Origin of the sequence: uncultured Bradyrhizobium sp. (assembly GCF_936943645.1) — a bacterium.
Lineage (GTDB): Bacteria > Pseudomonadota > Alphaproteobacteria > Rhizobiales > Xanthobacteraceae > Bradyrhizobium.
This window is the reverse complement of sequence record NZ_CAKZJO010000052.1, coordinates 1-54795: the sequence shown is the minus strand read 5'-3', so window position 1 is coordinate 54795 and position 54795 is coordinate 1. Positions and strand designations below refer to the sequence as shown.

The window sequence follows — 54795 nt, the reverse complement described above, 5'->3', positions numbered from 1 at the left end:
GGAAATCTCGGGCCGTCTCTACGAGAACAGCGACGGCGTCTATCTTACCGACGGCGGCCACATCGAGAATCTCGGCGTCTACGAGCTGCTGCGCCGGCGCTGTAAGGTGATCATCGCGGTCGACGCCGAAGCCGACGCGCCGATGAATTTTGCCTCGCTGATGAAGCTCCAGCGTTATGCCCGCATCGATCTCGGCGTCCGTATCGATTTGCCCTGGACGCCGATTCGCGACCGCACGCGCGCCATCATGGCGGGGAATGCCGACAGCAAGTCCGCGCAGACCGCCGCCGCCCCGGACGAGGCGGCGAGGGATCACGTCCACGTCGCGATCGGCGTCATCGACTATGGCGGCGACGACAGGGGTTATCTCGTCTACATCAAGTCCTCGCTCTCCAGCGACGAGAACGACTACATCCGCGACTATGCGCGGCGGAACGCCACGTTTCCCCACGAGACCACCGGCGACCAGTTCTTCTCGGAGGAGCAGTTCGAGGTCTATCGCGCGCTGGGGTTTCACATGACCCATGGCTTCCTGGCCGGTGACCACTCCGTTGCGGTCGGGCCCGGCACGGCGCCGCGCATGGGCCGGTTCACCGAGGCCGGGGAGAGCGCTGTCGACAAGGTGCGCGAGGCGCTCGGCTTGCCGGCGCTGCCGCGACAGACCGCGAGCCCTCAGGCCTGAGCAGTGCGATAGCCCGATTCGCGACCATTGGAATTCCAAATGGCCTGATTTGCAGGAAAACCGCGCCCGCCTGCCGTTGCCCTGCCCGAAACTTTGCGGTATCCCAGCCTAAGAATTGAACTTTCGACTGGGGACATTCCATGGCTGATCATAGCGAAGTGGCGTACAGCACCGCCGACGGCAACGACTACGTTGCCCACGAGCAGACCTACGAGGGCTTCATCAAGCTGGTGAAGTACGGCACGGCCTCGGTCGCGCTCATCGTGATCCTGATGGCGATCTTCCTGACCTGACCTGTTCAGCAGCTGCACACGCCAGCGGCAGCAGCTGCCCAGAATATTTGCATCCAAGCCGGTGCTAAAACCGGTAACGAACGCCGCGGGAGTAACGCTCAAGTTTGCGCGCGCGCTGTCCCGCGCCGCCGGAGGACCTATGAAGATCGCCGTTGCCAAGGAAATCGATCCGTCGGAGCCGCGTGTCGCCGCTTCGCCTGATACGGTGAAGAAGTTCAAGGCGCTGGGCGCCGAGATCGCCGTCGAGCCGGGCGCCGGCCTCAAATCGGGCCTGCCGGATTCCGAATTTACCGCTGCGGGTGCCGCCGTCAGTGCAGACGCGCTGAAGGATGCCGACATCATCATCAAGGTGAAGCGTCCCGAGGCGTCGGAGCTGTCGCAGTACAAGCGCGGCGCGCTCGTCATCGCCATCATGGATCCCTACGGCAACGAGGCCGCGCTGAAGACGATGGCCGATGCGGGCGTCTCCGCCTTCGCAATGGAGCTGATGCCGCGCATCACCCGCGCGCAGGTGATGGACGTGCTGTCCTCGCAGGCGAACCTCGCCGGCTATCGCGCCGTGATCGAGGGCGCCGAGGCGTTCGGTCGCGCCTTCCCGATGATGATGACGGCGGCCGGCACCGTGCCCGCGGCAAAAGTGTTCGTGATGGGCGTCGGCGTCGCCGGCCTCCAGGCGATCGCGACCGCGCGCCGTCTCGGCGCCGTCGTGACCGCGACCGACGTGCGTCCCGCCACCAAGGAGCAGGTCGAATCGCTCGGTGCTAAATTCCTCGCCGTGGAGGACGAGGAATTCAAGAACGCGCAGACCGCCGGCGGCTACGCCAAGGAAATGTCCAAGGAGTACCAGGCCAAGCAGGCCGCGCTGACCGCCGAGCACATCAAGAAGCAGGACATCGTCATCACCACGGCCCTGATTCCGGGCCGGCCCGCGCCGAAGCTCGTCTCCGGCGAGATGGTCAAGTCGATGAAGCCGGGTTCGGTGCTGGTCGATCTTGCCGTCGAGCGCGGCGGCAACGTCGAGGGCGCCAAGGCCGGCGAGGTCGTCGACCTCGATGGCATCAAGATCGTCGGCTACACCAATGTCGCCGGCCGCGTTGCGGCCTCGGCGTCCAGCCTCTACGCGCGCAACCTGTTCTCCTTCATCGAGACCATGGTCGACAAGAAGGAGAAGAAGCTCGCCGTCAACTGGGACGACGAGCTGGTCAAGGCCACTGCGCTCACGAAAGACGGCGCCGTCATCCACCCGAACTTCCAGCCGAAGGTTTAAGGAGACCCGCCATGGAGCATGCTGCACAGGTCGTCGACCCCTTCATCTTCCGGCTGTCGATCTTCGTCCTCGCCGTCTTCGTCGGCTATTTCGTGGTGTGGTCGGTGACCCCCGCGCTGCACACGCCGCTGATGAGCGTGACCAACGCGATCTCCTCGGTGATCGTGGTCGGCGCGCTGCTCGCGGTCGGCGTCGGCATGGTTTCGAGCGGCTCGGGCTGGGCGCGCGGCTTCGGCTTCGTCGCGCTCATCTTCGCCTGCGTGAACATCTTTGGCGGCTTCCTTGTCACCCAGCGCATGCTGGCGATGTACAAGAAGAAGTCGAAGTAAGCGGCCACCTCGGGCTGAAGGGATAATGGGGACCTGAGATGAGCGCTAACCTCTCTGCATTTTTGTATCTCGTGGCGGGAGTGCTGTTCATCCTGTCGCTGCGCGGGCTGTCGAGCCCGGCTTCGTCGCGCCAGGGCAATCTGTTCGGCATGATCGGCATGGCGATCGCGGTCGCCACGACGCTGGCAAGCCATCCGCCGGCTGACGGGGTGGCGTGGGTGCTGGTCATCCTCGCGGTCGCGATCGGCGGCGGCATCGGTGCGGTGATCGCCCGCCGCGTGCCGATGACCTCGATGCCGGAACTGGTCGCCGCCTTCCACTCGCTGGTCGGCATGGCCGCGGTGCTGGTCGCCGCCGGCGCGTTCTACGCGCCCGAGGCCTTCGACATCGGCACCCCCGGCAACATCCATCCGCAGAGCCTGGTCGAGATGTCGCTCGGCGTCGCCATCGGCGCGCTGACCTTCACCGGCTCGGTGATCGCGTTCCTGAAACTGTCCGCGCGGATGAGCGGTGCGCCGATCATCCTGCCCGCACGCCACATCATCAACATCGCGCTCGCCGCGGCGCTGGTGTTCTTCATCGTCCGTCTCGTCCTCACCGGCGGCGCGTTCGATTTCTGGATGATCACCATCCTGGCGCTCGCGCTCGGCGTGCTCATGATCATCCCGATCGGCGGCGCCGACATGCCGGTCGTGATCTCGATGCTGAACTCCTACTCCGGCTGGGCCGCGGCCGGCATCGGCTTCACGCTCGGCAATTCCGCGCTGATCATCACCGGCGCGCTGGTCGGCTCGTCGGGTGCGATCCTGTCCTACATCATGTGCCACGCGATGAACCGGTCCTTCATCTCGGTCATCCTCGGCGGCTTCGGCGGCGAGACCGCTGCGGCCGGCGGCGGTACGGGCGAGCAGAAGCCCGCCAAGCTCGGCTCGGCGGACGACGCCGCCTTCATCATGAAGAACGCCTCCAAGGTCATCATCGTGCCCGGCTACGGCATGGCGGTGGCGCAGGCCCAGCACGCGCTGCGCGAGATGGCGGACATGCTGAAGAAGGAAGGCGTCGAGGTGAAGTACGCCATTCACCCGGTCGCAGGCCGCATGCCCGGCCACATGAACGTGCTGCTCGCCGAAGCCAACGTGCCTTATGACGAGGTGTTCGAGCTCGAGGATATCAACTCCGAATTCGCGCAGGCCGACATCGCCTTCGTGATCGGAGCCAACGACGTCACCAACCCCGCGGCCGAGGAGGACAAGACCTCGCCGATCTACGGCATGCCCGTGCTCCAGGTCTGGAAGGCCGGCACCGTGATGTTCATCAAGCGCTCGCTGGCCTCGGGTTACGCCGGCATCGACAATCCGCTGTTCTACCGCGACAACACCATGATGCTGCTCGGCGACGCCAAGAAGGTCACCGAGAACATCGTCAAGGCGATGTAGCGCAACGAGAAATCGACCGTGGCCATCAACAGGGAATGGCACCGGTCTCATCGCATGCCACCCAAGGCGACACGCGAGCAGCGCGTCGCATGGCACGCCGCCCACAAGGCGGCGTGCGGCTGTCGCGACGTACCCGCGAACCTCCGGCCGGACGTCATGAAATTGCTGCGGAGCCATCGCAAGCCCTGAGCTTGCACCTGAGGCCGACCGCGCAATGATCACCATCGCCAAATGGACCGTCATCCTGCTCGTGACCGTCTATTGTGCCGGTCTGGTCGTGCTCTATGTGCGCCAGCGCGAGATGCTGTTTCCGATTCCGCCCGTCGGCCGCACCGCGCCGGATGCCGCAGGACTTCCCGAGGCGGAAGAGCAAGTTCTGAGCAGCTCCGATGGCGAGAAGGTGATCGTCTGGCACGTGCCGGCGAGGCCGGGGCGCCCCGTGATCCTCTACTTTCCCGGCAATGGCGATTTTCTCGCCGGACGTGTCAGCCGCCTCAAGGCGATCACGGCCGACGGCACCGGCCTCGTTGCACTGTCCTATCGCGGCTATGCCGGCTCCAGCGGCGCGCCGAGCGAACAGGGCCTGTTGCGCGACGCCGCGGCCGCCTACGCCTTCACCACCGCCCGCTATGCGGCGGAACGGATCGTCGCCTGGGGCTTTTCGCTCGGGACGGGTGTGGCGGTTGCCGTCGCCTCGGAGCATCGCGTCGGCAAGCTGATCCTGGAGGCGCCCTATCAATCGACGGCCGACGTTGCGGCTGCATCGTTCTGGTTCGTTCCGGTCCGATTTCTGATGCGCGATCCGTTTCATTCGGACCAGCGCATCGAGCGCGTCACTGTGCCGCTCCTCGTGATGCATGGTACCGATGACCTTGCCATTCCGATCGTGTTCGGAGAGCGTCTGTTCGCGCTCGCCCATGATCCCAAGCGGTTCGTTCGCATGGCGGGCGGCGGGCACGACGATCTCGATCAATATGGCGCGATCGAAACAGCGAGAGATTTCATTGGCGGTTGACAGTTTGTTCGCACGTTACGGTTCCGCGCTCGCGGTCTCCTGCCTGGTGCTGCTGCCGCAGACCGCGTTCGCCGCGACCGGGCTCGACGGCGCGGCGATGCGCTGGCCCTACGCGTTGCCCTTCACTGGTCTGTTACTGTCGATCGCCCTCGGACCTTTGCTGTTTGCGAAATTCTGGCATCATCACTACGGCAAGATCGCCGCAGGCTGGTCGCTGCTGGCCCTTGCCTCGCTCGTCGTCTTTGCCGGCGGCATGGCGACGCTGGCGGCGCTCGTCCATGCCATGCTCGCCGAATATCTCGGCTTCATCGTGCTGCTGTTCTCGCTCTATGTCGTGGCCGGCGGCATTCTCATTACCGGCGACATCAAGGCTACGCCCGCGACCAATGCCGGCATCCTCGCCCTCGGCACGTTCGGGGCGAGCCTCGTCGGCACCACGGGTGCCGCGATGATCCTGATCCGTCCCTTGATCCGCGCCAACCGGCCGCGGCGCCACAACGCCCATGTCGTCGTCTTCTTCATCATCCTGGTCGCCAATGTCGGCGGCGCGCTGACCCCGCTCGGCGATCCTCCCTTGTTCGTCGGTTTCCTGCATGGTGTCGATTTCTTCTGGACCACGCGGACCATCTGGCTGCAGACCGCCATGGTTGCCGGACTGCTGCTCGCCATCTTCGTCGCGGTCGACATCTGGCGCTTTCGCAGCGAGCCGCCGCCGCCCGAAGCCGGACCCTTGGAACCGGTACGGATCCGCGGCCTCGTCAACCTGGTGCTGATCGCGGCCATCGTCGCGAGCCTGCTGGCGTCGGCGATGTGGAAGCCCGGCATTGCGTTCGACATTCTCGGCACCAGGCTGGAACTGGAGGACATCGTCCGCAATGTGGTGCTGCTGGCAATTGCGGCGCTGTCGGTCTGGCTGACGCCGGACGAGCACAGGCAGGCCAACGGATTCACCTGGGAACCGATCCGCGAGGTCGCAAAGCTGTTTGCGGGCATCTTCGTCGCCATCATCCCGGTCATCGCCATGCTCAATGCCGGCCATCAGGGCGCCTTCGCCTGGCTGTTGTCGGCCGTGACGGGGCCGGACGGAGCGCCGCGCGAGGTCGTCTATTTCTGGTTCACCGGCCTGATGTCGGCATTCCTCGACAATGCGCCGACTTATCTCTTGTTCTTCCAGCTCGCCGGCGGCGACCCGCAGACGCTGATGCACGAGATGTCGGGCACGCTCGCCTCCATCTCCATGGGCGCAGTCTACATGGGGGCGCTCACCTATATCGGTAATGCGCCGAACTTCATGGTGAGCAGCATTGCCAGCGAGAACGGCATCGAGATGCCGAGCTTCTTCGGCTATCTCCTGCGCGCCGGTGTCGTGCTGATCCCGCTGTTCCTGCTGCTGACATTCCTGCCGGTCGCCCCGATCCTGCGCTGGCATTGAATCTGCCGGCCGATTTGCTACTGCTCATTCAAGCAAATGGAAGCGGTGAATGAGCGCGCATAATCCGATGCCCCGGTCGGCCTGGCTCTTTCCGGGGCTGGCGGTGCTGCTGTTCGCGGCCGTCAGCGCGACGGACTACGCGTTCACGCTGTCGCTGAGCGGGCTCGTCTTCGCGACGGTGCTGCTCGTCGTCCTGTTCGGCACGGTGTTCGCTGCGGTTCATCATGCCGAAGTGATCGCCGAACGGGTCGGCGAACCCTATGGCACGCTGGTGCTCACGCTCTCGGTGACGATCATCGAGGTGGCGCTGATCACCACGATCATGCTGGGCGACAAGCCGGCCCCGGAACTGGCGCGCGACACCGTGTTCGCCGTGGTCATGATCGTCTGCAACGGCCTCGTCGGGCTCTGTATCTTCATCGGCGGCCTGCGCTATCGCGAGCAGGGTTTTCAGCTTTCCGGCGCCAACGTCTATCTCAGCGTCCTGTTCGCGCTCGCGACCATCACGCTGGTCATGCCGAATTACACCACCACGACGCCGGGGCCGGTCTATTCGGCGGTTCAGCTCGGTTTCGTCGACGTGGTCACGCTCGCGCTCTACGGGGTGTTCCTCTACACCCAGACCGTGCTGCACAAGGATTACTTCGTGCACGAGCGGGGAGACGGCGGCGCCGGCGAGGCGCATTTGTCGGGCCGGATGCTCGTGCTCAGCGTCGTGCTGCTGCTGGTTGCGCTGCTGGCGGTCGTGCTGCTCGCCAAGAAATTCTCCCTGGTGGTCGATGCCGTCGCGGTCAAGATCGGTGCGCCGCCGGCCTTTACCGGCCTCCTGGTCGCACTCCTGATCCTGATGCCGGAAGGCGTCGCGGCGGTCTCGGCGGCCCGCAAGAACGACCTCCAGAAGAGCATCAACCTGGCGCTCGGCTCGTCGCTTGCCACCATCGGCTTGACCATCCCGGCCGTCGGCACCGCCACCTATGCGCTCGACAAGGAGCTCGAGCTCGGCCTCAATGCCCAGGGCAGCGTGCTTTTGCTCCTGACCTTCTTCCTGAGCATGCTGACCTTCGGCACGGGCAGAACAAACGTCCTGTTCGGGCTGGTCCATATGGTGGTATTTGCCGTCTACGTGTTCATGGTTTTCGTGCCCTGACCCCATTTGCGCTTCACGCGGCCCTTTCGGGCCGGGTCGCGCCCCAGGAGAAGTTTCCGATGCTTGCCGCCAGATCCGAGGTCCAGGTCGACAATGAGCAGGTCCGGGTGACCGAATGGCGGCTCGGTCCGGGTAGCGCCACCGGCCACCACACCCACGGCATGGACTACGTGATTGTTCCCGTCGTCGCCGGCGAAATGACCATCGTTGCGGCCAACGGCGAGCGGTCCAAGGCGCAGCTTTCGGCCGGCAAATCTTACTTCCGCAAGGCCGGCGTCCAACACGACGTACTTAACGAAACCTCAACCGAGATCGTGTTCCTTGAGATCGAGCTGAAGCCGTAAATCCGCGGTTACCTTTGCCATCGATCCGTCGCAGTTGATCCCTTACAATGCCCCAAAGTTCCCGCATCTGATCGCGCGGGGAGTGGCCGAGAAATGCTGAAATACCTCGCTAAAATCTCGATGGATATTTTCCCCTCGGTGCTCGCGACGATCATCGGGGCCTACATCGTTAACCACTATATCAACGCCAAGCCGGCGCCGGACACCCCCGCGGCCGTCGTTGCGCCTGCCGAGGCCGGCAAGGACGCCAAGCCGACGGACACCGCCAACCTTCCCGCGCCCGGCGTCAAGGCCAAGGGCATCTCGGAGAAGAGCGTCTCCGACAAGGGTGTGACGGACAAGGCCGCTGCCGACAAGCCCGAGGCCAAGGCTGCGGACGCAACGCCCGCCGAGAACGCCTCGCATGGCCGCTCTCCGGCGCGCGAGAAGGCCGCGGCGAAGTCGACCCCGGCGGCCACCGCTCCGGTGGTGGAGGCCAATTCCGCGCCGGCCGGGACGTCCCCGGCTGTGACCCCTGACGCCAACGATTTGGCACGTGCCGCCATCGAGCGTCTTCGCAAGTCGCCTGAAGGCAAAGCTGCTGAGAAGGCTGCGGAGGCCAAGGCTGCGGAGGCCAAGGCTGCGGAGGCCAAGGCTGCCGAGGCCAAGGCTGCCGAGGCCAAGGCTGCCGAGGCCAAAGCTGCCGAGATCAAGTCGGCCGAGCGGACCCCAGACCCCGCAGTGCGCGAAGCCACCCGCGTCCCCGAGGCTCCGCGCGTCATCTCGACGGAGCCCGCGGCGATCCGCCCGCTGCCGCCGCCGATCACGGTGTCCACGCCTTCGCCCGAGAGCTATGGCAATGGTGGTTCGTCGCCGTCCTACACGGCCTCGGTCGCCAACGACGACCCGAATCGAATCACCCCCCCGGCTGACATTCCCCTGCCGGTGATCGCGCCGCCGCTCGACCTGCGTGCCGACGCCGGCGCCTCCATGCCGCGGCCGAAGAAGACCAATGTTGCCGACGACGTGCTGTCGGGCATGAAGTCGATGTTCCACTCGGTTCTGCCGAAGGGCGCCACCCCCGATTGAGCCGGCGCCTGCGCTGGCCCGGACCGTCAGCCGCCGACGCGGGCGAGACCGCTGCGCGCGGCATCGTCGCGGGGACGCAGCGAGACGGCCCTGGTGTAGGACGCCGCAGCCTTGGCCTTGTCTCCCAGCCGCTCATAGGCCTGTCCACGCGTGGTCCAGACCTGCGCGTTGTGCGGATCGGCCTCGGAGGCCTCATCCAGATCGGCTGCCGCTTCCTTGACCTTGCCGAGCGCGAGATAGCTGGTCGCGCGGCCAAGCAGCGGCTCGACCTTCTGGGGTGTGAGCCCGTTTGCGGTGCTGAAATCGGCGATCGCGAAGTCGTGCTGGTTCTTGCTCTGATAGATCAGCGCCCGGCCATAGAGTGCCTGGGCATTGTAGGGGTCGAGCCCGACGGCACGATTGAACTCGTCGAGCGCGGCGGCGGTCTCGCCTGATTTTGCCAGGGACTGGGCCTTTGCGGTGTGGGCCTGAGCTTCGGTGACGTTGGCGGCACTCACCGCGCTCTCAACGGGCGCAGCTTCCTTGAGGGATTCCTTGGGGGCTTCCTGCGGCTTGTCCTTCTCCGGCGTCAGCGATCCCAGATCGAACGAGCAGCCGCACAGCGCCATCCCCATCAAAGCCAGCGCGAACGGCTGTTGCCAGATCCGGCGTCGCCGCGCCAAGCCGCGCTTGGAAAAAGGGGAGGCCATCTACGGTTCGCTCGCGCTGGTGCCGCATCGGCGGTGCCCCCGTCCCAGAAAGGCACCGCTCACAAACAATAACGCGGGCCAGGGGCCCGCGTCATCGGAAACTGAAATGCTGCAAGATTAGGAAGATCAGCGCGGTCCGCGCGGACCAGCACCGGGGCCGCTGCGACCGCCGCGATCACCACCGGGGCCTGCGCCGAACACCGGCTTCGGCTTCATCGGCAGCAAGCCTTCGCGCTGCAGCTTCTTGCGGGCCAGCTTGCGTGCGCGGCGCACGGCTTCGGCCTTTTCGCGGGCCTTCTTCTCGGAGGGCTTTTCGTAGTGACCGCGGAGCTTCATCTCGCGGAAAATTCCCTCGCGCTGCATCTTCTTCTTCAGCGCCTTGAGGGCTTGATCGACATTGTTATCGCGAACGAGAACCTGCACGCGGCATCCTCTTCAGTGGATCGGATTTGAATTCTGGTAAGACGAAGGGGATGGCGAAACGCGCAAGCCCTTAACCTTGAGGGCGCGGATGTATCAGACAAAACCAGGGATGTCCACCGGCCAAGCGGAGATTCGGGCCAAGTTCAGCCATTAAATGGGGCAAAATACCTCCGCGCGGCCCTGATTTGGGAGATTTGACGCCAAGGGTGGGGCCGTTTCCGGAGCCTTGCTCCGGAAACCTTGAAAGTAGGGGACGGCACATGGATATCAAGAAATACGCCGCTGAAGCCATCGGCACCTTTTGGCTCACATTCGCAGGCTGCGGCAGCGCGGTGATCGCCGCCGGCTTTCCCCAGGTCGGGATCGGCCTGGTCGGTGTTTCCCTCGCGTTCGGCCTCAGCGTGGTCACCATGGCCTATGCAATCGGCCATATCTCGGGCTGCCATCTCAATCCGGCCGTCACCGTCGGTCTTGCCGCCGGCGGCCGTTTTCCCGCCGGGCAGATCCTGCCCTATGTGATCGCCCAGGTGGCCGGTGCGATCGTCGCCGCGTGGCTCCTCTACGTCATCGCGAGCGGGGCTCCCGGATTCGACGTCAGCAAGGGCTTCGCATCCAACGGATATGATGCGCATTCGCCCGGCCAGTACAGCATGATCGTGTGCTTCCTGACCGAAGTGGTGATGACCATGATGTTTCTGTTCATCATCATGGGCGCCACGCATGGCCGCGCGCCCGCGGGCTTCGCGCCGCTCGCGATCGGACTTGCGCTGGTGATGATCCATCTCGTCAGCATCCCCGTCACCAACACGTCGGTGAACCCGGCGCGCAGCACGGGCCCCGCGCTGTTCGTCGGCGGCTGGGCGACGGCGCAGCTCTGGCTGTTCTGGGTTGCACCGCTGATCGGCGGCGCGCTGGGCGGGGTGATCTATCGCTGGCTCAGCGAGGAGCCTGCCGGCGTCGTCGCAGGCGTGAAGACGGCCTGATTGCAAAGTGGGGATCGCAGCTTCTGCTGCGGTCCCCGGTTGCTCGGATTCAGTTGCCCTTGGGCGGCCTGACTTCGGTGACATGGCCCATCTTGCGGCCCGGGCGCGGCGCGCCCTTGCCGTAGATGTGCACGGTCGCGCCCGGCACGCTCAGCCACTTCTCGTAATCGTTGATCTCGTCGCCGATCAGATTGGTCATGGTGACGACCTCGCCGTGGCGGACGGGCTTGCCGAGCGGCCAGCCGGCGATGGCGCGGATGTGCTGCTCGAACTGCGAGACGGACGCGCCGTCGAGCGTCCAGTGCCCGGAATTGTGCACGCGCGGGGCGATCTCGTTGACCAGCACCTTGGGCCCTGTGCCGCTTGCGAGCACGAACATCTCGACGGCGAGCACGCCGACATAGTCGAGTGCGCTTGCGATCTTGCCGGCGATGTTGCGCGCCTCCTCGGCGAGCGCATCCGGGATCGGGGCGGGCGCGCGGGATATTTTCAGGATGTGGTCGCGGTGCTCGTTCTCGGTGACGTCGAAGCACTCAACCTGGCCCGTGGCCGAGCGCGCGGCAATCACGGAGATCTCGCGCTCGTAGGGGATGAAGGCTTCCAGGATCGCCGATTTGGTGGCGAGGCTGGTCCACACCTTGGCGATGTCGTCGCCCTCGCGGATGATGGCCTGGCCCTTGCCGTCATAGCCGAAGCGGCGGGTCTTCAGCACGGCCGGCAGCCCGATCCTGACGATTGCCTCGCGCAATGAAGCCACCGAAGTGACGTCGGCATAGGCCGCGGTGCCGATGCCGAGGCGGGTGACGAAATCCTTCTCGGCGAGGCGATCCTGAGTGGTCTCGAGGATCTTGCGATTGGGCAGCACCGGGCGGCGGGCGTCCAGCACCATCGCGGCGGCCGAGGGCACGTTCTCGAATTCGTAGGTGATGACGTCGACGTCGCCCGCGAACAGTTCGAGCGCTTCGACATCGGCATATTCGGCGCAGGTCGCGTTCAAGACGACGTCGAAGGCCGGCGAGTCCGGATCGGGCGAGAAGATCTGGCAGCGCAGGCCGAGCCGCGCCGCGGCCATCGCCAGCATCCGCCCCAATTGTCCGCCGCCGAGGATTCCGATGGTGTCGCCGGGCTTCAGCTTCACCTGCTTTGCATCGCTCACGCCTTGTCCTCCGGACGCTCGGCAACGGCCTCGGACTGCGCTTTGCGCCAGGCGGCGAGGCGATCGGACAAGGCCGGATCGGACAATGCCAGGACGGACGCCGCCAGCAGCGCGGCGTTGGTCGCGCCGGCCTTGCCGATGGCGAGGGTGCCGACCGGGATGCCGGCGGGCATCTGGACGATCGAATAGAGCGAATCGAGGCCCTTGAGCGTCCTGGATTCGACGGGAACGCCGAACACCGGGAGTTCGGTCAGCGCCGCCGCCATGCCGGGCAGATGTGCAGCGCCGCCAGCGCCGGCGATGATGACCTTGTAGCCCGCGGCCTTGGCGCCCTTGGCGAAAGCATACAAGCGGTCGGGGGTGCGGTGGGCCGAAACGATGCGGGTGTCGGCGGCAACGCCGAGCGCGGCGAGGGTGTCGGCGGCATGCCGCATCGTGTCCCAGTCCGACTGGCTTCCCATGATGATGGCGATCGGCGCGGTCATGACGTTAATTGTGCCCGAAAAACAGAAAGATAGGCCAGATTAACGGTTCCGGCCGGCGGCTCGCAAGGCGGTGGCAAGGAGAAGGGAATCCACTATCCTGTCTTGGTGAATCCCCGCAAGCCTTCATTGAGCAGGATGCCCATGAAGAAACCAAAAAGGGCGAGCGCTGCGAAGGCCAAAAAGGGCCGGAAAACCAGTGCCGGCCGATCCAAAGCCGTCTCCGGGCGGCTGACCAGGCCTGCGGCGAAGCCGCTGCGGCGGCGCGCATCTCGCGACGCTGGGGCCAGCGAGGCCAGGGCGACGATCCGTGACTTGCGGGCCAAGCTCAGGGAGGCGCAGCGCCGGGTCGCGGAACTGGAAGCTGCGGCCGACACCGATTTCCTGCTGGAGATTCCCAACCGGCGCGGCTTCGAGCGTGAGCTCGCGCGCGCCATCGCCTACATGAAGCGCTACCGCGCCAGCGGGGCGCTGATCGTGCTCGACGTCGACCGGTTGAAGCCGATCAATGATTCATTCGGTCATGGCGCCGGCGACGAGGTGCTGAAAGCGATTGCCGCCACGCTGACGCGGCAGGTTCGTGCCTCCGACGTGGTCGGGCGTCTGGGCGGTGACGAGTTCGCGCTGCTGCTGTGGAATCTCAGCGGGACCGACGCCAAGGCGAAGGCTGCCATCTTCGAGCAGGCGATCGACGAATTGTCTTTCACCTTTCGCGGCCAGCATGTGACTGCGGGCGCCTCTGCCGGTGTCGCGCTTCTTGGAGCGCAATCCGACGCGGGCCGCGCGCTGGAGGAGGCGGATGCCGCCATGTACGTGCGCAAGGCGCACCGGCGGCACGAACCGCGCATCAGGCTGGTCAGCAACTGAGCTTACAGCGTGGCCAGATCGTCCGGCACGTTGCCGAACCTGCGCAGCAGAGTGGCGTCGCCGAACTCGCCGGTCATGGGATCGCCGCTGCGGCTGAACGCGACTGCGCCGATGTGGCCGGCGCCATGTGCCAGGATCTCGGCGCGCCGCAACGCGGCCGTCGAGCTCTGGCATTCTTCTGCGGCACCGGCGACAGGCGAGCCGTCGGCATCGATCAAGAAAGGCATTGCAACGTAGTAGGTCACGTCCGACATGGCGTTGCTCCGGGTATGAAGATCAGGCGGCGCTGCTCTTGCTCCGCATCTTGCTGCGCGGGATATCCGGAATGCAGCCGGCGGAAATCGCCGCCTGCAATTCCTCGAGTTCGGCTTCCAGATATTCGTTGGCCATGATCAGCGCCTTGATGGTGCTGCGCAGATTGCCGTCGCACATCGCGATGGCCTGGTCGCAAGCCTGTTCGTAGTGGCTGTTGTCGAGAAGGGCGGGCGTCGACATCTGCGTGTCCTCGGGCGGTTTCCTGGGGTGATTGAATGTTCCTATTTTGTTCTTTTCGAGTCAAGCGGATTCGATGCAAGCAGTCGCTCGCCGCGAGCGGTCCTGTGGATCAGGCGATGATGTCGGGCGTGATCTGGTCTTCGATGAACGCAATGCGGTCGCGCAACAACAGCTTGCGCTTCTTCAACCGCTGCAGCCGCAACAGGTCGGGGGCGGGCGATTGATGCAGTGCATCGATCGCCGCATCGAGATCTCGGTGTTCCTGCTGCAACCGGGTGAGCTCGGCTTCGAGCTCACGCTCGTCTTCATTGGTCATGTCTGCGGTGGCCGAAAACCGATAGGCGTGAGACTCTGGGCTGTGGATGCCCTGTGGAAATTATCGTCCTTGCGCGGCGTGATCGCAAGCGATCTGCAGGCCCCGCTCGCCGATCTCCCGCAACATATTTCTGCGGATGGCCGAGGTGCCACGCAAGCGCGTTGATATCATGGATTTTTCCCGCGTGGTTCCTTTACTCACGCTTCGTTACATATGAAATTTCAAAAATGACGCTGCGACGACGGATACCCATCGACAGAACGAATCGGTGATGTAGACTTCCTTGTCCGGATCGAATCCTGAGGTTCAACCCTACCGAGGAGGTTTCGAATGACAATTCAGGCACATCTCGTTGAATTGGAACGGAAGCACAAACTTCTGGAAAACGAATTGCACGAAGCTCTCGTGCACCTTTCAACAGACGACCTGCAAATTGTTGAGTTGAAGCGCCGGAAGTTGATGGTCAAGGACCAGATCGAGCGTCTGAAGCACGGCGACACGCTCCACTAGTAACCCCCGTAACAGCGTAGAGTTGATCGTACCCTTTCACGCAGGGATGGGAGCCTTTGCGCTCATCCCTGCTGCAAGGTGTGCACCGCGCAGAGATGTTTGCGCGGCGCTCAAGTCTTGTCTTGGGCTCTAGATGTCTGCGAGCTCGGCGACGTGATCGGCGATCGCGAGCGATGACGTCAATCCCGGCGATTCGATGCCGAACAGGTTGACCAGTCCGGCAACGCCGTGATCGCGCGGGCCCTGCATCAGGAAGTCCTGAGTGGCCACCGCGGGCGGAACGATCTTGGGCCGGATACCCGAATAGCTCGGCATCAACGCGCCGTCAGGCAGCGTCGGCCAGTATTTGCGGATGGCCGGATAGAAGCGCTCGGCACGTGACGGGTCGACTTCGTAGTCGATCGTCTCGATCCACTCGACGTCAGGACCGAAGCGCGCCTGGCCCGCCATGTCCAGCGTCAGATGCACCCCTAACCCGCCCGGTTCGGGCACCGGGTAGATCAGACGCGAGAACGGCGCCTTGGCATTGCAGCTGAAGTAATTTCCCTTGGCGAGGTAGGCCGGCGGAATGCGGTCCAGCGGCATGCCGTCGATGTTGCGCGCGACCGTCGTTGCCGAGAGCCCCGCGGCGTTGACGAGAAGGTCGCATTGCAAGGTCATGGGCGCCTCGCCGCCGGCCTCGATCTCGATGACACCGCCAGCCGCCTTGGCGCGGATCAGCGGGGTGTGAAATGCGAAGGCCGCGCCGGCGTCCTCGGCTTCGCCGCGCAGCGAGAGCATGTAGGCGTGGCTGTCGATGATGCCCGTCGACGGCGACAGCAGCGCGGCGTCGCAGGCGAGCGCCGGCTCCAGCGCGTGTGCTGCCTCGCCCGAGAGCAGCTGCATGTCGAGCACGCCATTGGCCTCGGCATGCGCCTTGATCGATTGCAGCTTCTCGGTCTCTTTCGGATTGGTCGCGACGATCAGCTTGCCGCAATTCTTGTGCGGGATGCCGCGCTCGCCGCAGTAGCGATAGAGCGCGTGCTTGCCGTCGACGCACATGCGCGCCATCCAGCTCCCGGCGCGGTAGTAGATGCCGGCATGGATCACCTCGCTGTTGCGCGAAGAGGTAATGGTGCCGATCGCCTCGGCCGCCTCGAGCACGATCACCTCGCGCCCGCTCTGTGCCAGCTTTCGGGCCACCGCGAGCCCGACCACGCCCGCGCCGATGACGACGCAATCGACCTTATCCATGGTTGTACAGGGTGTCCGCTGGAAGCCTTGGTGGCATCGGGCCCGGAAAGGACGCTGCGGGGCCGGTTTCCGTTAAGGAAGAATTTATCATGTCAGGGCAATTGCCGTATTTCACGTCACATTTTTCTGTTGCGCGTACAGGCGTTTACCCGATCCAAACCCGCGAAGCCAGACAATCCGACGTTGAAATCGCGGGTGGCTGATGGCTGAGAAGAACTGGCACGAGGGCAGCACGCTTCCGATTGCTGTGCAGGCCGTTGTGTGCCTGGCCGGCACGGTTGCGCCCGCGCGCGCCTTTGCGCTGTCGGACGGCTTTGCCGCGCCGAGCTATCTCGGCCAGCTCGACCCCAATTTGGTCTGGGAAGTGCTGATCGGGGGCGTCGTCATCTGCGCCTTCCTCGCTGCCATCGCGCTGTGGATCCATTCCTCGCTGCGCCGGACCCGGCGTTTGCAGCTGCGCCGCAACGCCTTCGTCTCCTCCGCCATGAACAATCTCAATCAGGGCGTGGTGATGACGGATGCGCAGCGGCGCATCATCTTCTGCAACGACCGCTATCTCGAGATCTACGGCCTGACGCGCGCGGACGTCTGGGCCAACATGAACGGCTATGAGCTCCTCGAGCTCAGGCGCAAGCGCGGGGTGCTCGGCGTCTCCGACGACGAGTTTTACGACAAGGCGGCCAGCACCAACGGCCTGATCACGGAGCTGCCGGACGGCCGGGCCATCCTGGTGAAATACTTCGTGCTGCCGAACGGCGGCTCGGTGGCGACGCATCTCGACGTCAGCGAGCAGCGCCGGCTGTCGCGACAGCTCGCTTCGACCAAGCAGTTCCTGGAAACGGTGCTGGACAATGTCCCGGCCTGCGTGGCCGCCAAGAACATCGAGGACGGCCGCTATATCTTCGCCAACAGCGCCTATGAGCGGTTCTGGGGGTTCTCGCGCGATCATGTCGTCGGCAAGAACGCGCGCGAGCTGTTCGTATCCGCCTCGGCCGACAGCATCGAGGCGACCGATCGGGCGGCGCTCGATTCGCCGGACGGCCAGTTCCGCAACGAATTCGAGGTCGACCGTGGCGGCGAGCGGCGCATGGTCGCCTCGATCCGGATCGTGGTCCGCAACGAGAGCAACAAGCCCGAATTCCTGATGCTGGTGTTCGAGGATGTGACCGACCGCCGCTCGCTGTCGAAGGAGCTGGAGAGCGCCAAGAAGTTCCTCGAGCTGGTGGTGGACAACATTCCGGTGGCGCTGATCGTCGAGCAGGTCAAGGACGGCCGCTATCTGCTCGCCAATCGCAGCGCGGAGACGATCCTCAACCGCCGCCGCGAGGAAGCCACGGGACTGACCGCGTCCGACATCTTCAATCCCAAGGAAGCCAAGCTGATCATCGCGCGCGACGAGGCCGCGATCAAGAAACGCGGGATGATCACCGAGGAGCACCCGATCTCCACCAAGGACGGCCTGCGGCTGTTCCTGACCCGCCGCGCCACCGTGCTCGGCGAGACCGGCGAGCCGCAATATCTGATCAAGACCCACGAGGACGTTACCGACCGCCGGCAGACCGAGTCGCGCATGGCGCACATGGCCTATCATGACGGCCTCACCGATTTGCCGAACCGCGCCGCCTTCCTGCAGGCGCTGACCCAGATGATCGAGGCCTGCGAAGGCACGGGTGAGGAGTTCGCCGTCCTCTGCGTCGACCTGGACGGCCTCAAGGAGGTCAACGACGTCTTCGGCCACGCGCTCGGTGACAAGCTGCTGATCGAGGTGGCCCAGCGGCTTCAGGATTCCGCCCGTGGCGGCGTGGTGGCACGTCTGTCCGGTGACGAATTCGGCCTCATCATCGACGGCAAGCAGCCGGACGCGGGCCTTGCCCTGGCGCAGCAGCTCGGCGAGGCCGTCGCGAAGGAATTCCAGATCGACGGCCGGGCCGTCCGCGCCGGCGCCACCACCGGCATGGCCATCTTCCCGCACAACGGCACCGACGGTGCCTCGCTGCTCGCCAATGCCGGTGCGGCACTGTTCCGCGCCAAGCAGAAGTCCCGCGGCACGATCAGCCTCTATCAGCCGGAGATGGACCAGCAGATTCGCGATCGCCGCGTGCTGCACCAGGACCTGTCGATGGCGATCAAGAACGGCGAGCTCTCGCTCGCCTTCCAGCCGCAAGGCGTCGCCGGCCACAGCGTTGCCGAAAGCGAGATCATCGGCTTTGAAGCTTTGGCGCGCTGGCAGCATCCGGTGCGCGGCCAGGTTTCGCCGGCCGAATTCATCCCGATCGCCGAGGAAAGCGGCCTGATCGTCGAGATGGGCGAGTGGATCCTGCGCGAAACCTGCCGCGAGGCGGCGTCCTGGCCGAAACCGCTCCAGGTCGCGGTCAATCTGTCGCCGGCGCAGTTCATGCACGGCGACGTCGTCGGCCTCGTCCATTCGATCCTGCTCGAGACCGGCCTTGCGCCGGGCCGGCTCGAGCTGGAAATCACCGAGGGCGTGCTGATCGAGGATTTCGACCGCGGCCTTGCGCTGCTGCGCCGCCTGAAGGCGCTCGGCGTGCGCATCTCCATGGACGATTTCGGCAGCGGATACTCCTCGCTGAGCTATCTCCAGGCGTTCCCGTTCGACAAGATCAAGATCGACCGCGCCTTCATCATCAATCTCGGCCGCAACCCGCAATCGGCCGCGATCGTCCGCGCGGTGATCGATCTCGGCCACGGCCTCGAAATGTCGATCATCGCCGAGGGCGTCGAGACGGTCGAGCAGCTCGCCTTCCTGGCCAAGGAGGGCTGCGACGGCGTCCAGGGCTACCTGCTCGGCAAGCCGCTGCCGATCGGGAAATATGCCGGTCTCGTCGGCCGCGCCGAGGTCATGGAGCTTGCGCTCAAGACCGGCTAATGATGATGGGGCGCTTTGCTCCTTCTCGACGGCTTCATGGCGGATTACGACCTTGCGATCATCGGCGGCGGCCTGAACGGTGTCAGCCTCGCGCGCGATGCAGCCGGTCGCGGCCTGCGAGTCATCCTTTTGGAGCAGGGCGATCTCGGCGGCGCGGCCTCCTCGGCGACGCCGCGGCTGATCCACGGCGATTTGTCGGTGCTGGAGCGGCGCGGATTCCGGCGGGTGCGCCGGGCGCTGGCCGAGCGCCGGACCTGGCTCCGGATCGCGCCGCATCTGGTTAGGCCGATGCGCTTCGTGATCCCTGCGCATTCCGACGAGCGTCCGCCATGGCTGCTGCGTGCCGGCCTGTATGTTTATGACGGCCTCACGGGCCGGGGCGGCCTGCCGCCATCGGCAACCCTCGACATCACGCATCATCCGGTCGGTAACGCGCTGAAGCGCCCGTTTGGCACGGCGTTCGAATATTCGGACTGCGTCGTCGACGATTCCCGCCTGGTGGTTCTCACAGCGCTGGATGCAGTCGAGCGTGGCGCTGCGATCCGGACCGGTGCGCGCTGCGTGCGTGCCGATCGCACCGACATCTGGCGGCTGGCGGTCGTCGATCGCGGCCATCGCCGCACCATCACATCCCGGGCGCTGGCCAACACCACCGGAGCGTGGACCTCGATGGTCGCGGAGACGGTGCTACGCCAGCCGCAGCCCGCCGTCGCGGCGATGCAAATGAGCCAGATCGTCGTGCCCCGGCTGTTCGATTCAGACAATGTCTACGTCTTCCAGAACAGCGACGAGCGCCTGATCTTCGCATCCCCGTTCGAGCGGGAGTTCACGCTGATCGGCACGGTCACGCACGACTTCACCGGCGATCCCGCGATCGTCGCGATGCGAGGAGCCGACGTCAGCTATCTCTGCGACGCCGCCAGCCGCTATTTCCGCGAGCGTGTCGGCCCGACCGACGTGGTGCGGGCGGTCACCGGCGTCAATTTGACGCCGGTGTCCGCAAGACGCGGAGACGGCACGACCCTGTTCCACGCGCGCCGGCGCAAGGCGCCGCAGCTCACGATGTTCGGCGGCGACGTCACCACCTCGCGCCTGCGCGCAGAACGGGCGGTGACGAAGCTGACGCCGTTCTATCCGATGTCGCGGCCCTGGACGGCCGGCGCGCCGCTGCCGGGCGGCGATTTCGCCTGGGATCGCTTTGATCACGAAATCGACCTCGCGCGCGATCGCTGGCGCTTTCTCTCCGAAGCGCAGGCCCAGCGCCTGGTCGCCGCCTATGGCTCGCGCCTGCCGGCAGTGCTGGGCGAGGCCAAGACCCGCGACGAACTCGGCCCTGCCTTCGGCCCAGAGCTGACCGGCACCGAGGTGCGCTATTTGATGAGCCACGAATGGGCGCGCTTCCCCGAGGACATCCTGTGGCGCCGCTCCAAGCTCGGCCTGACCACGACCGCGGCGGACCGCGATGCGCTGGCGGCGTTTATGGCAGACGTGAACGATCCATCCCGAACCGGTTGAGCTGGGGCCAATCGGCGGTTAGCGTGCGGCGGAATCGGGGTTGGCAGGGAACATGACGGACGAATTGCCCAAAACGCATGTTGCGATCGGTGCGACCGATGGAGACGCTGCCGCCGCGGGCCAGCCGCTGCTGCGCATCGAGGGCGTGGCCAAGACGTTTGGGACGTTCCGCGCCGTCGACGGCGTCTCGCTCGAGATCAAGGCCGGCGAGTTCTTCGCATTGCTTGGGCCGAGCGGTTGCGGCAAGACGACGTTGCTGCGCATGCTCGCCGGCTTCGAGGCGCCCGACGAGGGGCGCATCCTGCTCAGTGGTAGAGACATCGCGCAGGCGCTGCCGCATGAGCGCCCGATCAACATGATGTTCCAGAACTACGCGCTGTTTCCGCATCTGTCGGTGCGTGACAACATCGCGTTTGGGCTCAAGCGCGCGGGCATGGCGCGCGCGGAGATCGCCACGCGCGTCGCGGAGATGGTCGCGCTGGTGAAGCTCGAAGGGCTCGAGAAGCGCAAGCCCGACCAGCTCTCCGGCGGCCAGCGCCAGCGCGTGGCGCTGGCCCGCGCATTGGCGCGGCGGCCGCAGCTCCTGCTGCTCGACGAGCCGCTCGCGGCGCTCGACAAGAAGCTGCGCGAGAGCACGCAAGGCGAGCTGATGGAGCTGCAGCGCCGGCTCGGCATGACTTTCATCATCGTCACCCATGACCAGGAAGAGGCGATGACGATGGCTGATAGAATCGGCGTGATGAAATCAGGCAGGCTCGCTCAGGTCGCGAGCCCCCGCGAGCTGTACGAGGCCCCGCGCTCGCGCTGGATCGCGGAGTTCGTCGGCGACGTCAACCTGTTCGACGGCGAGTCCAAATTGCGCGACGGTCACCGCCTGGTCATCGGTACGCGCGATGCGGGTGCGCTGGTGGTGGCCGAGCCGCGTGAGCCGGTTGGCGCGGGAAGATTGGCCGTCGCGATTCGTCCCGAGAAGGTCAAGCTGTCGCGGCGCGGCCCGGTGAGCGAAGCCGGCCGTGAGAAGGCGATCAACCGTCTCGACGGCGTGATCGCCGATATCTGCTATCTCGGCGGCACCACCACCTACAAGGTCAAGCTCGACACCGGCGGAATGGTGCAGGCATCCGTCGCCAACAGTGCGCGCACCGACGTCGATGCCTACAGCCTGAACCAGCATGTCGTCGCCTGGTTCACGCCCGACGATTGCATGGTGCTGCAATCATGAGCGCCCGCCGCATCTTCGCGAGGCCGGCGCGCTTTGCCGCCATCGCGCCCTATGTCTGGATGGTGCTGTTCTTCCTGGTGCCGTTCGCCTTCGTCCTGAAGATCAGCTTGTCGCAGACCGCGATCGCGCAGCCACCCTACGAGCCGATATTCGACCTGACGGCAGGGTGGAACGCGCTGAAAGCGGCCTTTGCCGCACTGTCGATCGACAATTTCAGGCTGATCGGCTCCGACGACATCTACGTGTTTGCCTATGTACGCAGCCTGACCGTCGCCATCACGGCCACCGCCCTGCTGCTCCTGATCGGCTATCCCATCGCCTATGGCATGGCGCGGCTGCCGAAGCGCTGGCAGGCCGTGGCGATGGTGCTGGTGATCGTGCCGTTCTGGACCTCGTTCCTGATCCGGATCTATGCCTGGATCAACATCCTCCAGCATGACGGCCTGCTCAACCAGATCCTGCTGGCGCTGCATCTGGTCAGCCGGCCCGTGGTGTGGCTCTCCACCGATACTGCGATGTATATCGGCATCGTCTATTCCTATTTGCCGTTCATGATCCTGCCGCTCTACGCCACGCTGGCCAAGATGGAGCCGGTGCTGGAGGAGGCGGCCTCCGATCTCGGCGCTCCGCCCTGGCAGGTGTTCTGGCTTGTCACCTTCCCGCTGTCGCTGCCCGGCGTCGGCGCCGGCGTACTTCTGTGCTTCATCCCTGTTGTCGGCGAGTTCGTGATTCCGGATCTCCTGGCCGGTTCCAATTCGCTGATGATCGGCCAGACCTTGTGGCTCGAATTCTTCACCAACAAGGATTGGCCGGTCGCCTCCGCCGCAGCCATCGTGCTGCTCGTCGTGCTGCTGCTGCCGCTGTTGCTGTACGAGCGGCTTCAGAAGCGGCAGCTGGAGCAGGGAAGGTAGGGCCATGCGCAAGATTGCCCGCCTGTCCCGTTTCAACGTCGCCTCGCTCGCGCTGGGCCTGGCGTTCCTTTACTTGCCGATTCTCATCCTGGTCATCTATTCCTTCAACGCCTCGCGCCTGGTGACGGTGTGGGGCGGCTGGTCGCTGCGCTGGTATCACGAGTTCTTCAACGACCGCGCCATGATCGAGGCGGCCTGGATGAGCCTGCGGGTCGCGGTCTCCTCCGCCACCATCGCTACGTTGCTCGGCACGCTCGCCGCCGTCGCGCTGTCGCGCGGCGAGCGTTTCCGCGGCCGCACGCTGTTCTCCGGCATGCTCTATGCGCCGCTGGTGATGCCGGAAGTGATCACCGGATTGTCGCTGCTGCTGCTGTTCGTCGCCCTGAATGCCGAGCGCGGATTCTGGACCGTGACGATCGCCCATACCACCCTGACGATGTGCTTCGTTGCAGTGGTCGTGCAGTCCCGCCTCGGCTCGCTCGATCGTTCGCTGGAGGAGGCGGCAATGGATCTCGGCTGCGACCCGGTGCGTGCCTTCGTGGCCGTGACGCTGCCGCTGATCGCCCCCGCAATCGTCGCCGGCTGGATGCTGGCCTTCACGCTGTCGCTCGACGATCTCGTGATCGCGAGCTTCACCACGGGCCCGGGCTCGGCGACGCTGCCGATCCGGATCTACTCGGAAGTGCGGTTGGGCGTGAAGCCGGAGATCAACGCGATCTGCACGCTGGTGATCGCCCTGATCGCGGTCGTCATCGTCATCGCCTCGCTCGCCTCGAAACTGTCGAGCTCGCAGGGCGAGAGCGCGGCGCCGTTGTAACCGCCGGCGCGGTGAGCCGCGCGTGCACCGCGTCACGCACCGCTGCACCAAGCTGGCGCAGCGCCAGCGCATTGAGCGGAAACTCCAACAGGATATGGATCAGGCTCAGCGCCAACAGGAAGGTGAAGCCGAACGCGTAGTCGTAGAAATAGAGCGCGGTGGCAGCTGCGCTGACGGCGGCCATCGCCGCCAGCCGGGCCTTCGGCACTGCAGTCCAGCGGATTACGTCGGCTTTGATGAACCAGTTGAGGTAATGATAGGTGTAGACGAAGGCGAGCAGGCTGGTCAGCCTGGTGTCGAGCACGAGGCCCGGCACGCCGAACAGCCGCCCCAGGGCCGGGCCGACATTGCCGAAATAATCCTGCCCGACCCGGGCAAAGCTCGCGATCCGGATTTCGGCGGCCGGCGGCAGCAGCAGGATCGTGGCGACGGCGACGATGTAGGCCACCACCAGTGCGGCCTGCACCCGGCTTCCGGACCGGTAAGCGCCAAGCACCATGAAGATCAGTGTGAACAGCGAAACGTGGATCAGGGTCGGAATCAGGATGCCGATGACCGCGAGCGAGGATCCGCTCGAATACATGATCGCCGACAAGGCGATCGCGACCATGAACAGCAGCATGCTCTCGATTGCGGAGACGGTGGCCGCCAACATCGCGCAGACGACCAGCGCGCCCCACATCGCAAAGCCGAACCACGAGGCATTGTCGATCAGCGCCGCGACCACGGCCACGACGGCGAGGGCCGCCGCGATCCCGCGATGGGGCAGATAGTAGCTGCGATCATGCAGCCACGAGATCTCGGTGAAGTAGTGCGCCGGACCGAGCACGACATAGGCCAGCAGCAACAATTCGAACGGCACCAGATAGGCCGCGGCGAGCGCCAGCAGCATCAGGCCGAGATGGATCGCGTCGTTGCTGCGCATGATGCCGGACCCCGCTCGAGACCCGGACGTTAGAGCAGGCGTGGACAATCTTCAATTGTCCACGCTGTCGCTCAAGCGCGCTGCTTGCCGCGCCGCGATGCCTCCTGTCGCGTCAGGACTTCACCGCACCTGCCGTAAGCCCGCCCACCATGTAGCGGCGGAAGGCGTAGTAGACCGCGGCCGGCGGCAGCGCATAAATGAAGCCGGTGGTCATCAGCAGCTCCCATGGCGAGTCGTCGGCGGCGAGGAAGTTGCCGAGCGCGACGGGGAGGGTGAGCTCGCGGTCATTGGAAAGCAGCAGGAACGCGTAGAGATATTCGTTCCAGGCCAGCAGCACCGCATAGGTGCCGATCGCGACCAGAGAGGGCATCATCAGCGGCAGGTAGACCAGGCGGAAGATCTGCAGCGTCGTTGCACCATCCATCACGGCGGCTTCATCGAGCTCGACCGGCAGCTTGTCGGAGGCCTGCTTGAGCACCCAGATCGCGTAAGGCGAGGCGATCGTCACCATAGCCAGGATCAGCGACCAGTGATTGTTGAGCAAGCCGTAATTGCCCATGGTCCGGTACATCGGCACGGCGAGGAACGCTGCAGGGATGAAGTAGGTGAACAGCGCGAGGTTGAGCACCATGCGCCCGCCCGGCACCTTCAGTCGCGAGATCGAGAACGCAGCTGCCGTCGCGATGAACAGCGTCAGCACGCCGACGGATGCCGCGATTACCAACGAATTCCAGAACTGCACGTAGAAGTCGCGCAGGAAGTAGTGCTGCTGCTTGAACACGATCTCGAAATTATGCAGCGTCGGATGGTCCGGCCACAGCTTGCCCGAGAACGCGTCCTCCTTCGGGGAGATCGCGAACAGGAACATGTGATAGATCGGGATCATCGTCCACAGGAAGACGGGAATGCCGATCAGCAGGAGCCGTGCTTCGGTCGCGACTTCGCGCCAAGTAAACTGTCTTACGCCGGGGAGCTTCATCGCGACAACCGTTTCATCATGAAGTACACCAGCGGCAGGACGAACGGCATCGCGCAGACAATGGATGCCATTGCCAGCGAGAGCTGGTCGAGCCGGAGATAGCGGATGCCGAGCGTCGACAGCACGTGCGTGAGGTCGGCCGGGCCACCGCCGGTGAGCAGATAGACGCTGTTGAAATCGCCGAGCGTCCAGATCATCGAAAGCAGCGTGCAGGTGACGTAGAGCGTCTGCATCGACGGCCAGGTGATGTAGCGGAATTTCTGCCACCAGCTCGCGCCGTCGACCTCGGCGGCCTCGAACAGATCGTGCGAGATCGCGAGGCGGCCGGTGATCAGGATCAGCGTCCAGAACGGCAGCGACTTCCAGATGTGCACGGCGATCGCCATGCTGAGCGCCACGGTGGGGTCGTTCAGCCAGTTCGGGCCGTCATCGCCGGTGAAGGAGAAGATCAGGTGGTTGATCACGCCCCATTCGGGATTGAGCATGAAACGCACCGACAGGATGGTCGGGATCGACGGCACCGCCCAGGGCAGGATGAAGATCACCGAGAGCCATTTGATCCAGGGGCGTTGCACGGCGAAGAAGCCGGACAGGAAGAGCGCGATCAGCATCTTGATGTTGATGCCGATGACCAGGAAAATCAGCGTGTTGATCGCGGCGCGCGCGAAGATCGGGTCGTTGTATAGCGCGACATAGTTCTCCGGAGCGCGCGCCAGCCAGAGCCCGTAGCAGACGGGATAGACCACGAAGGCAAGGAAAACGAGCAGATAGGGCGCGAGCAGCACGATGCCCCAGACCTGCGCCGGGGTCAGCCGCGACGACAGGGGCGGGCCGGGGAGTGCCTGATCGCCAGAGAGCGTGATCGCCATTCTTTTTGGACTCTTCAAAGAGAAGCCGGCCGCGAAACGCGGCCGGTGTAGTTCTAACACCTCTCCCCGCGTGGCGGGGAGAGGGGCGGATGAATTAACCCGCGACCTGCTTGATGCGGGCGATCAGCTCGTCGACGGCCTTGTCGACCGGAACCTTCTCGCTGACGACGCGGTTCATCGCCTTCGCCCACACGTTCTCGTTGTTGAGGATCGTGAACTTCCAGTTCTTGGTGAAGTCGAACGCCGCGGTGCCGCCCTTGAACTGCGCGTAGACGGCCTTGCGGTGCTTGTCAGCCTGCCAGAACGGGCTTTCCTGGCTTTCCTTCGTCACCGGGAACCAGCGGCCGAGCGCGCCCTCAATGTAGGGACGGACGTTCTCTTCCTGGAGCAGGAAGCTGATGAACTGCTTGGCCTCGGCCTTGTTCTTGGCCGCGGTGAAGATCAGTCCGGTCTTGACGTCGGAGCGGTACTTGATGGTCGAACCATCCGGGGCCTTCGGGAAGGACGACGTGATGATGTCCTGCTCATAGGCCTTCTTGCCGGCTTCGCGCTGCTCGGGCGTGAGAGCCTGGTTCTGCGAGTCTTCGTACCACTTCGCCGCGATCGAGATCGTGAAGTTGTGGGTCATCACGATGGTCTTGTTGTGGAAGGCGACGTTGTTGTCGGGATCCTTCCAGGTCGTGGAGGACGGCGGCGTGCAACCCTTGATGTAGGTGTCGGTGTAGTCCTTCATCGCCTTGATCAGGTTCTCGCGAACCTTGGGATCGTCGACCGTGAGCTTGCCGTCATCGTCGACCAGCTTGACGTGGTAGGCGTCCATGAAGGTGTAGAACGACTGGAAGGCGTCGGTGGATTCCACGCCCATCGGCTGGCCGACCGCGTAAATGCGCTGACCGGTCGCCTTGCGGATCGCCGGCTGCACCTTGTCGCACCAGAACGTCCAGTAGCCGGTCCAGTCGTTCGGGATGTCGGCCTGCTTGAAGCCGGCCTTCTCCAGCATGTCGTTCCAGATCTGGACGTGCATGCTCTGCTGCTTCAGCGGGAAGCCGTAATAGGCCTTCTTCTTGGCGACGTCGTTGTAGAGGATCGACGCATCGAGCGTGTTCTGGACGAAACGGCCCTTGATCGGCTCCATGACGTCGGAGAGATCCTCGAGCTTGCCCTCGTAGGCCCACTTCCCCTGCGCCTGCACGTCATACGAATCGGAATAGGCGACATCGGGCACGGTGCCGGCATCGAGCGCGGCGACCGTCTTCGGAATCATGTCCTGAATCGCGTATTGCGACAATTCGACCTTGATGCCGGTCTTGGCCTCGAATTTCTTGATCGTCTCGAGCAGCGCGTCGTCTTCGGAGCGATAGAAGCCCTTGCCCCACCAGACCGTGATCGTCTTCTGCTGCGCAAAAGCGGGTGCAGCGGCTGCAAACAGCCCGGCCGCAGCGACCGCCAATGATACTGCGCCAATAACCTTGGATTTCACGTTTTTCTCCCTCAAACGGCCGGTGTTTTTAACCGGTCGAAAAAACACTAGCGCAGGATGGTAGCGCAATCAACGCAGCATGTTGTCAGACCTAGGTCGCAGGTGTCGCTCTGCGGCGATGCTTAACGCGCGCATCGATCCAATCGCTGCATCAATTCGCGGCAATCAATTCGCGATGTCCGAGGAACTCCGGCTCGGCGGGAGCGGTCTCACCTCTCCCCAGCGTGCCGTCAGCGTCTCCGCTTCGGAGGCGACGATGTCGTGTTCGAGCTTGCCTCACCCGATCGGGACCGCGGTTTGCCATGCCCGCCGGTCTGTGCCGGGGAGCGCCAGGCCTCGAGGAGCATCTTCAGAAACTGGCTGGCATGAGGAGATAGTGTCGCCCCGCGCCTGCGCACGATGCCGATCGTCCGCGACACTTCCGGTTCGACCAGGCGAATGGTGTGAATGATCGGATGGCCGGCGGCGGGCGTCGCCAGCTTCGGCAGCACGGCGATGCCGAGGCCCGCTTCGACCAGGCCCAGAGAGCCGGAGAGGTGGGCGACCTCATAGGACCAGTTCAACTGGAGGCCGTGTCGCGCCAGCGCATTGTCGATCAGCGCGCGATTGCCGCTGTTGCGACCGACGGTGATGACCCGGTGCGACACGATCTCCGGCCAGCTCACCTGCTTGCGCGATGCCAGCGGATGGTCGTGGCGGCAGGCCAGGACGAAAGGATCCTCGACAAGCTTCTCGAATTCGATCTCGGCGTGCGAGGCCCCAATGAAGTTGATGCCGAAATCGACCTCTCCGCGCGCGACCGCTTCCAATCCCTCGTTGGCACCAATGTCCAGAATGCGGATGCGAATGCGCGGATAAGCCTCAGCAAACCGTCCGATCGCACGCGGCAGGAAGTAGAACACCGCCGTCGGCACCGCAGCCACGGAGACCAGGCCCGAGCTTCGCGCACCGATATCCTGGATGGCGAGCACCGAGGTCTCGAACTCGTCGATGAGGCGGCGCACCTTCGGCAGGAAGTCGCGGCCTGTCATGGTGAGATTGACGTGGCGCGTCGACCGCTCGAGCAGTGGGGCCCCGAGGCTTTCCTCCAGCTTCTGAATGCGCCGGCTGAGCGCGGGTTGAGACAGGTTCAGCGCCTTGGCGGTCCGGACGAAGCTGCCGGTCTCGGCAACGGTGATGAACGCCTTGAGGTCGAGCAATTCTGCGTTCACGGCTCGCTCCGTTATTTCGATAATCGAAATAATACCTCAGATATTTGCATTTCACAAAAGAGTTCGGAAGGCGGATGCTCTGTTCAGGCCAACATGTCGCCGAACGGACGAGCCCATGAACGATCAGATTGCCATTCCCTGTGTGGTCATGCGCGGGGGGACCTCGCGCGGACCGTTCTTCCTGGCCCGTGATCTGCCGGCCGACCCAAGGTCACGCGACGCGGTGCTGTTGTCGGTGATGGGAGGCGGGCACGATCTCGGCATCGATGGCATCGGCGGCGGCAATGCCGTCATCAACAAGGTCGCGATCGTCGGACCGGCCACGGTGCCCGGCGCCGATGTCGATTACCTGTTTGCCCAGGTGCGTGTTCGCGAAGGGATCGTCGATACCTCGCCGAACTGCGGCAACATGCTGGCGGCGGTGGGGCCGTTCGCAATCGAAGCCGGGCTGGTCGCTGCGAGCTGCGATCGGACCAATATCCGGATCCACAATGTCAACACCGGCAAGCTGATCGACGCCACCGTCGCCACGCCGGGAGGGCGGGTGACTTACGAGGGCGAAGCGCGAATCGACGGCGTGCCGGGAACGGCCGCACCGATCGAACTGTCCTTCCCCAACGCGGCCGGCGCTCGGACCGGTCGCCTGCTGCCGACGGGACGTGCGGTCGATCGCATCGATGGGATCGACGTCACCTGCATCGACGCGGCGATGCCGGTCATGCTGGTCCACGCGGCGGACCTGGGCTGCAGCGGCCGCGAGGCTCCTGCAGATTTCACCGACAGCGGCTTCCGCGCGCGTCTAGAGCACTTGCGCATCGAAGCTGGTCGCCTGATGGGTTTTCCAAATGCGGCGACAATGGTGATTCCGAAGCCGGTTCTGATTGCGCCTGCGGGCGCAGCGGCGCTGAACACCCGATACTTCATGCCGCACGACTGCCACAGCGCATTGGCGGTGACCGGCGCCGTCGCGATCGCGACGGCCTGCCTCACGCCTGGGACGATCGCTGCAAGGATGGTCGGCCCACTGGCGCCGCCGGTGCCGATCACGCTCGCCCATCCCTCCGGTCAGCTCGTGGTTCGGCTGGAGCCCGGCCCGGTCGCCCGCGTGCAGCGGACCGCCCGGCGCATCTTCGAGGGCCACGTCTTTGCCCGTCGATCGCACATTCCGCAGGCGGTGCTGGCGGCCTGAAGCCGGATCGCTCTTGAACTCTGCAAAAATGACACCCCAGGGAGAAACGAGAATGCAGATGCACGCGCCGGCCAGGTCCGCGAATGGTGAGCGACGCAAGCCGTTCTACCGGATTCTCTACGTTCAGGTGCTGATCGGGCTCATCCTGGGCGTCGCCACGGGTCATTTCTGGCCCGAGTTCGGTGCCGCGCTGAAGCCGTTCGGAGACGGCTTCGTCATGCTCGTCAAGATGATGATCGCGCCGATCGTGTTCTGTACCATCGTGAGCGGCATCAACAGCATCAACGATTCCCGCGAAGTCGGCCGCACCCTGGTGAAATCCATGGCGCTGTTCTACCTGCTGACCGTGCTCGCGCTTCTGGCGGGGCTGGTCGCCGTCTCGTTGATCCAGCCCGGCGCCGGCATGCATGTTTCGGTCAGCACGCTGGACCCGTCAGTCGCTGCGAAATTCAGCAAGCAGGCAGCCACGACCGGATTTGCGGACTTCATGCTGCACATCATCCCGCATTCGTTCTTTGGAGCGTTTGCCGACGGCGAGGTGCTGCCTGTCCTGCTGATCTCGATCCTGATCGCCTTCGGCTTGAGCCGCGCCGGCGATGGCGGTGCGGCGGTGACAAAGGCCGTCGCCTCGTTCTCGCACGTGCTGTTTGTGTCGTTCGGTTTCATCATGAAGCTCGCGCCGCTCGGCGCCTTCGGCGCCATGGCGTTCACGGTGGGCCGTTACGGCGTCCGTTCGATCGGCTCGCTCGGACTGCTGATCCTGACATTCTATATCGCCTGCTCCGTCTTCGTGGTCGTCGTGCTTGGTACGCTGGCACGGCTGAACGGCTTCAGCCTGTGGAAGACCATCCGCTACTTCAGGGAAGAATTGCTGATCGTGCTCGGCACGTCGTCGTCGGAGCCCGCGCTGCCCGGCGCACTGCGCAAGCTGGAGCAGCTCGGATGCCGGAAGGGCGTGTCGGGGCTCGTGCTGCCGATGGGCTACTCATTCAATCTCGACGGCAGCGCCATCTATCTGACCCTGGCTTCCATCTTCATTGCACAGGCTTGCGATATTCATTTGTCATGGGGACAGATCGCGGCGATGCTCGGGCTGATGTTGCTGACGTCCAAGGGAGCGGCCGGCGTCACCGGCAGCGGCTTCGTCGCGCTGGTTGCAACCCTCTCCGTCATGCCGGATCTGCCCGTGACCGGCGTCGCGCTGTTGGTCGGCATCGATCGCTTCATGTCGGAGGCGCGAGCGCTGACGAGCATGATCAGCAACTGTGTCGCAGCCATCACCGTTTCGCTATGGGAGGATGCCTGTGACCGCGAGGTGTTGGCCCGTGAATTGGAAGGGGGCGGCACTGTCGCGCCCGCGGTCAGGACGACGATCGAGGAAGTGGCGCCGGTGCTGGGTGACGCGAGCTGGATCACGACGACGCAATCAGCTGCCTGACGAGGTCCTGGATGAGATTGGTCCCGGCTTGGTTTGGCAAGTCGGGACCATGGCGTTCGCTATCGCCGCTGAAAGGCGACCCGGCCACGCTAGTTGGACTTGGCGTTCTCTTTGGCGTTCTCCGCCGTCGGCGATTCCGCCGGTGCGGGACGCTTGCCCGTGCCGGTGATGCGCTCGATCGCGGAGCGCACGGCGTCGCCTGCCTTGCGGTCCTTCAGCATGTCGAGCAGGGGGGCGGAGGCCGGCGAGCGGCGGATCAGGCTTTCCGGATCGGGGAAGATCAGCGGATCGTCCCAGGGCCCCTGCACCACGAACGGCAATTCGAAGCCCGAGGCGCTGTTGAGGCTTGCGATGCCTTTCATGTCGTATTCGCGCGTCGGCACCGAGGCCGTGCCGGTCATGGTGATCTTGGCCGCAGGTCCTTCGACCCGGATGTCCTCGGCGGTGGCGACCCCGTCGGCGAATTTCACCGCGATGGTGAGATTGTTGTAGGGGGTCGAACCGTTGCGGAAATTGCCGCCGCCCGACAGCGGCCGTCGCTCCAGGCGCTTCAGGAGCTGCTCGGCGTTGAAGCCCGCGATCGCGCCGTCGTGCCCGGTGACGGTGGCGCTGCCGTCGAGCGATTGCACGAGACCGAACGGGCTCGAGCCCGAGGCGAACAGCGAGACGTTGATGTTGCCGCGGCCGGACAGCTTGTTGAGGCCGAACAATTCAGTGGCGCAGGCCTGGAGGTCGACGTCGGTGAACTGGAATTGCGCCTTGATGTCGGCGATCGTATCGGAGCGCGCGATGCCGAACGAGCCTTTGGCGATTCCGCCATAAACCTGCGCCTCGCCGACCGACAGCGCCAGCGTGCCGTTGCGCAAATTGGCGCCGATCGCGGTGCGGCCGAGCTTGGTCGGCCCGACCGTCAGCTTGGCCGCCGACAGGCGCATGTCGAGGTCGGTGGTGGACAATCCGTTGAGGTCGAACAGCTGCCTGTTCCAGTCGCGAGCCCCGCTCGCGAGCAGGCGGAAGGTCGAGATATAAGGCGTGAAGTCGAGTGCGTCGGCGGCGAGCGTCGCCTGCAGCGTCTGCCGGCCGTTATTGGCGTAGGTCATGACGCCCTCGGCGGCGTTGCCGTCGAGCTCGACATTGACGTTGGTGAGCGCGATCGAGGCGCCGACGACGTTGGCACGTGCCTTCAGCGCGAAGCGGCCGAAGCCGCCGCTGGCGGGCTGCGGCTGCCCGGTCCAGCGCAGCGCGTTGCGCAAGGAGGGGCTGTCGATCGTCAGCGTCCCCTCCATCATCGGGCTGGTGCGGTTGGCGACGCTGCCGTCGAAGGCGAGCTTGAGCGGCGCGCTGGCGATCCGTGCCTTCAGCCCCGAGCGCTCGCCGGAGAGGGCCGCGACGAAATCGGAAAAGCTGATCGTGCCGTCGACGCGCTCGCCGCGCCAGTCGAACTGTCCGGTCGCGGCGAAGGAGCGCGAGATCGAGGGCCAGGCCAGCGACAGGTCGATGTCCTCGAGCTTCTCGGTGGCGTGGGTGGCGGCGTCCTCGTAATCGAGCACGCCGTCCTGGATCCGGATTTCGGAGAACGAGACCTGGTTCTCGGCCCCGGGCTTCATGGTGCGCGCGATGGTCTGGATGAAGGGAGTCCAGTTGCTCTCGCCGTCCGGCTGCAGGCTGACATGGATGCGCGGCCGCAGCAGCGCCAGGTCGGCGATCTCGAACCGTTGCAGCAGGAGCGGCAGCAGCCGCAGATTGGCGGTGAGCACGTCGATATGGAGCGCGGAATCGCCGGTGCCGCCGCCCTTGAGGCCGACGTCGTGGAACGAGATGTAGCTCGCCGGCAGTACCGAGATATCGATGCTGCCTGCGACACTCAGCTCGAGCCCGGTGACGTCGCGGATCTGCGCTTCGACCGCCTTGCGCAGCGCGTCGCGGTTGATGAGCCAGGAGGTCGCGATCAGGGCGATCAGCGCAACGCCGAGCAGCGCCGCGATCGGCGTCCCGAGGCGCTTCATTCCTTGGGCCATGGTCAATGGCGTGTCCTGATCGGGTTGGTCGTTGGAGCCGGAAGGGCGGGCCGGGAAACCTGCGTGCCCACACCCGAGCCCTGTTATGTTAAGTGCCGCAACTTGATGGGTTTTCTTGTCGCTTTCAAGGCCACGGACGGGTCTGCCCACCGCGTGGGCAGCTTCTATCACCCGAACGTCGCGTGGAGAACCCCGTATCATTGACGGCTTTGGAGGATTTCGCCTAATAATCGCCGCCAATAGGGCGCGACGCCTCCAAGCCGCAGGTTCAGTCGAAGGTTTTTTGCATGAACAAGGTCTATCCCGACGCTAAGTCGGCTCTGTCAGGCATCTTGAAAGACAACATGATGATCATGTCGGGAGGCTTCGGCCTCTGCGGCATCGCCGAGGAGCTGTCGGACGCGATCCGCGAGTCCGGCGTCAAGGGGCTGACGGTGGTCTCCAACAATGCCGGCGTCGACGGCATCGGGCTCAGCCGCCTGCTCGAAACCCGCCAGATCAAGAAGATGATCTCGTCCTATGTCGGCGAGAACAAGCTGTTTGCCCAGCAATTCCTCGCCGGCGAGCTGGAACTCGAATTCAATCCGCAAGGTACGCTGGCCGAGCGCATCCGCGCCGGCGGCGCCGGCATCCCGGCCTTCTACACCAAGACCGGCGTCGGCACGCTGATCGCCGAAGGCAAGGAAGTGAAGGAGTTCGACGGCGAGAAGTACCTGATGGAGCGCGGCCTGTTCGCCGACCTCGCCATCGTGCATGCCTGGAAGGGCGACACCGCCGGCAATCTCATCTACCGCAAGACCGCGCGCAACTTTAACCCGATGATGGCGACCGCCGCCAGGATCACGGTGGCCGAGGTCGAGCATCTGGTTCCGGCCGGTGAACTCAACCCTGATCACATCCATACGCCCGGCATCTTCGTGAAGCGCATCGTCGAGGTCGGCACGGCCAAGAAGCGCATCGAATTCCGCAACACCCGCCCGCGCACGGCAGCTTGAGATCAGGAGAGCGATATGGCCTGGACCCGTGAACAGATGGCCGCGCGTGCCGCCAAGGAACTGCGCGACGGCTACTACGTCAATCTCGGCATCGGCATCCCGACGCTGGTCTCGAACTTCATCCCCGAGGGCGTCGACGTCAGCCTGCAGAGCGAGAACGGCATGCTCGGCATGGGCCCGTTCCCCTATGAGGACGAGGTGGACGCCGACCTCATCAACGCCGGCAAGCAGACCGTGAGCGAACTGCCCTCGACCTCGTATTTCTCGAGCGCGGATTCCTTCGGCATGATCCGCGGCGGCCACATGGATTTGTCGATCCTCGGCGCCATGCAGGTGGCCCAGAACGGTGATCTCGCCAACTGGATGATCCCCGGCAAGATGGTCAAGGGCATGGGCGGCGCGATGGATCTCGTCGCCGGCGTCAAGCGCGTCGTCGTGGTGATGGAGCATTCGGCCAAGGACGGCTCGAAGCTCCTGAAGAAGTGCAACCTGCCGCTGACCGGCGAGCGCGTGGTCGACATGGTCGTCACGGATCTTGCCGTCTTCACCATCGACAAGCACGGCGACGGCGGCATGGCCCTGATCGAGCTCGCCGACGGCGTGACGCTCGACGAGGTCAAGGCCAAGACCGAAGCCGAATTCCGCGTCGCGCTGAAGAACACCTGAGGTTTTCGAGAGTGGGGCGCGCATGACGATACGGTCAGCGCGTCCCGAAGACGCCGAATTCATCGCACGGACCATCCAGTCATCGCAGCGCGGCTATCGCTCGCGCGGCTGGTTCGACGTCGCGCTCGGCTGGCCCGACGCGCAATGCCGCGACTTCATCGCGCGCATCGCGGTCGCGCAGTCCGTGTCGATGTGGCACGTCTCGCAATTCCTGATCGCCGAGGTCGAGGGCAGGCCTGCAGCAGCGCTCGCTGCATTCCCGGCGGCAGGCACGGGGCCTGCGGCTTGGCGCGCGATCGAGGAAGTCGCGGCCGCGATCGGGCTCGTCGCGCCGGAACTGGAATCTCTCCGCCAACGCGCCGTCTATACGCGCGCCTGCTGGGTCCAGGGCGGCGAGGGCGATTGGATGATCGAATACGTCGCGACCGATCCCGCCTATCGCGGCCGCGGTCTGGTCCAGGCGCTGATCGCGCATGCGCTCGAGAAGGGCTGCGCCGCCGGATTCCGACGGGCGACGATATCTTTCCTGATCGGCAACGAGGCGGCCGAAAAGGCCTATGCGAAAGCGGGTTTTGTCCTTGCCGAGGAAAAGCGCGATCCCGCGTTCGAGGCGATCATCGGCGCGCCCGGCTTTCGCATGTTTGCGCGGACGATTCCGTTAGCCCCGTCATCCTGAGGTGCGAGTGGCGCGATGCAAGGCATCGCACCGGGAGCCTCGAAGGATGAACGGCCGCGATGCAGCCGGGCCTTCGCCCTTCGAGGCTTGACCTGCGGCGAGCCGCAGATCAAGCACCTCAGGGTGACGGTGATGAAGTTGAGTGCGCTGCTCGAATGGCTACGATCTCGCCGCCCACGCCTTGCTCCATCGCGCCGACACGCTTGCGACCCACGACGTCTCCTCGCGCACCAGGCGGAAGCCGAGATTGGCGGGCGGCACGCCCTGGGCGCAGCCGCCGGCGCGGGCGTCGCGGATGAAATCGGTGACATAGGCGCGATGCGCCCCCTCGGCGACACGCACGCCGCAATTCACGGTCGGGCGGCCGGCGTTGCCTGAAACATCGACGCGCGAGCGCACGAAGCAGGTCGAAGTCCACTCCCAGACGTTGCCGGCGAGATCTTCGACGCCGTGCTCGTTCGGGCCGAACTTGCCGAACGGATAGGCCGTGGTGTCGGAGAGGTCGCGTTCGGATTCGCGCTCATAGCGGCTGATCCAGCGCTTTGAGGGATCGTCGGCATCGACCGCGACGCCGTCGTCCCTGAATTTGGAACCGGCCGCGAAGGCCCATTCGGCATCGCTCGGCAGGCGATAATGGTGGCCGGTCTTGCGCGACAGCCAGCCGGCATAGGCTGCGGCGTCGTGCCAGTTCACTTGCACCGCGGGGCGATCGGGGGCGACCGCCACGTCGCGATCGAGCGTGCGGCAGGCGCCGTCCTGCACGCAAAGCTGATAGTCGGATGACGACACCTGATTTCGCATGATGTGCAGCGGCCGCTCGACGTGCAGCGCGCGCAGCGGCGCTTCCGCCTGTTGCCCGCCGCGCGTGAAATCGCCGGCCTCGCGATAGGACATGCTGCCCGGCGCGACTCTGATGATCGCGGGCTCCTCGGCCGTGCCGCGGACCGCCATGGTTGAGACCAGCGGCGCGACCGCGAGCGGTCCTGCGAGCCCGGCGGCACAGGCGAGAGCCAGTTTGAGCTTGAATGCGATCAGCATGGTCATTCCCCGAAGAAAGAAGGGGCCGGTGATGACCGGCCCCTCGTCGCGTTTAGTTGGTCTTGGCAGGCGGGATTTCCGCCGGGGCCTTTACCTGGGTCATCAGATCGTCGTTCCATTTGCCTTCGACCTTGAAGTGCGCGGTGGCGCCGAGGTCTGCGGCTTCGATCAGATTATGCGTGACGTAGGCGTAGATGCCGGGCTGCTGGAACTTGTACAGCGCAGCTCCCGCCGAGCCGCCGCGGATGAACCAGGTCTCGAGTCCGACCTCGGGTGCATTGCCGAACTTGCCGGTTTCCCAGACATAGTCGCCATGGCCGCCGATCAGGTGCGGGCGGCTGTCGCGATTGGCCTGCGAATGCACGATCAGCACGTTCTCGCCGACATTGGCGGTCAGGGCGTTCTTGCCGGTGAGCGCGCCGACCTTGCCGTTGAACACGACGTGGGTGGGGATCAGCTTCTTCATCACCTCTTCGGTGTCGGTGAAGGCTTCACCCGGCGAGTCGTAGGACTTGAAATTGCCCTTCTCGTCGCGCGGCACGTACATGTCCTGCTCGCCGATATAGTAGACCTTGTCGTACTTCAGCGCGTGGCCCTTGCCGTCGTTCAGTCCGTCGCGCGGCAGCACCATCACGGCGCCGTTCATGCCGGAGACGACGTGCCAGGGGATCATCGGGCCGCCCGGAGCGCAGTGATAGACGAACACGCCGGTCTTGGTTGCCTTCCAGCGCAGCACGACCTGCTCGCCGGGATTGATCAGCGTCAGGGCACCGCCACCGAGCGCGCCGGTCGCGGAATGGAAGTCGATGTTGTGCGGCATGGTGTTGGTCGCGGGATTGACCAGCGTCGTTTCGACGTAGTCGCCCTCATGCACCACCATCAGCGGGCCCGGCATCGAGCCGTTGAACGTCATCGCCTGGAAGGTGGTGCCCTTCTCGTCGATGACGACCTTCTTCTCCTCGATCGTGAGCTTGAACTCGATGATCTTCGGGCCCTGCTTGGTCGCCTGCTCGTGAGCATGCACGAAGGGCGGAGCGACCAGTTCGACCTTCTGACGCGGCAGCTTGAGATCGTCGGCGGCCAAAGCGGGGGTCGCCAGCATCAGAGCGGTCGCTGCGGCGCCGATCAATGCGACTCTGCGGGTGAACATCGTAGGCATCCTTCATCTGGAAAGTTTTTTTGATGACGGATGCACTGTGCGCCGATCGCGGCAAGAGTGTTTGCGCTGCGACAAGGTTTTGCCGGATTCGCCTCCGCGACAGTACTTAGGTGTCTCAACGGAGCAGGATCGGTGACACAACGTTAACCGCGTCCGACGGCGTGATGCGGATGTCGAGACCGAGCGACCAGCGGCCGGACAGCGGTGCCGACATTCTGACTCGCCATTGATCGTTACTGCTGCGTACGGCATTTGCGGTGATCGGCGCAACGCCGTGCTCGGGATTGCCGAGCGTGACTGCAACCGCATCTGCGCTCAGGGGCAGCTCGTTCGCATCTTCGAGCTGGATCGCGATCTCGACCGGACCGGCGCGGCCCGGCGAGACCGTGACGTTGGCCATGGCCTTCTCGGCATGGAGATGCGTGAAGAAGCTCTCGTCCGCGTCGGACGTCGCCGCAACTGAAGCCGCGGCCTGCTCGGCGCGATGCGCGGGCTCCGCTGCTGCGATGCTCTCCGTCTGTGCGGGTGCCTGCGCGCCGATCGCCTGCACGTCCAGTGTCACCTTCACGTCGCCGGCGCGCTCGAATGAGAGAGTCACGGGCATCTGGTCGCCGGCATGGAGCGGCCCATCGAGGCCGATGAACATCAGATGTCCGCCGCCGGGCGCGAGCGTAACGACTTGTCCGGGTGCGATGGCGAGGCCCCTGTCGAGCGGGCGCATGGTCATGACGCCGTCGTTGACGGCCATTTCATGAATCTCGGTCCGAAGCGCATGGGTCGCCGACGCGGACTGCAAACGCTCCGTCGAATGGCCCCTGTTCTCGATCGTCAAATAGCCGCCGGCGACCTTGGCCCCGCCGGGCGTTGCCCGGCTCCAGGCCCTGGTGATGACGAGATCGCCGCTGGTCGTGTCGGCTGCAAAGGTGGGCGACCCGGCAAGGCATGTCAGGACGATCGCGCCGGCGAGTGCACGCTTGGATGTGATCATGATCGGAGCCTTTGGAGCAGCCCTGGATTTGGAGAGGCCTTGGAGAAGAGGTGACTAGAAGAGATGCTTGGCGAGCCAGACCATCGCCCAGATCGCCAGCGAGGGCACGGCGATGACAGCGACGACGGCGGCCAGGCCGCCGGCGATGCTGGACGGAGCCGGTGCGACCGGGGCCGGCCGGAAGTCGTCGAAGCGCGGGATATGGCCGCGGACGTCGAGCAGGGACAGAATGAGTTCGAGTGCAAAAAGCCTCATGGGCAAACGCTCCGGATGCCGTGCCAATTTCCGTCATCATGGCCCGGGACCGGCCGCTCTGCTTTGCGCAAGCGCAATTTCCAGGCCCTGGGCCGACTTTGCGCGAGCGCAAGGTCGCCGCCGCCGATCCGGGTTAGTGGAGTGCATTCCGTGATTTGCCGTGATGTCTGCACACGGCCGAAATTTACGAATGGGTAAGATATGAGAGCTGATCTGGCGGCGAGCTACGGCGAAGAAAGATTGCCACGCTACACGAGCTATCCGACCGCACCGCATTTCTCGACGGCGATCGGTCCGGATGCCTACGCCCAGTGGCTGGCCGAACTGCCGGCGGGCGCCAGCGCATCCCTCTATCTCCACGTCCCGTTTTGCCGCGAGATGTGCTGGTATTGCGGCTGTCATACCCAGATCGTCCGCCGCGATGAACTCATCGCCGGCTATCAGCGGACACTGCGCAGTGAGATCGCGCTGGTCGCCGAGGCCATCGGCCGCCGTATCAAGGTGGAGCACATCCATTTCGGCGGCGGCACGCCGACGATCATGCAGCCGGAGGCTTTCGCCGAGTTGATGGCGACGATGCGCCAGAAATTCTTCGTGCTGCCCTCGGCCGAGATCGCGGTCGAGATCGATCCCCGCACATTGACCGCCGAGATGGTCGAGGCGATGCGGCTCTCCGGCGTCAACCGCGCCAGCCTTGGCGTGCAAAGCTTCGATCCCGTGGTGCAGCGCGCGATCAATCGCGTGCAGAGCTTCGAGCAGACCGCTTCCGTGGTCGACATGCTCAGGCGCGCCGGCATTACCGGGGTCAATTTCGACCTGATCTACGGGCTGCCGCACCAGACCGTCGCATCGTGCCTGGATACGGTTCGGCGCAGCCTCACCCTCGCGCCCGACCGCTTCTCCGTGTTCGGCTACGCCCATGTGCCCGATTTCAAGAAGCACCAGCGCATGATCAACGAAGGTGTGCTGCCCGATGGCCTTGCGCGCCACGACCAGGCCTGCGCGATCGCCAATGCGCTGAAGGAGGCCGGTTACGTGCAAATCGGGCTCGATCACTTCGCCCGGCCCGACGATTCCATGGCGGTGGCCTTCGAGGAGCGGACGCTGCGACGCAACTTTCAGGGCTACACCACCGACAAGGGGGAGGTCCTGCTCGGCTTCGGTGCGAGTGCGATCGGGCATCTGCCGCAGGGCTACGTCCAGAACGAGGTGCAGATCGGCGCCTATGCGCAGAGCATTGCTGCTGGCCGGCTCGCCACTGCGAAAGGCTATGGGCTCACCGACGACGATCGGCTGCGCGCGGACATCATCGAACGCATCATGTGCGAGTTCAGCGCCGATATCGGCGACATCTGCGCGCGCCATGGCGCGGAGGCTGAGCCGATGCTGAGCTCGGCGGCTCGCCTGAAGCCGTTGATCTCCGACGGCGTGGTGAGGCTGGATGGCAATCGCCTCGCAGTCGCAAAAGACTCGCGCTTCCTGGTTCGCAGCGTCGCCGCCGCGTTCGACGCGCATCTCAATCCGGCAAAGCAGCTGCACAGCCGGGCAGTATAGAGCCACGCTCCCTCCGTCATTCCGAGGCGCCCGAAGGGCGAACCCGGAATGACGAGCGGAGGAACTGGCAGCAGCTTGCGCTTCAACAAGGAGACACCGGCCCGGTCTGCTAATTTCGCGGGGGAACGGAGTTGTCCATGTCCTTTGCATCCGACGATCTGGTCGATGACATCATGCGTACGGCGCCGCACACGATCCGCGTGTTTCTGGCCTTCAAGCTGGCTTGTGTCGGTTGCCCGATTGCAACCTTCCACACGGTGGATGATGCCTGCCGCGAGCATGGCGTCGACCGCGAAAAATTCCTCGCCGCGCTGGTCGACTGCGTGCCGGCGTGAAACGATCTGGAATTCGCGCCGGCGCGCGCGGATTCCCGGGCGAGGGGCGGCTTTCGTCGTAAGCGAAAGCGCCCCCGCTCTTATTTCGAGCACCGGCGCCTTGGTACGGCCGCTACACCGCCCCGTTGTCCGCGTTCCGCTCCGCCAACACGACGATCCCGTGCGGGTCGCGCAGGATGATGCGTTGGCGGCCGCTTTCGACGAGGCCTTGGCTCTCCCAGCCGCTCAGGATGCGGCTGACGGTGTGCAGTGTGGTCCCGGTCATCTGCGCGATATCCTGGCGGCTGATCGGGAAGTCGATCTCGATGCCTTGGTCGAGCTTCTTGCCGGACTGTTTGGCGAGGCGCAGCAGCGCGTGCGCGACCCGCTGCTCGACCTGCTGGGTCGACATTTCCAGGATGCGGGTGTGGCTCTCCTGCAGGCGCGTGCCGACGGTCTGGAGCGTATTGGCGGCCAGCGAAGGAAATCGCTCGACCAGCCGCGGCCAGGCCGATGTCGGCCAGATCAGCACCACGCTGTCGTCGACCGCAATCGCCGTCGCCGGATACCGGGCGGCGCCGATCGCCATGGCGAGCCCGAACGTTTCGCCGGGCGCGACATAGCGCACCACGATCTGCTCGCCGGTCGGCGTGGTCTTGGCGGCGCGGACATGGCCGTGCAGCAGCAGGAAGAAGGATTGCGCGTCCGCGCCCTGCTCGAAGATGGCGCTGCTCTTGGGATAGCGCGCCGAACGGGCCTCACGCAGGATCTCGTCCAGGGCTTCCGGTGTGACCCCGGCAAACAGCGGCAGATGCGCAACCAGCGATGTGTCGACCTTGGCCATTCTGTCTCCTTGGCATCAGGGAGTGTGATGGCACCTGCAATCGTCTCGCAGTTTGCGATAGCGCAAAACGGGACGGCCGGGCGGCAGTATTTTTCCACGAACGACGGTCTGAACTTATTGGAGTTAACCCATGGCTGGCACCCGAATCCGCAATTATGAGGGCTGGCCGCTGTTTGCGAACAGTTTTCGTCCCTTTTTCCTGCTCGGCGCGATCCAGGCGGGGCTGTCGATCCTGGCCTGGCTGCCGATGTTCTATGGCGAATTGTCGGTGAGTTCCGCATTCGCGCCGCGCGACTGGCATGTTCATGAGATGCTCTACGGCTTCCTGCCGGCTGTCATCACCGGGTTCCTGTTCACGGCCATCCCGAACTGGACCGGCCGGTTGCCGATCCAGGGCACCTCGCTGGGGGCGCTGGTGATGGTCTGGCTTGCCGGGCGTGCCGTCGTGACGTTGTCGGCCGATACCGGCTGGGCGTTCGCGCTTCTCGTCGATGCCGCCTTCCTGGCGCTGGTCGTCGCTGCCGCTGCGCGCGAGATCATCGCAGGCGGCAACTGGCGCAACCTGCCCGTGGTCGGGCTGGTGTCCGTTCTGCTCGCCGGCAATGTCGCGTTTCATCTCGAGGCGCACTATCACGGCGCGGCCGATGTCAGCATCCGCGTCGGCATCGGCGTGGTCATGCTGCTGATCTCGCTGATCGGCGGTCGCATCATCCCGAGCTTCACCCGCAACTGGCTGGTCAAGTTCAATCCCGGCCGTCTGCCGGTGCCGTTCGCACGCTTCGACGGCGCCGTGATCGGATGCAGCGCGCTCGCGCTCATCGCTTGGGTCGTGGCGCCGCTGAATGCCGTCACCGGTGTCCTGATGGCGCTGGTCGGCGGGCTGCATCTGGTGCGGCTTGCACGCTGGGCCGGCGACCGCACCTTTCGCGAGCGGCTGCTGGTGATCCTGCATGTCGGTTACGTCTTTGTGCCGCTCGGCTTCATCCTGCACGCGCTTGCGGTTCTCGGCGCGCTGCCGCCGAGCGCCGGCATCCACGCCTGGATGACGGGTGCGGCGGGAACCATGACTCTCGCAGTGATGACCCGCGCAAGCCTCGGCCATACCGGACAGGCGTTGACGGCTTCGCCGGCGATCCAGGCCATCTATGCCGCGGTCATCATCGCGGCTCTGACCCGGGTCGCTGCCGTGGTGTTTCCCGCGCAAAGCGATGTGTTGCTGCACGTCGCCGCCTGCGGCTGGCTTGTCGCGTTTCTCGGATTTGCCGTCGCGTTCGGCCCGCTGCTCGCCGGCAGCCGGCGGCGTGCCCTTGCGACGATGGGCGTACCCGCGCCGGCGCGCTGAACTCAGGCTGCCGTCGCCGACGGCGTCTCGGCAGGCGGTGAGGAAGGCCGCTTGCCCTTGCGCCAATCGCTGATGGTGCAGCCGAAGCGACCACGGAACCAGCGTGCCATGGCGCTCTGCGCGGAGAAGCCGAGCTGCACCGCGATGTCGGCCAGCGGCCGGTCGGGATCGTCGACCAGCTGGGTCACGAGATCGGCGCGTTGCGCATCCAGGATGGCCGAGAAACTGGTGCCTGATGCGGCGAGGTGGCGGTGGATGGTGCGTCGGGTGCAGGCGAGATGCTCGGCGACGCGCTCGACCGTGCAGTCACCGCTGGTGAGCAGGCTCCGCACGACCTCGTCGACCTTCTCTTCCCAGCTCGCCGGCCGGGTCTCGATCGCCTCGATGCGCTTGCGCAGATAATTCGCGATGAGGGGGTGCGCGCTCGGGATCCGGCGCGCCATGTCGTGTGTCGACAGCAGGATCGAATCGTCATCCGCATTGAAGGTCACGCGGCAACCGAAGAAGTCGCGGTAGCGCTTGCGATCGCGCGGCGGCGGATAATGCAGATGGACTTCCTGCGGACGCCAGTCGCTGCCGAACAGCGACCGGATGATGCGGTGGACGCTGCCGAGCGCCATGTCGATCGACTGCCGCGGCGCGCTCGGATGCCGGCCGCGCAGATGCAGCGTGACGGTCACGGTCTGCTTGCCGCGGGTGACGTCCAAACGCATGCCCTCGTGATGGATATGGATGAAGCGCGAGAACGCGTCGATCGCTTCGCCGATAGTCGCCTGTTCGCGCACGATCAGGCCGACTGCGCCGAAATTGGTCAGGCCGCCGCGCTCGGCAAGACGAAGGCCGAAATCTTCGGCACCGGAAGCCTCTGCCGACAATTCGAGCAGGCGGCGCAGGCCGGTGACGGCGATGGGGATGTCCGGCTTGTCGAGGCAAGCCAGCGGCAGCCTGACCTTGCGCATCATCTGCTTGGGGTCGAGCCCGACCGACCGGGCGACCTCCGGGTAATAGCTCAAGCCTGCGCTGCGAATGAGGTCGGTCATGCGAACCGTTCCTGCCAGCCATTCCCGCAGATGTCCCGAAATGTAAAGTTTCTGTCCCGATCCGTCAAATCCGGGAACAGCGTGGAACTTACATAAGGAAAACCGAAGCACCGGCGCGAATGCCGTGCTTGCCGACGGCGGGGCGCGATGGGGCCTCCGGCCGTCTCGTATCATTTGACCAAGACATTGCTGGATCGGGATTATGCCGGGAAACACGTTTTCCAAGGGTGAGGTATTCGTCATTGAGACTGACGCGGCCTCCCGCGAACAATTATCCGCCGCGCTTCAGCAGAGCGCCTATGACGTGATCTGCTTCGCCGACGGTGCCTCGCTCCTCTCGGAAGCCAAGGCGCGGATGCCGGCCTGCGTGCTGCTGGAGATGCCACCGGATCGCTCCGCCCTCGACGTGCTCAAGCGGTTGCGTGAAGAAAACTGCATGGCGCCGGTGCTGGTGACCTCGGCGAATGGCAGCATCGCCATGGCAGTCGACGCGATCAAGAGCGGTGCGGCCGACTTCATCGAAAAGCCGTTCCGTACCCACGACATCGTCGGCCGGATCGATGCCGCGATCGATGAATCCGCGCAGCCCGGCGCGAGCCGGCAGGGCTGGCTGCCCGGTTGTGAGCCGCTGACAGCACGCGAGGGCGACGTGCTCGAGCATCTCGCTGCCGGCCTCACCAACAAGGAGATCGCCCGGCGCATGCATCTCAGCGCACGGACGGTCGAGGGCTACCGCGCCAGCGTCCTGAAGAAGGCCGGCGCCCGCAACGTGACCGATCTGCTTCGCCGCATCTTCGACCAGGGCTCGCCGACCCAGGCGTGAGTCCTGCCGCGGGACCGCCGCGCGTTCCGCGGCCTTGGTGCCGCCGCAACGGCGCCCCACGGAAACCCCAATCGAACCGGTTCCTTCCCTGCCGCGTCCAACCATGTTGGCGAGGCATTTGATCGCGCGTCCGGTTGGGGGCGCGGCGATACCGGCAGGAGGGACTTTCATGCGCATCACCGCAAGATGTTTGGCAACCACAAGCCTGGTCCTGGTGACCACGGCCTTCGCGGTGCCGTCATGGGCGGCAGAATTGGACGCCCATTCGGCGATCGACACCGTCACCGTCTACCCCGACGGCGCCACCGTGACCCGCGTCATCGCGCTGGACCTAGCCGCGGGTGACTCGACGCTGGTCGCCAAGGATTTTCCGCTCATGCTCGATCCGTCCTCCCTTCGCGTCGAAGGCGAGGCGGGCGCCAAGCTCACCATCGGCACCATCGATGCCCGGCCGCCGCGCCCCGCGCCGCCCGTCAACCTGCCCGAGCTCGACAAGCGCATCGAAGCGCTGAGAGATCAGCGCGCCGATCTGCAAGGCGCGATCGACTCGGCCAATGCCCGACGCAGCTTCGCCCAGCACTTTGCTGAGGCCTCTCCGGCTGGGCTCGGCGACAAGGGTGAGGCACGGCCGATCACCGAGTGGCGCGCGGCCTTTTCGGCGGTCGCCGAGGAGATCGCGACGGCCGACACGGCGATCCGCGACGCCACGCGAAAGCAGCGCGAGCTTGATCGCCAGATCGCGCAGCTCGAGGCCGAGCGTTCGGCCAAGCCGCCGAGCAAGCTGGAAGTGCTGATCGACGTCGCCTCGGCGGCCGCGACCAAGGCGACATTGCGCGTGACCTACGCCGTGCGCAACGCCCGCTGGGTCCCGCTCTACGACGCCCGGCTCGATACCGGCGCCAAGGACCGCAAGCCGCAGCTTGAGCTCGTGCGTCGTGCCGAGATCACGCAGTCGACCGGCGAGGACTGGTCGAACGTAACGCTCGGCGTCTCCACCGTGCGGATCGGCCGCGGCGGCAGCGCTCCGGAGCTGAACTCGCTGGTGGCGCAATATCCGCAACCGCCGAGGCCGATGGCGCTCGGCGCGGCTTCGGACCTGGCGCGGCCCGCGCCAGTTGCGCGCCAGATGCAAGCGCCCGCCATGGCCAAGATTGCCGAGGCGCCCGAGACCCGGGAACGCGCGGAAGAGCAGCATGCGGTGGCCGAGATCGGCGGCTTCCAGGCCACGTTCAAGATTCCCGGCCGCGTCAGCCTCGGTGCCCAGGAGGGCGCCAAGAGCATGCGCATCGCGGCCATGACCGTGCCCGCCGATCTCGCGGTGCGGGCGGCGCCGGTGCTGGACCCGACCGCCTTCCTCGAAGCCAGCTTCAAGCAGACCGACGACACAACACTGCTGCCGGGCAAGGTCGCGATCTATCGCGACGGCGTCTTCGTCGGCCGCGGCAAGATCTCGGCGTCGGCCAAGGACGACACCGTGCGGCTCGGCTTCGGTGCCGACGACAAGATCAAGATCGAGCGCGCGGTGCTCAAGCGCAACGAAGGCTCGGCCGGCCTGCTCGTCACGACGTCGAAGACCGACGAGCGTTCCTTCAAGACCACGATCCGCAACGGTCACGACTTTCCGATCAAGGTCGCGATCGAGGATCAGCTGCCGGTCAGCGAGAACGAGGACATCGTCGTCGAGATGCTGCCCGCGACCACGCCGCCGACCGCGAGCAACATCCGCGACAGGCGCGGCGTGCTGGAATGGTCGTTCGAAGCCAAGCCCGGCGAGGTCAAGGACATCAACTTCGCCTGGCGCATCCGCTGGCCGAAGGACAAGAGCATGGTGATCGTGCCGGCGGGGTAGGGAGGCTCTTCACCTCGCCCCGCTTGCGGGGCGAGGGAGCGCGCCTTCACCGCGGCGGCAGTTCAGCTTGCGCCATCGCCTGCATCGACTGCGGCAGCACATAAGGCACGCCGTCGTCGGCCTGGTGAACGACGGCGTCGATCTCGAAGATCTCGCGGATGGTCTGGCGCGTGACGATGTCCGCGCGTGGGCCGTCGGCGGCGAGCTTGCCGCCGGCCAATATGATGAGCCGGTCGGCGAAGCGGATCGCAAGGTTGAGGTCGTGCAGGATCGCGATGACCGCGGTACCGTGGCCAGCGCGGCGACGCGCGGCCTCGACGAGGTCGATCTGGTGGCGCAGGTCGAGGCTCGAGGTCGGTTCGTCCAGCAGCAGCAGCCCCGGACCATGCTCGGCCTCGCCGCAGGCGAGCTGCACCAGCACGCGGGCGAAATGAGCGCGCTGTTGCTCGCCGCCTGACAGCGTCGGCAACTGCCGTTCGCGGAAATGGGCAAGTCCGACTTCCTCCAGGGCCGTGCCGACGAGCATGCCGGCTTCGCGCGCACTGCGTTCGCCCGCGCCCATCAGCACGATCTCCTCGACCGTGAAGGGGAAGGTGACGTTGATGTGCTGGGACAGCATGGCGCGGCGCGCGGCGAGCTCGCGCGGCGTGAAGCTGGCGATATCGCGCTGCTTCAGGCGCACCTCGCCGGCGTTCGGCCGGAGATCGCCGGAGAGCAGCCGCAGCAGCGTCGATTTGCCGGCGCCGTTCGGGCCGATGATGGCAACCATCTCGCCGGCCGCAACCGAAAGGCTAACGCCATCGAGCAGCGTCGCGCGTCCCGCGCGTTTGCCTAGAGAGCGCGCCTCGATCACGGCGCTCATAGCGAAGCGAGCCCGCACTGGCGCAGCAGGATGAAGAGAAAGACCGGCGCTCCGACCGCCGCGGTCAGGATGCCGATCGGCATCTCCGCGGGCGCCACGATCGTGCGTGCCAGCGTGTCGGCGCCGACCATCAGGATCGCGCCAAGCAGGATCGAGGCCGGCAACAGCAGCTGGTGCGCAGGCCCAATGACGAGGCGGAGCAGATGCGGTACGACGATGCCGACGAAGCCGATGACGCCGCTGATCGAGACCGCGACGCCGGTCATGGCGGAGACCATGACGATCGAGATCCGCTTCAGGCGCTCGACATCGACGCCGCCATGAAAGGCGTCGGCCTCCCCGAGCACCAGAAGATCGAGGCCGCGCGCGATGAAGCCGCAGGCGATCACCGCGACGACAAGGACCGGCGCGAGCACCGCGGCCTTGATCCAGGTCACGCCGCTCATCGAGCCCAGCATCCAGAATGTAATGTCGCGGAGCTGGCGGTCGTCGGCAACGAAGACGAGAAGCCCGATGCCGGCATTGGCGATGGCGGTGATGGCGACGCCGGCGAGCAGGAAGATCGCGATCGAGGTGCGTCCCGAGCGGCTCGAGACGCCGTAGAGGATCGCGGTCGTGGCCAGCGATCCCGCGAAGGCCGCGAGCGGCAGCAGCTCGGTCTGCAGGAAGCGCAGCGCCTCGCCGAAGCGTGAATCGGTGAACACGATCGCGCTGGCGGCTGCCAGCGCGCCGCCGCTGGAGACGCCGACCAGAGCAGGATCGGCGAGCGGATTGCGAAACAGTCCCTGCATGATCGCGCCGGCTGCCGCGAGCAGGCCACCGACCATGGCTGTCGCCACGATCCGGGGGACGCGGATCGACCACAGCACGAGCTGGTCGCGGGCCGTCATGGCCGTGCTTTCGCCTGATAGCCCGAGCGCGGCAGGCAGGCGGGAGAGAGGGATGCCGGCGGCGCCGAGCGTCAGTGCGACGATGGCGATGACCGCGAGCACCGCCATCAGGAGAAAGATCGTCAATGATGCGGACGGCCGTCCGACGCCGGCGCGTCGTCCCGAGCGGCGCACTTCGGTCCCGATCACCACGCTCATTGCCGGCAATTCGCCGCCGGCAGCGCCGACGTGAATCCATCGCCCCGCTCGGCCAGTGCCGGATAGAGCCGTGCCGAGAGATCGTGCGCGGCCGACGCCGTCCGCGGTCCGAAGCCGAGCAGATAGAGCCCGTCCATGGTGATGAAGCTCTTGTTGGCCGCAACCGGCGTCAAGGCAAAGCCGGGATGGGCATAGATCGCCTCGGCCGGAAGCGAGTCCTTGCCGCGTTCGATCGACAGCGCGACGTCGGGTCTTGCCGCGGCGATCGCTTCGTCACCGATGATCTTGTAGCCGTCGAAATCGTCGATGGCGTTGGTGGCGCCGGCGAGCCGAATGATCTCCTCGGCCGCTGTCTTGCGGCCGGCCACCAGTGCTCGCCCGTTCTGCAGCGACATCACGAACATCACCCGCACCGGCTTGGTCACCCTGGCGCGCAGGGCACCGAGCTGCGCAAGGTCGGCGCCGACCGCCGCGCTCAGGCATGCGGCGCGCGCATCGACACCCATGGCGTGGCCGACCAGCTTGATCTTCTCGATCAGGCCGGCCTCGGTGAAAGTGTCGGGCACCAGCACCAGCGGCACTTTCGCCGTTTCCAGGATGTCCATGGTCTCGCGCGGCCCTGCGCCCTGGATCGCCAGGATCAGGGTGGGATTGAGGCCCAGCACGCCTTCGGCGGAGATCTGGCGCATGTAGCCGACATTGGGTTTGTCCTGCAGCGCAGTTGCCGGATAGAGGCTCGTGGTGTCGACACCGACCAGCCGGCTCTCGAGCCCGAGCGCATAGAGGATCTCGGTGATGGCGCCGCCGATCGAGACCGTGCGCGCGGCATCGGCAACGATGATCTCGCGATTGCGCGCGTCATGCACGGTGATGCCGGCGGCGTGCGCGGCGGATGCGAGCGCGATTGCGCTGGAGAGCAGGAGGCGGGCGAGGGTGCGACAAAATGCCATTGCGTATTACTTCGTCAGGATCAGCTTGTTCTGCGAGGTCAGGCGAAGCCGGTAGTTATCCTCGCCATGCGCGATGATGATCTCGCGTTCGGCCGCAAACAGCTCGCGGCTGTCGATCCGGCTGCCACGCATGGTGAGGGTTCTCGTTGTCGCAGAAGGGCTTCCTGCCGACCCTGTCGCGTTGCCGTCGTTGTCTGCGGACGTTGCTGACATGTGGGGTGTGATGCGCTTTCGTAGTCCTGGAGTGCCGCCTGTTTGTACAAGCGGCACGAAGCGCATTCCAACGGCTGCGATTTACAATCGATATAAACTGCAACCTTGTGACATTGACCGCCAGAGTGTTGCCACGTAACCAATTATGGCGGCGGGCGACTTGCCCGCTTGTCGAGACAATCAGCCAGCCAGTCGTTCGCGTTGCGAGCGCACGCCAGCCAAGACTCCGAATTTAAAGTGAAGTGCAGGCTGGGGCTGATATGGCTGACGGGGCTAGGTATTCGCGCGCCCTGATTTTGGGCGCGTCGGTGGTTTCAATCGCGGCAATGACGACGGAGAGCAGTCTTGCGCAGACTGCATCGCCGCAAGCCGAAAGCGCGTCCTCGGAACGGCCGAAGCAGGCCAGGCGCAAGCAGGCCAAGCCGCAGGTCGTGCAGCAGGCGACGCCCGAAGTCATGAACGCGCGCGCACAGGCCGGCGGGGTTGCGCCCGTGCAGACACTCGACGCGATTACGGTTGCGGCAACGAAGATCGAGGAGCGTGCAATCGACTCGCTCGCCCCGGTCAGCACGGTGACGCTCGACAAGATCCAGGGGCTGCAGCCGAACCGGCTGTCGGATATCTTCTACGCCATTCCCGGCGTGTCGTTCCAGGAGCGCGGCGACGATCCTGCGACGGTCATCAACATTCGCGGCTTGCAGGAGTTCGGGCGCGTCGCCGTGGTCGTGGATGGTGCCCGGCAGAACTACCAGCGCACCGGCCACAATGCGAGCGGCTCCTTTTTCCTTGATCCCGAGCTGGTCGGCGGTGTCGACGTCGTGCGCGGCCCGACCGCCAACATCTACGGTTCCGGTGCAATCGGTGGCCTCGTCTCGTTCCGCACCAAGGACATCGAGGACGTGCTGCGCCCGGGCGAGCGCTGGGGCGTCGATCTCTCGGGCTCCTACGGCTCCAACAACAATCGTGGTCTCGGCTCGGTGTTCGGCGGCGTGCGCGCCACGCCCGACGTCGACATCTTCGGCGGCGCGGTTTACCGCACGCAAGGCAATTACAAGGACGGCAACGGCACCGAGATCGGCAACACCGGCAACCAGGTCGAGAGCGGCCTGATGAAGCTCACGGTGCGTCCCGCCCTCGGTCACGAGGTCAAGTTCGGCGCCATCTTCCAGGACTATCAATACGATATCGGCCAGTTCAACAGGGGGCCGGTCGCGACGGCGGCGCAGCGCGCGCTCTATCAGGGCTCGTCGGTCTACGCCTCCGACGCCAAGAACTACACCGGCACGATCACCTGGAATTATTCGTTGCCGAGCGACAATCTGTTCGACTGGCACATGTCGGTCTACGGCAACCGTGTCGACAACGACCAGACCAAGACCTATCACTATTCGACGTCGGGCGCGGCCCTGTGCGGCACCGGCAATTTCGGCAACAACATCTCGGGCTGCGTCGGCGACAAGCGCGGCTATGTCCTGAACACCTACGGCATCGACGCCAACAATACCACGCGCTTCAATGTCGGCGACTGGCGCAATGCCGTCACCGTCGGCTTCGATGCGTTCCAGGACGACGTGATCACGACCGACAGCCGCGGCAACTCCAACATCACCACGCCGAGTGGCATCCGCACCGTGTCGGGCGGATTCCTGCAGTTGAAGCAGAACTACAGCACCTGGTTCGAGGCGGTGAGCGCGATCCGCTACGACCGCTACGATCTGGAATCGGGCAAGACCAACGGCAGCGGCGACCGCTTCTCGCCGAAGATCACGCTCGGCGTGACGCCGGTCGCCGGCTTCCAGCCCTATGTCAGCTACGCCGAGGGCTATCGCGCTCCGTCGATCACGGAGACGGTGATCTCAGGTGCGCACGCAACCGGTGGCGGGCCGGCCTTCTTCCCCTGTCCCGACGGCACCGTCGGCCTGTTCTGCTTCCTGCCCAATCCGAATCTTCGCCCCGAAGTCGGCAAGAACAAGGAAGTCGGCATCAACCTGAAGTACGACAACATCTTCAGCGCCAACGACTCCTTCCGCGGCAAGATCAACCTGTTCCGCAACGACGTTTCCGACTACATCGACCTCGTCGCCTCCGCTCCGGTCGCGGTGCCGCCGTTCGGCTCGTTCAGCCAGTTCTACCAGTACCAGAACATCGCGCAGGCCCGCATCCAGGGCTTCGAGGCGGAGACGATGTACGATGCCGGCGACTGGTTCGTCGGCGTCGCGGGCCATTACATCCAGGGCAAGAACGCCGTCACCAATGTCGGGCTTGCGACCATCACCCCGCGCAAGGTCGTCACGACAGGTGGTGTCCGCCTGCTCGATCGCACCATGATCCTGTCGGCACAGTGGGCTTCGTACGGCGCCAACAACGATGTGCCGGCGGGCTATCTGCCGGCGACCGGGTACGAACTGGTCAATCTGTACATGACCTACAACGCAACCAAGGACATCGTGTTCTCGGCGTCGATCGACAATCTCCTGAACCAGTACTACCGGCCTTACGCCATTCCCGGCACGTCGACCGACGGCACCACGCAGAACGACGTGCTGTGGTCGAGCCCGGGGCCGGGCAGGGTCTACAAAGCCGGCATGAAGATCCACTTTGGAGGTGCGTAAGGCACGGCGCATCGCAACACCGCAAACTTCAGCCGGGCCGCGCTGATGCTCCAGCGCGGCTTCGGCGTGTTCCGTTTTGATCAGAAGGAGACACTTTGATGTTCATCGCCATGAATCGTTTCCAGGTGAAAAAGGGCGCGGAGACCGCGTTCGAAACTGTCTGGGCCACCCGCGAATCCTATCTCGGCAGCATGCCGGGTTTCGTCGAGTTTCATCTGCTGAAGGGGCCGGAGGCCGAGGACCACACGCTCTATTCGTCGCACACCAGCTGGGTCGACAAGGCCGCGTTCGAAGCCTGGACGCGTTCGGAGGAATTCCGCCGCGCGCACGCCCGTGCCGACAACAGGACCGGCGAGAGCCTCTATCTCGGCCATCCCAAGTTCGAGGGCTTCGAGGTGATCCAGAGCGAGCGCAAGGCCGCGGCGGCCTAAGTCGATGATGCAGGAGAGGAGCCGGACATGCTGAGCACCGATCTCGCCGATCTCAAAGCGTATATGGCCGACAATCCGGGGGCGGTGATCGAGGACGTCGCGCGCGAGCGCAACGTCACCCCGCGCGCGGTGATCGAGGCGCTGCCGTCATCGATGGTGCGCATGGGTGGCGGCGAGCACTTTGTCGCCGCCATGCAGGACATCGCGGCGTGGGGGGAGGTCACACTGATCGTGCACACGGACGATGCGATCTTCGAGTTCACCGGCACCGTGCCCGCCGGCGAGGTCGGCCGCGGCTATTTCAACCTGATGCAGCCGAAGGGCCTGCACGGCCATCTTCGCCACGAACGCTGCGCGGGCGTCGCCTTCGTCGAGCGCCCCTTCATGGGCAAGACGTCCGCCTTCGTCGCTTTCCTCAACGCCGACGGCGGCATCATGTTCAAGGTGTTCGTCGGCCGCGACGAAACAAGGGCGCTGCGGACGGATCAGCTGGTGCGGTTCCGGCAGCTCGCGGACCGGATCGCGTCCGCGGCGTAGTTCGCTTCAACCTGTCGGGAGATCAGGATGCAGGGCAAGTTTGGGCTTCGGCATGTGATCCTAACAATCGCGCTGGTGCTCGCGCCGGCGCCGGCCTTTGCGATCGACGAGGCGTTGTTGCCGCGTAATCTATCACCCTGGGGCATGTTCCTCGGCGCCGATATCGTCGTGAAGACGGTGATGGTGGGGCTCGCCGTTGCCTCGCTGGCGACGTGGACGGTGTGGTTGGCCAAATCCGTCGAGTTGCGCCGCAAGGGCGCGCTTGCCTTGCGACGAACCCGCGTGCTCGAAGGCAACATCAAGCTGGCCGAGGCAGCCGCGCGCGCGGGTGATGCCCACGACGCCGTCGCCCAGCTCATCCAGTCCTGTGCACGGGAGGCCGAGCTCTCTGGCGGTGTGCTCGACGACGGCCTCCAGGAACGTGTCGCGCTGCGGCTGGAGCGGGTCGAGGCGGCGATGTCGCGGCGGATCGCGCGCGGTACCGGCGTGCTCGCGACCATCGGCGCCACCGCGCCTTTCGTCGGCCTGTTCGGCACCGTCTGGGGCATCATGAATTCCTTCATCGGCATCTCCGAGAGCCACACCACCAGCCTTGCGGTGGTCGCGCCCGGCATCGCAGAAGCGCTGCTCGCCACCGCGCTCGGGCTCGTCGCGGCGATCCCGGCGGTCGTGATCTACAATCACCTCGTCCGCGGCATTGCCAATTACCGCGCACTGCTCGGCGACGCCTCGGCACAGCTCATGCTGCTGGTGAGCCGGCAGCGTGACCACAGGGAATTTCGCCTGGCGCGAGCGGCGGAGTAGGCGATGGCCGCAAAGCTCGGCGGATCGAAGCTCGGGTCGCGCGGCGTCGCCGACGATCTCGACGTCACCCATGAGATCAACGTCACGCCGTTCATCGACGTGATGCTGGTGCTGCTGATCATCTTCA

Annotated in this window: 56 protein-coding genes and 2 pseudogenes (1 of these 58 only partly in view); 33 read left to right on the top strand and 25 right to left on the bottom strand. The window is 65.1% G+C overall.

Going from position 1 to position 54795, the window contains the following annotated elements; all coding sequences use genetic code 11:
* The 10 genes from Q0743_RS11150 to Q0743_RS11105 form a co-directional block, all read left to right on the top strand.
* Positions 1–682: the 3' end of a cell division protein gene (locus tag Q0743_RS11150; RefSeq protein WP_298241574.1), read on the top strand. It extends 2267 nt beyond the left edge of the window; 682 of the gene's 2949 nt are visible here — the last part of the coding sequence; the start codon falls outside the window, past its left edge; the stop codon is at positions 680–682.
* 140 nt (positions 683–822) lie between these two features.
* Complete coding sequence (locus Q0743_RS11145) at positions 823–975, top strand: aa3-type cytochrome c oxidase subunit IV (protein ID WP_018317799.1); 153 nt, start codon at positions 823–825, stop codon at positions 973–975.
* Between the two features lie 139 nt (positions 976–1114).
* Positions 1115–2242, top strand: a complete 1128-nt coding sequence (locus Q0743_RS11140; protein WP_298241573.1) for a Re/Si-specific NAD(P)(+) transhydrogenase subunit alpha — start codon at positions 1115–1117, stop codon at positions 2240–2242.
* Between the two features lie 11 nt (positions 2243–2253).
* The gene (locus Q0743_RS11135) at positions 2254–2571 is read left to right on the top strand and encodes a proton-translocating transhydrogenase family protein (RefSeq protein ID WP_024337650.1); all 318 of its coding nucleotides are present in this window, start codon (positions 2254–2256) and stop codon (positions 2569–2571) included.
* Positions 2572–2609: 38 nt separating this feature from the next.
* Positions 2610–4007 (top strand): NAD(P)(+) transhydrogenase (Re/Si-specific) subunit beta, encoded by a 1398-nt coding sequence (locus tag Q0743_RS11130; RefSeq protein ID WP_298241572.1) that lies wholly within the window; start codon positions 2610–2612, stop codon positions 4005–4007.
* 217 nt (positions 4008–4224) lie between these two features.
* Positions 4225–5022 (top strand): alpha/beta hydrolase, encoded by a 798-nt coding sequence (locus Q0743_RS11125; RefSeq protein WP_298241725.1) that lies wholly within the window; start codon positions 4225–4227, stop codon positions 5020–5022.
* Complete coding sequence (locus tag Q0743_RS11120) at positions 5012–6454, top strand: sodium:proton antiporter (RefSeq protein WP_298241571.1); 1443 nt, start codon at positions 5012–5014, stop codon at positions 6452–6454. Before Q0743_RS11125 ends, Q0743_RS11120 begins: the two co-directional genes overlap by 11 nt.
* Positions 6455–6503: 49 nt before the next feature.
* Positions 6504–7601 (top strand): ionic transporter y4hA, encoded by a 1098-nt coding sequence (locus Q0743_RS11115; protein WP_298241570.1) that lies wholly within the window; start codon positions 6504–6506, stop codon positions 7599–7601.
* Between the two features lie 59 nt (positions 7602–7660).
* Positions 7661–7945, top strand: coding sequence for a cupin domain-containing protein (locus Q0743_RS11110; RefSeq protein ID WP_298241569.1), 285 nt, complete (start codon positions 7661–7663; stop codon positions 7943–7945).
* A 93-nt stretch (positions 7946–8038) separates the two neighbouring features.
* Complete coding sequence (locus Q0743_RS11105; protein WP_298241568.1) at positions 8039–9013, top strand: hypothetical protein; 975 nt, start codon at positions 8039–8041, stop codon at positions 9011–9013.
* 26 nt (positions 9014–9039) lie between these two features.
* Here the strand turns inward: Q0743_RS11105 and Q0743_RS11100 are convergent, their stop codons facing one another.
* Positions 9040–9702, bottom strand: a complete 663-nt coding sequence (locus Q0743_RS11100; protein ID WP_298241567.1) for a tetratricopeptide repeat protein — start codon at positions 9700–9702, stop codon at positions 9040–9042.
* 126 nt (positions 9703–9828) lie between these two features.
* Complete coding sequence (gene rpsU / locus Q0743_RS11095) at positions 9829–10125, bottom strand: 30S ribosomal protein S21 (RefSeq protein ID WP_014492442.1); 297 nt, start codon at positions 10123–10125, stop codon at positions 9829–9831.
* A gap of 260 nt (positions 10126–10385) precedes the next feature.
* Between rpsU and aqpZ the strand changes: the two genes are divergently transcribed.
* The gene (gene aqpZ, locus Q0743_RS11090) at positions 10386–11108 is read left to right on the top strand and encodes an aquaporin Z (protein ID WP_298241566.1); all 723 of its coding nucleotides are present in this window, start codon (positions 10386–10388) and stop codon (positions 11106–11108) included.
* A gap of 49 nt (positions 11109–11157) precedes the next feature.
* Here the strand turns inward: aqpZ and Q0743_RS11085 are convergent, their stop codons facing one another.
* The 3 genes from Q0743_RS11085 to Q0743_RS11075 all read right to left on the bottom strand — a co-directional run bounded on the left by Q0743_RS11085 (position 11158) and on the right by Q0743_RS11075 (position 13072).
* A complete protein-coding gene (locus Q0743_RS11085) occupies positions 11158–12264 on the bottom strand; it encodes a 5-(carboxyamino)imidazole ribonucleotide synthase (protein WP_298241565.1) in 1107 nt (368 codons plus the stop codon).
* The gene (gene purE, locus Q0743_RS11080; RefSeq protein ID WP_298241564.1) at positions 12261–12749 is read right to left on the bottom strand and encodes a 5-(carboxyamino)imidazole ribonucleotide mutase; all 489 of its coding nucleotides are present in this window, start codon (positions 12747–12749) and stop codon (positions 12261–12263) included. The genes Q0743_RS11085 and purE overlap by 4 nt, the downstream gene beginning before the upstream one ends.
* A 92-nt stretch (positions 12750–12841) precedes the next feature.
* On the bottom strand, positions 12842–13072 hold the full coding sequence (locus Q0743_RS11075) for a hypothetical protein (protein WP_298241732.1): 231 nt from the start codon (positions 13070–13072) through the stop codon (positions 12842–12844).
* Between Q0743_RS11075 and Q0743_RS11070 the strand changes: the two genes are divergently transcribed.
* Positions 12978–13613 carry a GGDEF domain-containing protein gene (locus Q0743_RS11070; RefSeq protein WP_298241724.1) on the top strand — a complete coding sequence of 212 codons (636 nt, stop codon included), beginning with the start codon at positions 12978–12980 and terminating at the stop codon, positions 13611–13613. The genes Q0743_RS11075 and Q0743_RS11070 overlap by 95 nt on opposite strands.
* Before the next feature lie 2 nt (positions 13614–13615).
* Here Q0743_RS11070 and Q0743_RS11065 read toward each other — a convergent pair whose 3' ends face one another.
* The 3 genes from Q0743_RS11065 to Q0743_RS11055 all read right to left on the bottom strand — a co-directional run bounded on the left by Q0743_RS11065 (position 13616) and on the right by Q0743_RS11055 (position 14424).
* On the bottom strand, positions 13616–13867 hold the full coding sequence (locus tag Q0743_RS11065; RefSeq protein ID WP_298241563.1) for a hypothetical protein: 252 nt from the start codon (positions 13865–13867) through the stop codon (positions 13616–13618).
* Positions 13868–13889: 22 nt separating this feature from the next.
* On the bottom strand, positions 13890–14108 hold the full coding sequence (locus Q0743_RS11060; RefSeq protein ID WP_298241562.1) for a hypothetical protein: 219 nt from the start codon (positions 14106–14108) through the stop codon (positions 13890–13892).
* 109 nt (positions 14109–14217) lie between these two features.
* Positions 14218–14424 carry a DUF465 domain-containing protein gene (locus Q0743_RS11055; protein WP_008546179.1) on the bottom strand — a complete coding sequence of 69 codons (207 nt, stop codon included), beginning with the start codon at positions 14422–14424 and terminating at the stop codon, positions 14218–14220.
* Positions 14425–14754: 330 nt separating this feature from the next.
* On the opposite strand from Q0743_RS11055, the gene Q0743_RS11050 reads away from it, so the two are divergent.
* Positions 14755–14934, top strand: a complete 180-nt coding sequence (locus Q0743_RS11050; protein WP_061880823.1) for a DUF465 domain-containing protein — start codon at positions 14755–14757, stop codon at positions 14932–14934.
* A gap of 129 nt (positions 14935–15063) precedes the next feature.
* Here Q0743_RS11050 and Q0743_RS11045 read toward each other — a convergent pair whose 3' ends face one another.
* A complete protein-coding gene (locus Q0743_RS11045; protein WP_298241561.1) occupies positions 15064–16167 on the bottom strand; it encodes an NAD(P)/FAD-dependent oxidoreductase in 1104 nt (367 codons plus the stop codon).
* Between the two features lie 202 nt (positions 16168–16369).
* On the opposite strand from Q0743_RS11045, the gene Q0743_RS11040 reads away from it, so the two are divergent.
* Genes Q0743_RS11040 through Q0743_RS11020 form a run of 5 tightly spaced genes read left to right on the top strand, consistent with a single transcriptional unit; the run spans position 16370 to position 23519 of the window.
* A complete protein-coding gene (locus tag Q0743_RS11040; protein WP_298241560.1) occupies positions 16370–19054 on the top strand; it encodes an EAL domain-containing protein in 2685 nt (894 codons plus the stop codon).
* Between the two features lie 36 nt (positions 19055–19090).
* Positions 19091–20569 carry a glycerol-3-phosphate dehydrogenase gene (locus Q0743_RS11035; protein WP_298241723.1) on the top strand — a complete coding sequence of 493 codons (1479 nt, stop codon included), beginning with the start codon at positions 19091–19093 and terminating at the stop codon, positions 20567–20569.
* Positions 20570–20621: 52 nt separating this feature from the next.
* Positions 20622–21791 (top strand): ABC transporter ATP-binding protein, encoded by a 1170-nt coding sequence (locus Q0743_RS11030; protein ID WP_298241559.1) that lies wholly within the window; start codon positions 20622–20624, stop codon positions 21789–21791.
* The gene (locus Q0743_RS11025) at positions 21788–22702 is read left to right on the top strand and encodes an ABC transporter permease (RefSeq protein ID WP_298241558.1); all 915 of its coding nucleotides are present in this window, start codon (positions 21788–21790) and stop codon (positions 22700–22702) included. The genes Q0743_RS11030 and Q0743_RS11025 overlap by 4 nt, the downstream gene beginning before the upstream one ends.
* Positions 22703–22706: 4 nt before the next feature.
* Entirely contained in the window at positions 22707–23519 is an 813-nt protein-coding gene (locus Q0743_RS11020) for an ABC transporter permease (protein WP_298241557.1), read from the top strand.
* Here the strand turns inward: Q0743_RS11020 and Q0743_RS11015 are convergent.
* The 5 genes from Q0743_RS11015 to Q0743_RS10995 form a co-directional block, all read right to left on the bottom strand.
* The gene (locus tag Q0743_RS11015; RefSeq protein ID WP_298241556.1) at positions 23458–24444 is read right to left on the bottom strand and encodes a hypothetical protein; all 987 of its coding nucleotides are present in this window, start codon (positions 24442–24444) and stop codon (positions 23458–23460) included. The genes Q0743_RS11020 and Q0743_RS11015 overlap by 62 nt on opposite strands.
* 112 nt (positions 24445–24556) lie before the next feature.
* Positions 24557–25423 carry a carbohydrate ABC transporter permease gene (locus Q0743_RS11010; RefSeq protein ID WP_298241555.1) on the bottom strand — a complete coding sequence of 289 codons (867 nt, stop codon included), beginning with the start codon at positions 25421–25423 and terminating at the stop codon, positions 24557–24559.
* Positions 25420–26292 (bottom strand): carbohydrate ABC transporter permease, encoded by an 873-nt coding sequence (locus Q0743_RS11005; RefSeq protein WP_298241554.1) that lies wholly within the window; start codon positions 26290–26292, stop codon positions 25420–25422. The genes Q0743_RS11010 and Q0743_RS11005 overlap by 4 nt, the downstream gene beginning before the upstream one ends.
* A 94-nt stretch (positions 26293–26386) precedes the next feature.
* Positions 26387–27772: an ABC transporter substrate-binding protein gene (locus tag Q0743_RS11000; RefSeq protein ID WP_298241553.1), complete on the bottom strand. Its 1386-nt coding sequence runs from the start codon at positions 27770–27772 to the stop codon at positions 26387–26389.
* Between the two features lie 230 nt (positions 27773–28002).
* The gene (locus Q0743_RS10995) at positions 28003–28983 is read right to left on the bottom strand and encodes a LysR family transcriptional regulator (RefSeq protein WP_298241552.1); all 981 of its coding nucleotides are present in this window, start codon (positions 28981–28983) and stop codon (positions 28003–28005) included.
* Positions 28984–29098: 115 nt separating this feature from the next.
* Between Q0743_RS10995 and Q0743_RS10990 the strand changes: the two genes are divergently transcribed.
* Both Q0743_RS10990 and dctA read left to right on the top strand, forming a co-directional pair.
* A complete protein-coding gene (locus Q0743_RS10990) occupies positions 29099–30172 on the top strand; it encodes a 4-oxalomesaconate tautomerase (protein WP_298241551.1) in 1074 nt (357 codons plus the stop codon).
* A gap of 52 nt (positions 30173–30224) precedes the next feature.
* Positions 30225–31610: a C4-dicarboxylate transporter DctA gene (gene dctA, locus Q0743_RS10985; protein ID WP_298241550.1), complete on the top strand. Its 1386-nt coding sequence runs from the start codon at positions 30225–30227 to the stop codon at positions 31608–31610.
* Positions 31611–31699: 89 nt separating this feature from the next.
* Here dctA and Q0743_RS10980 read toward each other — a convergent pair whose 3' ends face one another.
* On the bottom strand, positions 31700–33628 hold the full coding sequence (locus Q0743_RS10980; protein WP_298241722.1) for an AsmA family protein: 1929 nt from the start codon (positions 33626–33628) through the stop codon (positions 31700–31702).
* 287 nt (positions 33629–33915) lie between these two features.
* On the opposite strand from Q0743_RS10980, the gene Q0743_RS10975 reads away from it, so the two are divergent.
* From Q0743_RS10975 to Q0743_RS10965, 3 genes are read left to right on the top strand one after another with little or no spacing between them, the layout of a single operon-like run.
* Complete coding sequence (locus Q0743_RS10975; RefSeq protein ID WP_298241549.1) at positions 33916–34623, top strand: CoA transferase subunit A; 708 nt, start codon at positions 33916–33918, stop codon at positions 34621–34623.
* A gap of 15 nt (positions 34624–34638) precedes the next feature.
* The gene (locus Q0743_RS10970) at positions 34639–35289 is read left to right on the top strand and encodes a 3-oxoacid CoA-transferase subunit B (RefSeq protein WP_092216835.1); all 651 of its coding nucleotides are present in this window, start codon (positions 34639–34641) and stop codon (positions 35287–35289) included.
* A gap of 22 nt (positions 35290–35311) precedes the next feature.
* The gene (locus Q0743_RS10965) at positions 35312–35965 is read left to right on the top strand and encodes a GNAT family N-acetyltransferase (protein ID WP_298241548.1); all 654 of its coding nucleotides are present in this window, start codon (positions 35312–35314) and stop codon (positions 35963–35965) included.
* A 159-nt stretch (positions 35966–36124) separates the two neighbouring features.
* Here Q0743_RS10965 and Q0743_RS10960 read toward each other — a convergent pair whose 3' ends face one another.
* The 4 genes and pseudogenes from Q0743_RS10960 to Q0743_RS10945 all read right to left on the bottom strand — a co-directional run bounded on the left by Q0743_RS10960 (position 36125) and on the right by Q0743_RS10945 (position 39405).
* Complete coding sequence (locus Q0743_RS10960) at positions 36125–37003, bottom strand: SUMF1/EgtB/PvdO family nonheme iron enzyme (RefSeq protein WP_298241547.1); 879 nt, start codon at positions 37001–37003, stop codon at positions 36125–36127.
* Positions 37004–37055: 52 nt separating this feature from the next.
* Positions 37056–38153 carry a copper-containing nitrite reductase gene (gene nirK, locus Q0743_RS10955; protein ID WP_298241546.1) on the bottom strand — a complete coding sequence of 366 codons (1098 nt, stop codon included), beginning with the start codon at positions 38151–38153 and terminating at the stop codon, positions 37056–37058.
* Between the two features lie 532 nt (positions 38154–38685).
* Positions 38686–39150 (bottom strand): annotated as a pseudogene (locus Q0743_RS10950) (copper chaperone PCu(A)C); the annotation flags it as partial.
* 54 nt (positions 39151–39204) lie between these two features.
* Entirely contained in the window at positions 39205–39405 is a 201-nt protein-coding gene (locus Q0743_RS10945) for a hypothetical protein (RefSeq protein ID WP_298241545.1), read from the bottom strand.
* Between the two features lie 201 nt (positions 39406–39606).
* On the opposite strand from Q0743_RS10945, the gene hemN reads away from it, so the two are divergent.
* Positions 39607–40959 carry an oxygen-independent coproporphyrinogen III oxidase gene (hemN, locus tag Q0743_RS10940; protein WP_298241544.1) on the top strand — a complete coding sequence of 451 codons (1353 nt, stop codon included), beginning with the start codon at positions 39607–39609 and terminating at the stop codon, positions 40957–40959.
* A 137-nt stretch (positions 40960–41096) separates the two neighbouring features.
* The gene (locus tag Q0743_RS10935) at positions 41097–41294 is read left to right on the top strand and encodes a DUF1858 domain-containing protein (RefSeq protein ID WP_298241543.1); all 198 of its coding nucleotides are present in this window, start codon (positions 41097–41099) and stop codon (positions 41292–41294) included.
* Positions 41295–41406: 112 nt separating this feature from the next.
* Here Q0743_RS10935 and Q0743_RS10930 read toward each other — a convergent pair whose 3' ends face one another.
* Entirely contained in the window at positions 41407–42117 is a 711-nt protein-coding gene (locus Q0743_RS10930; protein WP_298241542.1) for a Crp/Fnr family transcriptional regulator, read from the bottom strand.
* A 130-nt stretch (positions 42118–42247) separates the two neighbouring features.
* Here Q0743_RS10930 and Q0743_RS10925 point away from each other — a divergent pair, with 130 nt between their 5' ends.
* The gene (locus Q0743_RS10925) at positions 42248–43459 is read left to right on the top strand and encodes an NnrS family protein (protein WP_298241541.1); all 1212 of its coding nucleotides are present in this window, start codon (positions 42248–42250) and stop codon (positions 43457–43459) included.
* A gap of 2 nt (positions 43460–43461) precedes the next feature.
* On the opposite strand, the gene Q0743_RS10920 is transcribed toward Q0743_RS10925, so the two are convergent.
* Positions 43462–44499 carry an AraC family transcriptional regulator gene (locus Q0743_RS10920; RefSeq protein ID WP_298241540.1) on the bottom strand — a complete coding sequence of 346 codons (1038 nt, stop codon included), beginning with the start codon at positions 44497–44499 and terminating at the stop codon, positions 43462–43464.
* Positions 44500–44701: 202 nt separating this feature from the next.
* Here Q0743_RS10920 and Q0743_RS10915 point away from each other — a divergent pair, with 202 nt between their 5' ends.
* Both Q0743_RS10915 and Q0743_RS10910 read left to right on the top strand, forming a co-directional pair.
* Positions 44702–45322: a response regulator gene (locus Q0743_RS10915; RefSeq protein WP_298241539.1), complete on the top strand. Its 621-nt coding sequence runs from the start codon at positions 44702–44704 to the stop codon at positions 45320–45322.
* A gap of 169 nt (positions 45323–45491) precedes the next feature.
* A complete protein-coding gene (locus tag Q0743_RS10910; protein ID WP_298241538.1) occupies positions 45492–47171 on the top strand; it encodes a mucoidy inhibitor MuiA family protein in 1680 nt (559 codons plus the stop codon).
* Between the two features lie 46 nt (positions 47172–47217).
* On the opposite strand, the gene Q0743_RS10905 is transcribed toward Q0743_RS10910, so the two are convergent.
* The 4 genes from Q0743_RS10905 to Q0743_RS10890 are packed head-to-tail and all read right to left on the bottom strand — an operon-like array spanning position 47218 to position 50284.
* Complete coding sequence (locus Q0743_RS10905; protein WP_298241537.1) at positions 47218–48033, bottom strand: heme ABC transporter ATP-binding protein; 816 nt, start codon at positions 48031–48033, stop codon at positions 47218–47220.
* On the bottom strand, positions 48030–49121 hold the full coding sequence (locus tag Q0743_RS10900) for an iron ABC transporter permease (RefSeq protein ID WP_298241536.1): 1092 nt from the start codon (positions 49119–49121) through the stop codon (positions 48030–48032). The genes Q0743_RS10905 and Q0743_RS10900 overlap by 4 nt, the downstream gene beginning before the upstream one ends.
* Positions 49118–50071 (bottom strand): hemin ABC transporter substrate-binding protein, encoded by a 954-nt coding sequence (locus tag Q0743_RS10895; RefSeq protein ID WP_298241535.1) that lies wholly within the window; start codon positions 50069–50071, stop codon positions 49118–49120. Before Q0743_RS10895 ends, Q0743_RS10900 begins: the two co-directional genes overlap by 4 nt.
* A gap of 6 nt (positions 50072–50077) precedes the next feature.
* On the bottom strand, positions 50078–50284 hold the full coding sequence (locus Q0743_RS10890; RefSeq protein ID WP_298241534.1) for a hemin uptake protein HemP: 207 nt from the start codon (positions 50282–50284) through the stop codon (positions 50078–50080).
* A gap of 260 nt (positions 50285–50544) precedes the next feature.
* Between Q0743_RS10890 and Q0743_RS10885 the strand changes: the two genes are divergently transcribed.
* The 5 genes and pseudogenes from Q0743_RS10885 to Q0743_RS10865 form a co-directional block, all read left to right on the top strand.
* A complete protein-coding gene (locus tag Q0743_RS10885) occupies positions 50545–52896 on the top strand; it encodes a TonB-dependent hemoglobin/transferrin/lactoferrin family receptor (RefSeq protein WP_298241533.1) in 2352 nt (783 codons plus the stop codon).
* 98 nt (positions 52897–52994) lie between these two features.
* Positions 52995–53327, top strand: coding sequence for an antibiotic biosynthesis monooxygenase (locus tag Q0743_RS10880; RefSeq protein ID WP_027573166.1), 333 nt, complete (start codon positions 52995–52997; stop codon positions 53325–53327).
* 27 nt (positions 53328–53354) lie between these two features.
* Positions 53355–53864, top strand: a complete 510-nt coding sequence (hutX, locus tag Q0743_RS10875; protein ID WP_298241532.1) for a heme utilization cystosolic carrier protein HutX — start codon at positions 53355–53357, stop codon at positions 53862–53864.
* A 27-nt stretch (positions 53865–53891) separates the two neighbouring features.
* A complete protein-coding gene (gene exbB / locus Q0743_RS10870) occupies positions 53892–54668 on the top strand; it encodes a tonB-system energizer ExbB (protein ID WP_298241531.1) in 777 nt (258 codons plus the stop codon).
* 3 nt (positions 54669–54671) lie between these two features.
* Positions 54672–54795, top strand: a pseudogene (locus Q0743_RS10865) (biopolymer transporter ExbD); the annotation flags it as partial.

Excerpts from the sequence above, each read along its gene's own strand:
- Q0743_RS10895 (WP_298241535.1), bottom strand. The coding sequence starts at position 50,071 with ATGGCATTTTGTCGCACCCTCGCCCGCCTCCTGCTCTCCAGCGCAATC.
- Q0743_RS11040 (WP_298241560.1), top strand. The coding sequence starts at position 16,370 with ATGGCTGAGAAGAACTGGCACGAGGGCAGCACGCTTCCGATTGCTGTG.
- Q0743_RS11010 (WP_298241555.1), bottom strand. The coding sequence starts at position 25,423 with ATGAAGCTCCCCGGCGTAAGACAGTTTACTTGGCGCGAAGTCGCGACC.
- Q0743_RS11130 (WP_298241572.1), top strand. The coding sequence starts at position 2,610 with ATGAGCGCTAACCTCTCTGCATTTTTGTATCTCGTGGCGGGAGTGCTG.
- Q0743_RS11015 (WP_298241556.1), bottom strand. The coding sequence starts at position 24,444 with ATGCGCAGCAACGACGCGATCCATCTCGGCCTGATGCTGCTGGCGCTC.
- Q0743_RS11050 (WP_061880823.1), top strand. The coding sequence starts at position 14,755 with ATGACAATTCAGGCACATCTCGTTGAATTGGAACGGAAGCACAAACTT.
- Q0743_RS11055 (WP_008546179.1), bottom strand. The coding sequence starts at position 14,424 with ATGACCAATGAAGACGAGCGTGAGCTCGAAGCCGAGCTCACCCGGTTG.
- Q0743_RS11145 (WP_018317799.1), top strand. The coding sequence starts at position 823 with ATGGCTGATCATAGCGAAGTGGCGTACAGCACCGCCGACGGCAACGAC.
- Q0743_RS10960 (WP_298241547.1), bottom strand. The coding sequence starts at position 37,003 with ATGCTGATCGCATTCAAGCTCAAACTGGCTCTCGCCTGTGCCGCCGGG.
- Q0743_RS10920 (WP_298241540.1), bottom strand. The coding sequence starts at position 44,499 with ATGACCGACCTCATTCGCAGCGCAGGCTTGAGCTATTACCCGGAGGTC.
- nirK (WP_298241546.1), bottom strand. The coding sequence starts at position 38,153 with ATGTTCACCCGCAGAGTCGCATTGATCGGCGCCGCAGCGACCGCTCTG.
- Q0743_RS10930 (WP_298241542.1), bottom strand. The coding sequence starts at position 42,117 with ATGGCCAAGGTCGACACATCGCTGGTTGCGCATCTGCCGCTGTTTGCC.
- Q0743_RS10980 (WP_298241722.1), bottom strand. The coding sequence starts at position 33,628 with ATGGCCCAAGGAATGAAGCGCCTCGGGACGCCGATCGCGGCGCTGCTC.
- Q0743_RS11045 (WP_298241561.1), bottom strand. The coding sequence starts at position 16,167 with ATGGATAAGGTCGATTGCGTCGTCATCGGCGCGGGCGTGGTCGGGCTC.
- Q0743_RS10915 (WP_298241539.1), top strand. The coding sequence starts at position 44,702 with ATGCCGGGAAACACGTTTTCCAAGGGTGAGGTATTCGTCATTGAGACT.
- Q0743_RS11115 (WP_298241570.1), top strand. The coding sequence starts at position 6,504 with ATGAGCGCGCATAATCCGATGCCCCGGTCGGCCTGGCTCTTTCCGGGG.
- Q0743_RS10945 (WP_298241545.1), bottom strand. The coding sequence starts at position 39,405 with ATGAGGCTTTTTGCACTCGAACTCATTCTGTCCCTGCTCGACGTCCGC.
- Q0743_RS10900 (WP_298241536.1), bottom strand. The coding sequence starts at position 49,121 with ATGAGCGTGGTGATCGGGACCGAAGTGCGCCGCTCGGGACGACGCGCC.
- Q0743_RS10970 (WP_092216835.1), top strand. The coding sequence starts at position 34,639 with ATGGCCTGGACCCGTGAACAGATGGCCGCGCGTGCCGCCAAGGAACTG.
- Q0743_RS11100 (WP_298241567.1), bottom strand. The coding sequence starts at position 9,702 with ATGGCCTCCCCTTTTTCCAAGCGCGGCTTGGCGCGGCGACGCCGGATC.
- Q0743_RS11005 (WP_298241554.1), bottom strand. The coding sequence starts at position 26,292 with ATGGCGATCACGCTCTCTGGCGATCAGGCACTCCCCGGCCCGCCCCTG.
- Q0743_RS10910 (WP_298241538.1), top strand. The coding sequence starts at position 45,492 with ATGCGCATCACCGCAAGATGTTTGGCAACCACAAGCCTGGTCCTGGTG.
- Q0743_RS10905 (WP_298241537.1), bottom strand. The coding sequence starts at position 48,033 with ATGAGCGCCGTGATCGAGGCGCGCTCTCTAGGCAAACGCGCGGGACGC.
- Q0743_RS10880 (WP_027573166.1), top strand. The coding sequence starts at position 52,995 with ATGTTCATCGCCATGAATCGTTTCCAGGTGAAAAAGGGCGCGGAGACC.
- Q0743_RS10965 (WP_298241548.1), top strand. The coding sequence starts at position 35,312 with ATGACGATACGGTCAGCGCGTCCCGAAGACGCCGAATTCATCGCACGG.
- Q0743_RS11135 (WP_024337650.1), top strand. The coding sequence starts at position 2,254 with ATGGAGCATGCTGCACAGGTCGTCGACCCCTTCATCTTCCGGCTGTCG.
- Q0743_RS11105 (WP_298241568.1), top strand. The coding sequence starts at position 8,039 with ATGCTGAAATACCTCGCTAAAATCTCGATGGATATTTTCCCCTCGGTG.
- Q0743_RS11025 (WP_298241558.1), top strand. The coding sequence starts at position 21,788 with ATGAGCGCCCGCCGCATCTTCGCGAGGCCGGCGCGCTTTGCCGCCATC.
- Q0743_RS11140 (WP_298241573.1), top strand. The coding sequence starts at position 1,115 with ATGAAGATCGCCGTTGCCAAGGAAATCGATCCGTCGGAGCCGCGTGTC.
- Q0743_RS10975 (WP_298241549.1), top strand. The coding sequence starts at position 33,916 with ATGAACAAGGTCTATCCCGACGCTAAGTCGGCTCTGTCAGGCATCTTG.
- Q0743_RS10935 (WP_298241543.1), top strand. The coding sequence starts at position 41,097 with ATGTCCTTTGCATCCGACGATCTGGTCGATGACATCATGCGTACGGCG.
- Q0743_RS11065 (WP_298241563.1), bottom strand. The coding sequence starts at position 13,867 with ATGTCGGACGTGACCTACTACGTTGCAATGCCTTTCTTGATCGATGCC.
- Q0743_RS10925 (WP_298241541.1), top strand. The coding sequence starts at position 42,248 with ATGGCTGGCACCCGAATCCGCAATTATGAGGGCTGGCCGCTGTTTGCG.
- Q0743_RS11060 (WP_298241562.1), bottom strand. The coding sequence starts at position 14,108 with ATGTCGACGCCCGCCCTTCTCGACAACAGCCACTACGAACAGGCTTGC.
- aqpZ (WP_298241566.1), top strand. The coding sequence starts at position 10,386 with ATGGATATCAAGAAATACGCCGCTGAAGCCATCGGCACCTTTTGGCTC.
- Q0743_RS11020 (WP_298241557.1), top strand. The coding sequence starts at position 22,707 with ATGCGCAAGATTGCCCGCCTGTCCCGTTTCAACGTCGCCTCGCTCGCG.
- hemN (WP_298241544.1), top strand. The coding sequence starts at position 39,607 with ATGAGAGCTGATCTGGCGGCGAGCTACGGCGAAGAAAGATTGCCACGC.
- Q0743_RS10990 (WP_298241551.1), top strand. The coding sequence starts at position 29,099 with ATGAACGATCAGATTGCCATTCCCTGTGTGGTCATGCGCGGGGGGACC.
- hutX (WP_298241532.1), top strand. The coding sequence starts at position 53,355 with ATGCTGAGCACCGATCTCGCCGATCTCAAAGCGTATATGGCCGACAAT.
- exbB (WP_298241531.1), top strand. The coding sequence starts at position 53,892 with ATGCAGGGCAAGTTTGGGCTTCGGCATGTGATCCTAACAATCGCGCTG.
- Q0743_RS11110 (WP_298241569.1), top strand. The coding sequence starts at position 7,661 with ATGCTTGCCGCCAGATCCGAGGTCCAGGTCGACAATGAGCAGGTCCGG.
- Q0743_RS11030 (WP_298241559.1), top strand. The coding sequence starts at position 20,622 with ATGACGGACGAATTGCCCAAAACGCATGTTGCGATCGGTGCGACCGAT.
- purE (WP_298241564.1), bottom strand. The coding sequence starts at position 12,749 with ATGACCGCGCCGATCGCCATCATCATGGGAAGCCAGTCGGACTGGGAC.
- Q0743_RS10890 (WP_298241534.1), bottom strand. The coding sequence starts at position 50,284 with ATGTCAGCAACGTCCGCAGACAACGACGGCAACGCGACAGGGTCGGCA.
- dctA (WP_298241550.1), top strand. The coding sequence starts at position 30,225 with ATGCAGATGCACGCGCCGGCCAGGTCCGCGAATGGTGAGCGACGCAAG.
- Q0743_RS11035 (WP_298241723.1), top strand. The coding sequence starts at position 19,091 with ATGGCGGATTACGACCTTGCGATCATCGGCGGCGGCCTGAACGGTGTC.
- Q0743_RS10885 (WP_298241533.1), top strand. The coding sequence starts at position 50,545 with ATGGCTGACGGGGCTAGGTATTCGCGCGCCCTGATTTTGGGCGCGTCG.